This is a genomic window from Aestuariirhabdus haliotis (assembly GCF_023509475.1).
GTDB classification, from domain to species: domain Bacteria; phylum Pseudomonadota; class Gammaproteobacteria; order Pseudomonadales; family Aestuariirhabdaceae; genus Aestuariirhabdus; species Aestuariirhabdus haliotis.
Map to the genome: position 1 here is coordinate 55,431 of NZ_JAKSDZ010000007.1, position 56,481 is coordinate 111,911.

Genomic DNA, 56,481 nt, shown 5'->3' on the forward strand with positions numbered 1-56,481 from the left:
TCAGTAGCTTATTATCGGACTAATCAAAAGGTTTGTTGGAAGAATTGGTTGAGCTGAAGGGAATAAGCAAACAATATCAATTTAACTGTGGTTATCATATTGACACACACTGAATATCATTTAATACTACGTAACAATTAATAGTAGTATCAAGCCATATCCAGCCCACAGCATTGGTATGGCATTTATAGAGCGGCCTTTACAGGTTAAAAGCAGAGAGTAGCGAAAGTGACAACGCACTATTCACAGCATGAGAAGCAAACTGGCATTCCTGATTTGGAGGCTACTTAATGTCTCACGACAAATCAGTTCTAGAGCAGCTTGCTACAACAAGCCAGGCGCAAAGAGAACGGTTATTTCATATCGACTTCAAACTTTACTTTTTAGGTACGGTTAATCGTAATGATCTTGTTTCGCGCTTTGGTATAAAAGAAGCGGCCGCCTCACGAGACCTTTCCTTATATAAAGATCTCGCCTCCAAAAACATCGAATACGACACTAAGGCTAAAACCTATATTCAGCGCGAAGGCTTTACGCCACTATTTGAATACTCTGGTAGCCAAACCCTCGCGGCATTATTACATGGCTTTGGTGATGATTTTGTTGGCACTCAGAAATCCATCGTTACCAGCGAAGCGCCGACACAATTAAACTTTCCACATCTACAAAATTTGGCACATATCACTCGTGCTATTCACAACAAGCAAGCACTTCGCATTGGCTACCGGTCCCTTTCTAGCGGCTTATCTGAAAGAGAGATCGTACCTTTCGCATTGGTCGATAATGGTTTGCGCTGGCATGTTAGAGGATATGATCGAGCTAAAAATCGCTTCTCTGATTTCGTTATTAATCGAATTGAAAATCCCTGCGAATTACCACAAAGCGACGTCAGTGAAGAAGAATCAAAGGATGCAGACATCCAGTGGAACCGAATTGTAGAAATGCATATTGTTCCGCACCCACGCCTTAAGCATCCAAAAACAATTGAAGCCGAATACGCCATGAAAGAAGGCATGCTTAAAGTCCAGATACGAGCCGCTGTTGCAGGCTACGTATTAAGGCATTGGAATGTAGACTGTTCTGACAAGCACCAAATGTCAGGCCCAGAATTTCAGCTTTGGCTAAAGAATACGCAAACCCTGTATGGGGTTGAGAATCTAGCCATTGCCCCCGGTTATCAAGAATTACAAGACTAAATTTGATGGAGACAAATATGCAGTCAATTTTAAACACGTGCGAACCTCGTAAAGATATTATCCAAGGTTCCTTCAACCCGGAAATCTTTACCGCCTCCATCAGCCAGGTCGCTTCAGCATACTCTGGTAAAGGAAGCGCTATCGACTCCATTTATACCGATGCAGAAGCTTTCTTTAAAGAAGCAACCTTCCCAACAGAAGGTCTTTGTCGGGTTGTCCGTGACGTGATGGGGCGTCTTAACGGTGATAGCAGCAAGCCTGCCATTCACCGCTTAGAAACCGCCTTCGGTGGTGGTAAAACCCACACGCTTATTGCACTAACACACCTAGGGCATCGTGGGTCAGAAATAGCCGCTGCCGCTTCAGATGTTGTTGATGAAAACATATTACAGCCTGCAGGCAGTGTTGATGTTGTCGCCATCGCTTGCGATGAAATGCCAGTTATTGCACCCAGTGGCGAGAAGGTTCTCGCATATACCCTATGGGGAGAAATGGCACTTAACCTAGGTGGAGAAAGCTTCTACAACGACAATATAAAAGAAGTCACGTCCGAGGCATTTCCTGGTCAGTATTTCTTAGAACGCATGTTCGAGGGCCGTAAGGTCTTAATCATGCTTGACGAGTTGGCTCAATATGCAACACGTTATGAAGCCGCGCATGTCGGTGGCGGTGAGCAGATTAGCGCCTTCTTAATGGCGCTACTGGGCTACGCTCGAACCCACGATGGCGTTAGTGTGGTTATGACACTGGCCAGTCAGAGTGATGCCTTCCAAGGCCAAACCGGCATGTTACAAGGCGTACTGTCCTCGACTTTGGGCCGCCAAGTAGATGAAGAAGAAGCTGCAGCCTTAGCTCAACGTGCCAGCCAAAGTATTATGAGCGTTGTTAAACGGGATGCTACAACTACAGTTCCGGTTCGCCCCACTGAAATATCGCGGGTTCTCGCTCGCCGCTTATTTACCAGTATCAATGAAGCGGAAGCTGCTACCACTGCAGACGCCTACATGGAAATGTATAAGCGCAGCGGCTCACAACTACCCGATAGCGCTACCCGCGACGACTATCAAAAATCCATTGCAGCAAACTATCCGTTCCACCCCAGCTTTATTGCTTACCTTACCAATAAGCTCGCAGGGGCAGAAAGTTTTCAAGGTACGCGAGGTGTATTGCGCGTTCTAGCCATGGCTATCCGTACCATTTGGCAGCAAAGCCTACAGATTCAGCTGATCCATACTAACCATCTAAATATGGCAAACCCTGATTTAGCGGATGAGCTAATCGGCCGCACAGGGGCTAACGATTTACTCACCGTATTGAATGCAGACATTGGTGGCGCAGATTCCAACAATCTTGAAATGGGCGTGTCAGTTGCTCAAAGCCTAGACCGTAACAACCCCCACCCTCAAGGCCTGCCACTTTACGAGTGGACTTGGAAAGCGGTATTCCTTCACAGTCTGGTTGGTCGCGGCGAAGGTTTATCATCCAATGTGTTTGGCATTACCTTTGCGGATGCCTTACTCGAAGTTGCCATGCCGAACATTCCGCCTTCACAGGTCGAAGCGGCACTCAAAGCCATAGCCAACGAAGCCTACTATTTAAGGACTAAAGACGGTCGTTACTACGCCCACACTGACCCAACCGAAGCACGAATTGTATCAACCATAAAACAAGGTCTTCAGCTCGATGATGTTGACGAGCAACTCACGGTCGTTGCCCGCAAAGTTGTCAGTCATAACAGCCCAACTTTCCAGGTTGCTCAAGATGTTTCTGCCCCCGAGCATGTGCCCGACAAAACTGGCCGCCCGGTATTGGCCATAGTACGACTTGATGCCAATAAAATTGACCCGTCCGAAATGACCACCTCCGTCGGCAGCGGTCAGCCTCGTTTAGAGCAAAACAACGTATTTATGTTAGTGCCTGAAACGGTACAAGTGGCTGGCGATACCTGGAGCGAAGACCGCGTTAAGAAATCACAATACCGTAAAGACCGACTTAACGACGTCGCCAGAACCGTTATCGCTATGCGCCGCCTGCAAAGTAAGCCCGAAGATTACGGCATGTCTGCAGCCAAGCTGCAGGAAAGCGGTTTTACTGCCAAGTTAAAAGAACGTGAAATGGCGCTGCAAACTTCGGTAGCACAAGCCTACGACACCATTTTATTCCCCGGTGCATCTGGCCAGGTATCTCAAAAAAGCATTAAGCAGGCTGGTGGCGAAGGCGGAGCTTCTGTCGACGAAGAGATTCGCCGCGTACTGACCGAAGAAGGTGAATTAATCACCTCAGAAGCAGCAACAACACAAGCGATGCTACTGCAACTTGGACAATTGATTTTTGGCAGCATTAGCCAAACCCCGTCAATGGAGCAAATCACCAATCAATTCAACCAAAACCGTCGCTGGCCAATTTTAGATAACCAGCGAGTGTTAGAACAAATTGTTCGAAGTGGTGTCGAGAAAGGCCAGTGGTGTATTTACCGCATGGAATCGTCGGAATCGACCAAACCAGAACATTTTCACAGCCGAGAAACCGGTGGTATTCCACTGGATTTAAATCTGTCAGAACGCGGCTGGAAATTGGTATCAGAACAAGGCGCTAAACAACGCGGTTGGAACCCAGAAGCAGAGCCTGCAGTAGAGCAAGTTAAGCAGTGGGTTGAACAAGCGATGGCCGAAGAAACCTGCACCAAAGTAAAAGATGTCATTGAAAAAGTGCAAGAGAAACACGGCAACGTACAAAACGCCACTGTATTAGAAGCGGTTGATAACGTGGTGCAAAGCGGCCGCGTTTACACCTATGAAGTGAAGGAACAAGGCGAACAAGAAAACCCTGATCTTGTTTATGGTTCTTCTGCCATGTTCCATCAAACCCAAGAAGACGACATGTTGGTCACCCCAGCTACGGCAGCCGAGAAAGGCTGGGTTCAACCAGAAGATACCCGTTACACAAAACAAGGCCATGGACTTGCTATAACGCTGCATAAACAGCTCAATAAGATCAGTTCACTCTATAGCAGAGGCGCAACCACCCAGCCCGATACATTGCGGCTGGCTATGTTAGACCTGCCACATGGGGGCAAGCTGGGTTTGGATTTAATTAACGCCAGCCCCAAAGACATGAAGGCCTTAAGCGAGTTGTTTGACGTGCTTGCCGATCTCACTAGCGTGGGCGAGCAGAGCCAAGCAATGATTGATATTCAAAATGCACCGGAAGACTGTGCATTTTTAGATTTGGTAAAACAAGCTGATGAGTAAAAAGAAACCAAAGCTCCAGGAGCTTTTTGACAAAACCCTAAAAAATCGCTGGCGAACCGCACCGTTTGTATTGCGATTTACCGAACGCGCTGACCATACCAGCACCGTACTGGTGATCAAAGAGCGGGTAGAAAAAGAAACCAGCGACAGCGGTAAAAGTCTGGGTAGCTTGCGCGACCGAGGCACCCTGTACGGTGAAAACCTAAAGTTTTTACAAGCTCGGATTAAGCCCATATTAGAGCATGTGGTCGATGAAGGCGGTATTCCGCTGGAGCTGCAACGCTTTATTAGCCAAGAAGGTTTAAAGCTACGTGACAACTTGCCTCTTGATGAAGAATCAGGTGCAAAACTCGCCTTAATTTTTAAACTGCAATCGCGGCTACACAACCCTGATCGCCTAGAACTGCTAGCAAGACGTGTACAACGCTTTAGCCGAGAAGAAGCGGCTTACTGGCTAGGCCGAACCACCCACTACGGCAGCGATGCCAATCGATGGGCCGTGGCAGGCCTCAGAACCATGTTATGTGGCACCTCCAACCAAGACGCAGGCATTGTGCGCCAGCTCAATAAATTAAGGTAAGACGAAAATGACAGATAGACGATTGATTGAAGCTGGGTTCCCATGTCATCAAGTAGGCGCGGAGACTGCGCGTGAGCGGGGCTCAAGTTCTGCACTACCACCCTTGTATTTCTTACATGTTTGGTGGGCTCGTAGGCCACTTACTCCAAGTCGGGCAGCAATCGCAGGCTCACTGTATCCGGAAAAAGCCGATATTGATGCGTTTATTAAAGAGTTGGGCATAGAGAAAAGAGTCATAGAGCTTTCTGGTAGTCACTGGGTGATAACCGGAAAACTAGCAGAACGTATCGGCAAGCAAGGAGGGATCGAATCTCTCCATGTCGATGCGGTAGTTATTCGCGCTTTTGAAAAAGAGCAGGCTCGCCGCGCCAAGAATAGAGAAGTAATTTCCACATTAAAATCCCATTCTGTAGAACTAGCAAACCACATAGTTTTGCAGCGCTGGGAGCAAGAATCTCAATCGCTCGGTCAGATACACTCCGGTGAAAATCTCAGTATTAAACGTATTATGGGCGACCCAGCTCATACCAACGAACGAATTGAATTTGCAAAAAGTGATGATGTAAAAAATGCATTAGGCAGCGGAATTAAGTGGGATGCTGAAGATCTATACGGGTATGGCCGAGCCTACCAAAATGATCACACTCCATCGCCATCTGGTTTAACCGTTCTTGACCCAACATCAGGGGGAGGCTCTATACCCTTTGAAGCACTTCGTTTAGGTCACAATGTTATTGCGAACGAATTAAACCCTGTAGCATCAACCATCCTACATGCCACGCTAGATTTTCCCGCTCGCTTTGGTGAGTCCCTCTATGAAGATATAGAACTCTGGGGTAAAAGAATGGTATCTGCTGTCGAAGATAAAATGAAGCCGTTCACCAGTTTTTCGCCGCTACCAGAATATGAGAAAAATAGACTTAAAAGGCATCTCGAAAAATGCCCTGAGTTGTTCGAGCAATTTGATTTACCTGAGTACGATCAAACTGGCCTTCTTTATTGTCGCCAAGTTACCTGTCCTAGTTGTCGAGCTAAAACCCCTTTATTGAATACTTGCTGGCTTTCCAAAGAGGCAAAGAATCCTTGGGGTGTGAAAATCAACACTAACGGTTCAGAAGAGAATGCCAAATATAATTTTGAAGTGTATCAAGTTAAAAATGATAAAGGCCCAGCGGGTGAAGACCCCGAAATTGGCACCGTAAAAAAAGCGATAGGAAAATGCGTTCATTGCATGCAAGCAATTGATGGAGACGAAATTAAACAACAATCCAGGGGAGAATCACCTCTAGGTAAGTGGAAAGATGAATTATATGCCGTTGTTTCTGTTAGATTCCAACCTAAACTGGACAAAAATGGTAACCCACAATATTTTAGTTCAGGACCTAAAAAAGGGTTAGTAAAAACTGAAAAAGTCCGTTTTTTTAGAGCGCCAAATCAAAGCGACTATCAAGCTATATCAAGAGCAGAGGATACCCTTGAACAAAGATGGTCTTCTTTTGAGGAGCTTGATTTAATCCCATCTGAAAAATTGCCAATCGGGAGTAAAACAAGTGAACCTTTACGATATGGCGTCAATACATACAGTGAAATGTTCAATGCTCGCCAATTACTTGGACACTTAACGTCACTCGAGACATTACAAGAATTAAAGACCGAAATATTAAACCAACTTGGATTTGAAAAAGGTAGAGCGGTTATTACCTATCTACAGTTTGCTATAGATAAAATTGTAGATTACAGCAGTAGACAAACACGCTGGCACTTCAGTAGAGGAGTTATTGTTGGTACTTTTGGTAGGCATGACTTTTCTCTGAAATGGACTTATGGTGAGATTATTTTGTCTGGCCCAAGTTCTGGTATCGCATGGGGCTTGTCTCAAATACTAGATGCATATAAAGGCATAGCTAATTTATTATCACACTGTGTTGATATGCAAAAACAACGTCTAACGATAATCAATGGGAGTGGTGTTTATATTTCAGGGGTAAAAGATAGGAGTGTAGACTTGGTATGCATGGACCCCCCCTACTATGACAATGTTCAGTATGCTGAGCTATCAGATTTCTATCACGTGTGGCAAAAGCGTACTTTAAAAGACCTGTATCCAGAAATTCAATGGCCTAGGTTAACAAATAAAAAAGAAGAAGCTGTTGCAAACAGCACACGTCAAGGTAGTGGAAAAGAAGCTAAGGAAGAGTATGAACACTTGATGCAAGAGATTTTTGCCGAATCACGACGCGTAGTAAAAGATGATGGAGTTATGACCTTAATGTTTACTCACAAGGCACAGGATGCTTGGGAAACATTAACACGCTCTTTAATTGAAGCTGGCTGGGAAATCACCTCTTGCTTCCCGGTTGAATCGGAAAGCGGCCACTCAACTCACCAAATGAATCAAGCATCGGCTGCGAGCACAATTTTCATAACATGCCGTAAGCGAACGATTGAAAATAACCAAGTAGCATTTTGGTCAGGCCTGGGTGGCTCTGGCGTACAACACCAAATTCGCTCCGCCGTAGAGGCTGGTCTTGATGAATTCCGACCATTAAAACTCAACGCCGTTGACCAGATGATTGCCTGTTACGGCCGCGCTCTGCAGGTATTAAGTGAGAACTGGCCGGTAATGGATGGTGACGAAGAGGTCTCGCCGATTCGTGCCATGAATGAAGCCAGCCGTGTAGTAGCTGCTCACCAAATTACAGAGATTACAAACGGACGTATTTCAGTCGACGACTTAGATACTGAAACAGCCATGGCGTTAACCATGTACGGCATTTGGGGGCACAACGACGCAGCCTTCTCTGAAGTACTTAACCTGTCTCGCTCACTAAATATCAGCCTCGAAACACGTACCGGTGGTTATGGTATTGAAGGCCGCATGGTGGGCATCAACACCGATATTGGTGGCCGTAAAGTGGTGGCTGGCCAAGCCGCTGAAGATAAAGGCTATGCCGCACCTCTTGTTAAAAAGGGCTCCAAGCTTCGTCTTTCTAAACCTGATGAGCGAAGCCAGCGCCGCATTGCTAAACCGCAATCCGATTGGGACGTACTGCATGGTTTGTTGCTGAAATTCCGCGAAGGTGATGTGCCGGTTGCGCGTGCTTACCTAGACGAACAGCGAGAAGGCAATGACCAGATCATACTCGACTTGCTTGAAGTCTGGGGTGAAGAAGCCGAAACCCCAGAGGCGCGTAATGAAGCTCGAGCACTGCTGTTTGGTTTAAGGCAGTAAAACAGGGAGGCCTAACAATGTTAGGCCGCAGTTAACTTAACACGGAACTCGACATGCAAGCGTCTGAACAAACATTTTCTAAGATCATTCAATCTGATAACGGTAATGAACATTACCATGTGCCCAAGTATCAGCGCGCTTATAGCTGGCGACAAAATAATTGGACTCAGCTATTTGACGATATTGATGAAAATGAAGCAGGACACTTCATTGGCTCGATAATTTGCATTGACGAAAATAGTAAGCGCAAGCCTGGCCACGACCTTGTTTTTGAATTGATCGATGGCCAACAGCGTATGACTACGCTCTCCTTGTTGATTTCGGCCTTGTACCAAAAGTTAAGCCTCTGTTTAGACGCTGCTGAAAGCGATGAAGATTTTGATGAAGATGACCTTGACGAGATAAAGGCTAAACGCCGAGGCATAGGCTTGCAGCTCGTTAGAAAAATCAAAACAGATGTTGAAGATCAGCGCGGTGCAATCAAGTCAGGTAAGCGTATTGTATTGCTACGGGTTCAGCCATCTAGCCAAAATCACAATCTCGATGACTATCTACATATTCTTTCTAGCTCAGGCGTGTTGGCAGATTCAATAAAGTGCCCAAGCCACTTTGGTAACAGGCTAATGGCGAAAGCTTATCGCTACTTTTTAGATCGTTTACCAAACTCAATAGATGCATTAATGCTATTGGCCGAAAAAATCAATCAGCTGCAATTAGTCCATATTTCGGTCAACTCTCACGCTAACGCCTTTCGTCTGTTTGAAACACTGAACAACCGAGGCGTGCCATTAACCGCTGTTGATATTATCAAAAACAAAATGCTGGCAGAGATGGAGCGTCAACACGAGGTTTCTATCGATGATGCCTATGAGCTTTGGCAAGAAATGCTAGAAGACATTGAAGATGTGGAGGACCGTTTTTTAAGGCAGTTCTATAATGCTTTTAAGCATAAAGATAAGATTGGCCAGCCATCGTTTACAGCCAAAGCAACCTCCTCAACGCTGATTGCGATTTACGAGAAAATCATTGAAAGCAATGCCAAGTTTATTTTTGATGATTTAGTTGCAAAAGCTAAGGTCTACGGAGAAATCACTCAACCTGATGAAAGCACCCCGCTGGGATTGGCGCTGGTTGATCTAAACCGGATCGGCGCAGTTCCGTCTAACACACTGTTGATGTACTTGATGACGCTGGATGAAAAACACTTCGCCAGTGATGACACCTTACTTAGCGTTGTAAATTTCTTGCAGAAGTATTTTGTTCGAAGAAATATTACGGACACTCCCAGCACGAGAGACCTTGATCAATTACAAATTGATGTCATTGAGGCCTGTGAATCGAGAGTCAAGACCGGTCAAACTCTCGATCTCGACTTTGTTATTAGCGCCTACTGCAAAGGACGAGGGGAACCTGCTTCACTGCAATCCTTCGAATCCGCTCTGAGTGACAACCTGTTTTATTACAACAAACAGATGGCTCGCTATGTATTGGTAAAACTGGATGAGCGTGCTCATAGTCGTGAATACAAACCTGACTTCTGGGCTAGAAATAACAAAGGGCAATATATCTGGACGGTAGAGCATGTATTCCCACAGGGTGAAAATATTCCAGCCCACTGGGTAGATATGATTGCTGATGGGGACGCTAGCTTAGCAACAGAGATCCAAGATGAGTGCGTTCATTGCCTGGGTAATCTTACGCTAAGTGGCTATAACTCTCGCCTGTCAAATCAAAGCTTTGACAGGAAACAATCAAAAACAGAAATTACTGCAGCCGGGCATAAAATCGACATTGGCTATAAGAATGGCTTGTATTTGAACAGTCTAAATTTCGAGTCGAATGACGAGGACGTTTCACTATCATCGATCGAGCAGTGGAAAAAAGGTGATATTGAACAAAGAAATATAATGATGGTTAGCCTTCTCAGCAGCCAGTATCAATTTGACCATGAGACAACAAATAACGAGGACTGCGAGTAAATGCCATTAAAAGACTTTCCTTGGGAATATAGCTATAAAACGTCTCAAGTTCGGGAGCCTGGCGCTCCAGCGGTCGACATACTGAGAGAGTTTTACATCCCGTTACTTCAACGAGTTGTGCGCTATGATCGCGTTGCAGGTTTTTTCCGCTCTTCATCTTTAGCACTGGCTAGCAGAGGCATGACATCCTTAGTTAATCGAGAAGGAAAAATGCGATTGATTGCCGGTGTGGATATGACCCCACAAGATGTACAGGCTGTAATCGACGGTCAAATGGCAACATTGGAAAACCATCTTAATGATGAGCTTGCTGGGAAAAGTGAATGGCCAGAAGAAGCTGAGCGTGGTGTTGAGCTATTGTCATGGATGGTAAATCACGGGCATCTTGAAATCAAAGTTGCGTTACGCAAGCATGCAGACACTGGTGAAAGTTTAAGCTTGGATTCAAGTGAAGATGGATATGTGCATGAGAAATGGGCACTAGGATACGACGACGCTGGCGACATTTTGTATGCCAGTGGCTCCTGGAATGAGTCTGAAACCGCGCTGAAGCGCAATGCTGAAAATGTTGATATCGATTGTTCCTGGGAAGGTAAAAAGGAAAAGGCAAAAATTGCAGATGCTGCGAAATCTTTTGATGCCATGTGGAAAAATGAGCACCCGGCTTTTGTCGTTAAAGATTTACCTTCCGCTGTTAGAGAGAATCTGCTGCGGTTTTCTGAAAGCATCACCATTCCCGTTGAGATTAACAATCTTCCTGCTCAGGACTCATTACCTCAGCTTTCTGCCGAGGAAGCTCTACGTTTTGCAGCAATAAAGTATGCGCCACTTATGCCCAACGGTGAATATGTGGGTATGTACACTGCGCCAGTTGAAGCATGGCCTCATCAGGAAGTGGTTGCTCGGCGCATTATTGAGAATTATCCGGCATCGCATTTAATGTGTGACGAGGTAGGGCTTGGAAAAACCATTGAGGCGGGTTTGGCATTTCGGTCACTCTATTTAAGCAAACGGGCAAAACGTATATTGATTGCGGCACCTGCAAGTTTGACGCGCCAGTGGCAGCGAGAAATGGCGAGCAAGTTCTTTCTTGGATTTGATCGCGTAACAGCTTCACCAAGCGCTTGCAGAGAATCCATCTTCCCTCTGGAAGAGCGAGACAACATACCCAGTTTGTATGACCCAAACCTTTGTATCGTCTCTACAGGCTTAATGGCACGAAAAGAACGCCGTAAGCTTATTGATCAGGCCGATGGCTTTGATATTACTTTGGTTGATGAAGCCCACTATGCTCGTCGCCAAAACTCTCAGAAAGGCACACGTGGCTTCCCACGTTACAATCAGCTATACCAGACAATTTCTGATCACTTACGAGGTAATTGTCGTTCATTACTGCTAGCCACGGCAACCCCAATGCAGCTTGATCCGGTTGAAGTCAGTGACTTGATTCGGCTATCTAACAGAGTTGGTGCGTTTCAATTTGACCCATCTCTGATGCTCGCCTACTACCGTTTGGTTACGGCTGTCGCAAGCGGAGAGTCTATTAAACAAGACGAATGGGAGCTTATTCGTAAAGCGGTCACCAGTATTGAGCAGCTCGACCCTAAGCTTTGGTCCTACTTAAATGAAGTGGTGATTGACCCTGTTTCTAAGATTTCACTTCAACAATGGCTGACTCGTGGCACTGTGCCCATGACTTATGAGCTGCCCGCGTTAGCGAGACTTTTGTTTGCAGCCGCGCCATTATCGCGTGTGATGCAGCGACACACTCGTGACCTCCTAAAGATATACCGTAAAAAAGGTAAGCTGAATGCAAACCTAGCTGACCGTACTGTTATCCCAACACCTAAAATTCTTTTCACGGCTCAAGAAGCTAAGGTCGATGGCTTACTCGGCGAGTATTGTGATGGATTGAGGGAACAGCTACTTTCCAATGGTTTGAATGAACCTGGGCAAGTTGCTCTAGGCTTCTACCTGAGCTTTTTGCGCTTACGGTTCGCCTCGAGCTTATCGGCACTGAAACTTACATTAACGAGACGTAAAGCCAAAGTCGAAACGACGTTAATCCATCACCTTAAGGCAGACAATGACCCTAAAGATAATGACGAGCTCGAAGAGTTACTGATTGATGGCGGAGATGACGACAAAGACGCTGTTGAGGTCATGCTTAATAATAGAACGGCTGATGATTTAAGGTGGGAACGAGAGCAACTTGACGTACTACTGGCAGAGCTTGAAAATATTTATGAAGACTCAAATAAATTCCGCGCACTACTTACCGCCTTTAAACCCAGGGTTCAAGGCAAGCGCATAAAGCAGACGGTCATATTCACTCGATTTCTGGATACTCTTCACGATATTAGAGAACGCCTACAGGCCAAATTCCCCGGGTTATTAGTTGGAACGTACTCTGGTGAAGGTGGCAGCTATTATGATCCAGATAAAAATAAAATGGTTGGTGTTGAGCGTGACGTTATTAAGCACCGTTTTGTTCAGGGTCACATAGATATTCTGTTATGTACTGATGCTGCTGCTGAAGGTTTGAACTTACAGACCGCCGATTTACTTGTTAATTATGACCTTCCATGGAATCCGATGAAGGTTGAACAAAGAATCGGTCGTATCGATCGTATCGGTCAAACACACAATCAAATATATGTACTTAATTTATGCTTTGCCGACTCCGCAGAGCAATTCGTATATGAAAGATTATTACAGCGTTTAGCCAAAGCGAATTTGGTTGTCGGCACACAGCAGTTTTCAATGCTTCCAGTTACAACCGAAGAGTTTCAAAAACTGGCCGATGGCTCAATGTCTGAAAAGCAAGTCGAACAATCTGCCATGGAGCGTGCCGCTCGCCAAAAAAGCAATAACCGCTTGATGGAAGTACCCGTTGAAGAAATGTTTAATGTGTATGTTCGCTTGAGCCAATCTTACAAAAAACAAGCTTTACCAGCGACCTTGGATGACATCTGGCAAGTCTTACTTGAGTCAGAATTCTTGAAAAGTCTAGGCTGCGAAATTAGTGAATGTAAAAAATATATTAAGCTTAACAATGTCGAAAATATTGCCAACGGGTCCACGCTGACGACAGACCGCTCCTTATTTGATAAAGGCCTGCCAAATGGTGACGCTATTTATTTTGCGACCTATGGCGAGCCTGTATTTGAACGGCTAATGAGCTTCATATTTGACCAACTAGAGACTCAACCATTTCATATCATTGAGTCTGATAATCATGGCGTATCTGCAGCAGCGATCGCTTATACGGATGCAAATAACAGAATCCAATTAGTGACGTCTGTACAACAGGCGATAAAAGCATCTCACGTCGAGGCTCCTGACGATGAGAGCATGTTACAACGTTCACTAAAGCAGATAGATAACTACGCAGCTACACTTTCTCGAACGCTTTCAAAACTTGAAACAGTAGAAAAGAACAATCTTCGTCAAGCAAAGGCCCAAGTAGTACTTAACAACCAGATTGTTCGATCTTTGATGTCATCCAAGCTCAAAATGAGCAAGCTAGACGATAACGCAACCGCCTTACTCAAAGCCTTAGAAGAACAGTTTCACAAACGTGATTCTGCGGTAAGGATGAATAGCATTCCAAGAGAGCTTGAATCTGTACTCTCTGCTGGGCTGATTGCTTCTAACTTCCCCAAACAGGGCGAGGGGCATATCGATACTCCAGTGCTTGTGGTAAATACTGCACTAGAATCTCTTGCACGAAGAGTTGATGGCAGCAGAACGTCAGCCAGAAGACAAACTGCAACATCAGTTATCGAGAGTATTAAAAAAACACCTGATGAGATTAATTAAGCTTTAAGACCAGATGCAGGAGTGGCATATACAACCCCTTCTGCATTACGACGTTTAATCAAACCATTCAACTTCCGGCCACCAGCCCATACCCATCGCATTAGCTGCTCTGGCACTTCAGCATGAGCTTGGTGATTGACCTTTCTTCGAAGAGTCGAACGCTGTAAGGCCCCTGATCCAAGGTTGAAGGTAAATGAAACCAATGCATCAAACTGGCCATCTGTTAGTGGGACGTTCACCAAACGCAGGACCGCTCGTTCTGCTGATTCAACGTCTTTACGCAATAGCTCTTCAGCTTCAGTCTCACTGATCTCATGAAAAGATTCGCCCGAACGGACCAAATGCCCATAGCCGATGGTTGGGTATCCGGCTGGGCAGATATAAACCGTCGAGCTAAAGCCTTCGAATCGTTTGATCAAGTCGATGCCATCTTGGGTAATATGGCGCATATCAATGCCCCCTGGCTTTTGCCAAGGCTCGTTGACCGAACCAGAAGCTCATCACCGCTGCAAACAATGCTTGTGTTTCCGGGTCCCAGATTTGTGGCAAAGCGATGATGAAATCTAGGCCTTGATCGTAAACCAACACATACAACGCGCAGACTTTGATGGCGGTGAACAATAGGAAAAATGCGTAAGTGATCACCGGGCGCACAGATGCTCGAAGTCCATCCACCCACTTTACTCCAGAAGGCTGGCTGTCGTGCTTTAGTAATGCGAGGCTTTCATTGATATCCGCATTGACGGTAATTTCCTTGAGTCTTTGATTATGGCCAAGACGCATCTGTTCCATTTGTCGATCAAGAATCTGTAGCTCGTGTTTTCTGTCTTGTTTGTCATGCCAGATTTTCAGCAAGTCTGGAAAGGCACTCGAAATAAAGCCAAGTAGGCTACCTAACAATGTGAGCATATTATTGTCCTCCGAACAGTTTTAGTTTTATGGCTGCGCCTAGCAGCAAGGTGGCGAGAATGCCTGTAGTGGCAACTTTGATAACGGTTTGCCATGCGGTACGCCGGGCATCCCGCCAAGCATCCAACAAGTCTCGAAGCTCTCGTATATCCCTAGCGGCGTGGCCGTTTTCTAAACCTAGATGCGCTAGTACACGTTCAGCACCGCGCTCTGCGGCGCTATTCAACAAGCTTTCAAATTCGTCTTTCGGCACAACCACCATGCCGTTTTCTTTTTCTTTGGCTGGTGCCATTTACAACCTCCTAAAATGACGAAACCGCCTCATGGGCGGTTTCAAATACAACAATGTCTTATCAGTTATTGGGGACTTCAGCATCACACCGGGTTTGAAATCCACTGGAATCTAGTTGGTGCTCAACACGGTTAATGACCCAATCACCATCTACCGGATCGCGGATACCTGCAATACGAAACTTTCCTTCGGCTTGTAGCTCCGGCCTGCCGAGTAATGTTAGCGAAAGCATGGCTGTGCCTCTGAGTAAGCTTTGCAGTTTAGCTGTAGCCGCTCTTGTCGCTTCTTGGGCGTCGTTGTAGGTATGGCGAATGGCAAAGACCGGCTCGCCATCACCGACTAATACACTCTGTTTTTCCGCTGTGTCATTGTCATGCCAGTAGGCTTTCACGGATTGGTATTTACCACGCTCTGCTTGCGTCATACGGTGCCGGGAAATTTGGTGCTTTGGTATCTCAACTAATGGCAACTGCTGCCCGGTGGCTGACTTGGCTTCGCCTTTGGAAACAAATACCAGAAAGCCTGCAACGGGTTTGCTTACGGCGCCATGTTGCCGAGCTAAGCGTGTCAATAAGTGCAAGTCAGATTCATTGGTTTGATCGATGTGTTCAATGGCGATCAAAGCCAATTGCTCAGATATCTTTGCAGATAAACCATGCTCGCCTGCTATCGTCTGCACCAAATCGCCCAGCGTAATACCACCCCAACTGCGGGTTTTAGGCGCCTTGATTGAAGCGCGCATATCCGCTGCTTTGCCGCGAACAGTGATGGTGTTTGGCGGCCCTGAATGCTCGATGTCATCAACAATGTATAAACCCATGCGGGTCAATTGGTTTTGATCGGTACCTAGAGAAATATCCAACTCCGCGCCATGGCTCGGCCATTGTATTTTTGCATCACGATCATCCAGTTGCAGCTCAACTGTATCGGATTGATTACCTGCCTCATCGGTAATGCGAAGCGATAACAGACGATCTCGGATTGTGTCAGTGATGTCTTGCTGATCCGCCAGAATCCTAAAGATTGTTCTCATGTATTAGCTCCATAGACGAATAGTCTCTTGGCTTCGGTTTTGCTCCGATAGGTTCGGCAGCTCTATTAATAAGCCAGAGGGATAGACTGGACCCATATCAGCAAGACCGGGATTCGAAGTTAAAACAGGCTCAAGATAACCATCCGCTTGGCCGTAGTACGACAAGCAAATTGCATCCAACATATCGCCATCGCGCGTTCGATAAGTCGCCATTAGTTATCTGCTCCATAATTCACAAGTTTAAGCTGGAAGCTTTGTTTAAGCGGTTGACCGTTTCCTTGAAAGAATGACTGCCCTTCATCAATTTGAGTAATAACCCATTGCCCCCAGACAAAACCTAATCCATCCACCAGTAACAACGGCTGCCCCTTGCTAGCTTCGGCACGCATGGTATCCAGTTGTTCCAACCCGCCTTTAAAGTGTGGATAGATCACACCACTAAGCTCGATCGATTCTTCACCGGCTCCCAAAAATTGCATCGCTGGTCGGCGTTGTAGTCGCTCTTGAGCTTGCCAACGATAGGCTTGGCCGTGTTTTAGTTCTTGATAAGCCGCACTGTCGATGGAGAATCGGTAACTGCCTAACGCCATCATGGTTTCGCTCATAGCACCACCTTAACTTTCATCAAAAAGCGCTCCTCTTTGCTGACTTGCCGCTCGCGCCTCTCGTTGTTCCAGTGCTTTTTGAACTTCACCGGCAATAGCTCTCTCATCCATACCGGGTGCAGCATGAATGGTAATTGGCGCATCAATACTGACGGACTGTTGGTTATGAGTAGCAGCGCTGACTGCTTGAATTTGAGGTAGTGCGTTGACCGTTGAATCCGGCAATGCCATTGCAGGTTGCGCCGCTAGCGATGCCCCAATGGCGGCTGTCGCTAGCTTTCGTTTATTACCTGAAGATGGCGCATCCTCAGATTCATCACCCCCTAGCCAACCAGAAACAGCGCTCCAGGCAGAACCTAATAACTCGAAAGGCTTTGCTAGTAAGTTCATCTTGCCTAGCAGCCAATCCACGGCACCACTGGTAATATTTTTTACACCGTCCCAAAGGCCTGAAAAGAACTCACCGATGGGCTCCCAGTATTTAATCAGCATCAAAGCTGCACCCGCTAATGCGGCAATACCCACAACAATGAGTCCGATCGGGTTGGCAGTCATGGCTACATTCATTGCCCATTGCGCTGCGGTCACCACTCCCATTCGAACAGCAGATAGAGCCGATAGGACATTCATCCGCGCCATGCCCATTTGCGCCATGGCGATGCCAGCACTCAAGGTTCGGTATGCAGTCACCAAGCTAAGTACACCACCTTTTAAAAAAGTGAACGCATAAGCGCCAGCGATAGCAGTCACCTTCAGTGCAACTAAACCTACCGTTGCACCGACTATCACTTTAGTAAGCCATGGGTATTCTTGCGCAGCACCCGACACCCAGCTGGCCATTCCGGCAAACAGCTGAGCGCCTGCAGCAATGGTTGGTAACAATAAACTGCCAATACTGATAGCAACGCTTTCAAGTGCGCTGCCCAATCGCTTCAGGCTACCCGCTGTGGTGGCACTCATTTTTTTAGCCATGGTATCGGCGGTGCCTTTCGCTTGCTGTAGCTGCTGGATATAAGAATCCAATGCGCCGGAGCCAGCTTGTTTGAGCAATTCTGTTAAACCTGCGGAAGCTTCTGAGCCAAAGATTTGCTTAATGGCTTCGGCTCTTTCAGCAGACCCTAAGCCTTCGGTGGCTTGCGCTAGCTCCTGCAATAGTTCAGGGACCGAGCGTAAGTTGCCATCCAGATCTTTAACTTCAACACCTAGGCTGGCTAAGGCATCCGCAGCAACCTTGGGCGGTGCTGACAAACGTAAAAACGCCGCGCGTAATGCGGTACCTGCCATGCTGCCTTGAATGCCAACATTACCCAACAAGCCAGCCATCGCAGCCACTTGTTCGATACTCGCCCCGGCACTACTGGCCACAGGAGCTGCATACTTCAGCGTATCACCAAGCATCTGCAGCGTGGTATTGGACGTTGTGAACGTGGCCGAAAGCACATCACCCACACGACCCATCTCATCGGCTTTTAGAGAAAAGCCACTTAAGATATTGGATGCAATATCTGCGGTGCCCGCTAAATCACTACCAGCCGCTTGGGCCAAATTAAGCATGCCCGGCGTTGCAGAAATAATCTCATTGGTTTTAAAACCGGCCATGCCTAAAAAGGTCATGGCCGATGCCGCTTCGGAGGCTGAAAACTGAGTTGTTTCACCCAAACGTCGAGCCGTTTGTTCGAGCCCTAAAAGCGCATCATCACCAGAGCGGGTAATTGCACCTAAGCGCGCAATGGATTGTTCAAAATTCACCGCGATGCTCACCGGTGTAACAACCGTTGCCCCTAATGCCACTGCATCAAATAACTGACCTCGCAGGTCTGCGCGCTGGGCTTTATTGGCCTCCTGAGCGCGCATGGCCTGATTCAGTTTTCGATACTTTTGGCTGAGGCGTTCAACCGATGCGCCTAATCGAGCGTTATCCCCCATCAGGTTTCTGCTGGATACTCCCGCTTGCTGTAACTCACGCCGACTTTGTTGCAATCGGTCCCGCTGCTTACCTAAGGTTTCAGACAGGCGCTCTGTTTTACGCTTTGCTGCTTCAAAGGATTGCGTCAGTTGCTTGCTGGGTTGATCGGTACTGGCAACTTCACGTCGTAATCTAGATAACTCTCTACTGGCAGCTTCATAGGCAACTCGAGCCTTACCCACACTGGCTTCACCTAACTCAACCTTTTTAATCGACGCTTGCTGGTTCTTCAGTTTGTTGATGGATGAACCCAGTTGATTAAGCTGAGACTGAGATCCTCTTACGGACGTACGAAAGCTTTGGCCAATACTTGCGCCGATTTGGAGAGCTAATTTAAATGACGACTGAGCCATTGGCGCCTCCATTAATTTTTAGTTGATTAAGATTTTGGCACGCGAGGTAATACATCCAGCCACTGCATAAGTTCATGGCCATTCAATTCGAGTAATTCAGAAAGTGCCCAACCGGTATGGCTGGCCAGAGTCACTAAAGCGTAACGAGCATCACGCGGGCTTAAGACAAAAAATCTTGATAGGCCTTTTGCAGCTTTGAGTAATCAGCCATGTCCAAGTCGAGCAAGTTTTCCGGTGTGAGTTCACATAGGTTGGCAAACAACTGGATCTCTTTTTCGGCATCGTTATCAACACTCTTTTCTACACTGAGCATGTCACGCACTTTGGGCCGACGCAATTGCAACACGCTTACTTTGGTACCGTCGATATCAATGGGATGAGTCAGTTCAATTTTTAGTTTATCCATTACTTGGCCTCACTTTTTGCTTCAGTGTCTGCTTCGGTTTGCGCTTCGCTTTCTTGGGTACTCTTTGCTTGCAGTGTTTGGTTTGCTTGCAGTGTTTGGTTTTCTTTCACCAACTCTGCGATGCGTTGTGCCGCTGCTTTATCGGGTGAAACAAAGCCACCATTGCGCAGTGGTCGGGCTTGAGATTCTGTTAAAGCTAACTCATCGCCGTAACTGACTTTTTTGCGACTATGAGTGGTTGGCTTAATGACGTAATATTTTTCGGTTTGCATTATCAACTCCTCAAATGCCTAGCGCGGAACGAACCGCAGATAACTGATCGACACCACCAATGGTGCGAACCATGTTGGGGATATCAATTTCATGAACAACGTCACCACCGTGGGTTAGCTTGTAATAGCGAAGCGCTAGCATGATCTTCAAGGTCGCTTTTTCACCGGGCTTCCAATTACCAGGATCCATTTCACGCACAATGCCCTGTAGATTAACCACCACGGCTGTTTGCGTTCCGTCATCTGAAATCACTGCACCACGTATCGTTAACGGCGTAAGCTGGCCGGGCGCCAAGCCAAATAGTTTCAACACATTTTTGTCAAAACGTGTGAGCGTGAATTCGCTTTCAAGCTTTTCCATACCCATCTCAACTTCGATAGGTGCATCCATTCCACCGTTGCGAAACTCCTCGGTTTTTAAAGTGAGTTTTGGCAGCGTGAGTTCTTCCACGTTTCCTGCGAAGCCTCGTCCGTCGACGAACAAGGCCATATTTTTCAAAATATCATCTAGCATGCTCGTCTCCTCTAGGCTGCATCAGGCAGAATTTCTACCAGATAATCATTCACTAAGTGACTTCTGAAAGTGATGTGTTCGGCGGGGTAAGGCGGCGTAAAATCAAAGTCGATATAGACCTTACCTTGAGCTATTTGATCGGGAGTATTCAATTCTGGATCAGCCCAAGCTTGACCATTAATGATCGCACCCACTGTTCGTAAGTGTCGCAAGTAGGCATTCACACCTTCGAGCACATCTTCGATATAGATTTTGGTAATGTTGCGATCCACGGCCCACATATGCGCACGAAGTAACGACTCATTGATCATGTCGGCTGTGCGTCGCACACTCAAAAAGGCCCATTTTGGATCGGCAGAACAACTTCGGTTCCCCCATAAGCGAAAGCCATCCTTTTGAATAATGGTGGCCACTTCATTTTCATTGAGGAAGTTTGCTCTGGCGTTGGTATCACCCAATGCAAAATCAACACTGCGCGCAGTGCCCATCAAACCGCGAATTTCACGATTGGATGGCGACCACCAAAATCCGCGTTCTGCATCCGATTTAGCAATGAGCCCTGCAACTCGAGCACTGGCTGGACGAACCACCTCGACGTTGTCTTCGGCATCCCAAACGCGAACCCAAGGATCAATTAGATACAGTCTTGGGCTACCAAACATTTGCCGGTAGTCGATGGCTTCTTCATCGTTGTAATTCGGTCCATCAGCAATCACAACGGCTCGTAGCCGCTCAGCGACAGAAAGAAGCTCGTTTGCTACTGCCGGGTGATGACTGAACTCAGGGGCGATCAAAATACGGGGCGTAACATGCACTTCATTTTCTGCCGCTAAGAAGGCTTGAATCCCCAGGTACTGCCCAGTCTCGTCGTCAATGCCGCCGATAATCTGGCCGACATTCGGCAACCACGGGCCTTCGAACTCTTCTTCAAAGCTTGGCCATTCTTCTTCGCCAAACCAATCCGGTACGCGAATTAGTACAATCATGGCACCAGTCTGATCGAAAATATCATCAATGGCTGCAGGCAAGGTGCCATCTCGACCAAGGCCCGCCGCTTCGCTGCGTTTGCCTGCAATTAATATGGGAGTGTGGTAGGGGAACTGGTCTTCGTCTGCATCAGGCGCTGTGCCAATAAGTCCGATCACAGATGAGCGAACGGTGCGAATTGGTCGAGGTCCAGAGTCGATTTCAACGACTTCGACCCCATGTAAAAATTGTTCAGGCATTTGGGACAACCTCAATGTGATGTAAAAATAAAAAGCATAAATACCAATCTTCTTGATTGGTGATTGGTACTTCATGCTCTGTGTCGAGTGAAAATAAGTAAGCGTCGCCTGCAGTATTCGTAAGCGCTTGAGGCTTCCCATCTTGCCAAAGAGTGAATTTCCCACTGCTATTGAGCGGAATCGACAAGCAGTTAAACAGCCCTTTACTTGCCTTAAAGCGATCTAACTGCCCACCTTCAGGAAAGTGCAACAACCAAATTTCGTTTGAATTTTCCATTAAATTATTTGGCAATAGATCATCGATTAAGGCTCTTAGTGATGCAGGCATTCGCCAATACTTTAAGAATCGATAGTTGGATAAAACTTGATTACCTCTAGTGCCCATTCGGCGCCAAACACCTTCACTCTTTCGAAACACATCGGTGTTTTCCTGAGACGCAGACAATAGCTTCCCGCACTGCTCAGGTGAGAGCAGCGAACTGATGGTCTTACTCATGTTGAATTACCTATAAAGAAAAACGATGACGTAGCGTTCAGATAGAGCACTTGGAACCGAGTGAACTAGCTGCATTTGATTAAAGCGAATCAGCTGACCTGATTTATCCAAAATGGATTGCGGCTTTTCAAGATCATTGTTTTCGTACCAACGAAACTCACCGCTATTACTTTGCATACACAGGAGTGAGACTGCCAGATACCCTTCGTTATCAATATGCGGAGGCATACCCCCTCCTAGGAGGGTTCTGTTAACCACCCAATCTTCACATTCATACCCTGGAATGATTGGTTCGATTGCATCGACAGCCAAACGAATTACTTCAGGAAATGACTCTCTACCACATGAGAAGTAATGACCAACTTCACCATTCAGACCTAAGTTAGGTTTATGCCTACTTCGGTCACGCCAGTATGCTTCATCTAACGATGTAATCATTTGCCGAATAGTGTGAGCTTGCTGCTCACCTAAGTGTGGTTCAACACTGATCATTGCGGCGTACCAGGGTGAGGTGCACGACCTATAACCTCGTGAAGCCCACCTTCAAGCTGTGCATTTAATACGGAGCGTTCGGTTGCTTTATCACGGTACTCATAACCATTTTGAGTAAGATACGCCTGCTTGTAGCGTTCATTGTTAGCCACAGTATCGTCGATGTATTTACGCATTCGACGATACTCAGTCAAAAGTGCCTCGTCTAATGCCGACTTTTCAATCAGCATATCTAAAAGCTGATAAACAATATTGAGCTGATGATAATAGCGATATTCTCGAAAAACCTTATCCTGGCAATCAGCATCCAGCTCGGTCTCCGTAATAACCGTGGTCTGATTTGCAATCGGAATCACTGAACCATCGCCATAGTTCCCTTCCCAAATCTCTTTATCGAGATCCATTTCGACGGTCTTATATTTAAAATGCGTCTCATCACAAGACGACTCATCCACGTTCATTTGATCAGTCGCATAGGTTAAGCCAATGTACTGATCAGTGAACTTATTAAAGATGACAATGACCTTCATAATTATCCCCAGAAGCCGTTGGTACTGGTTGCGATCGAACGCCAAGATCCAGCTTTGATAAATGTCGTGGTGTATTCATCGGTCCACCAGGCGCTGCCATTACCGGTACCACGCACATAGCGGTTTCTATACTTCACGACCAAATGATCGTTATTGTTAAAACCACTATTTGGATGAATCGCTAGCGCCCAAGTTAAAGCAGTGCTTCCTGTGGCCGTATTTCCAGTCGTTCGCACATCCACATATACGGCTCTAGGCACTTCGGTAAGGCGTATATATCGATCGTCATGACTGTGACTAGATGGCGGGAAGGTTTTTGGCTTACTATCTATCTGGGTCCACGTGTGCCTATGCCCTGAAGGGGGATAGGTTGATGGCTTGCTATCAATTTCATTCCACGGATGACGGTGCGATACGCGTGCATATCTGGCATCACCATGAACCCTCACCCCTTTTGGCGTAACAACTTCATTATTAACAGCTCCCGCTTTCGCATCTGTATCCGTTGCAAAGCGAACAACTCCCAACTTTGCTGTGGTTGCAGGCGAAAGATTAACAGTACCATTACCAATGACATTGATGCTGTCACTGGGCAGTGCACTCAAAGCAACATCAAAAGCCAGCAACAAGTCCACACCGGGAGCCTTATAGGCGAGCGGCTGTGACGGGTGACTCCAAACCGCCAGCAAAGTACCATCCTCCAGGTAGAAACCAACCTCCCGAACCCAATACGCCTCTTGCTGACCATCTTCTATGGCTGTTATATGTATTTGGTTCGGCGACAGTTTATTACCGTTACCAACGGGTATTCGTCGTTTTTCTTGTTTCAACTTGGTAGCTGCTGATGTTGGCGACCAACTTTGATCCCCTAACGCCACGGCAACAATATTGGCTTCTAAGCCAGAATTTGTGGCGTTAAACACTGCAGTAATACCCGCTTGGGTGATAACAGGTTTAAATGCTGAGCTCATTACAACTCCATATTAATACGTGTGACACTGTGTGTTTGATTCGCACCGGCCACACTGATTGCGCCATCAAGCTGAACTTCAGAAAAAATCATTTCACCTTCAGCGCGAATGTAAGATTTGATTTGATGTGCCGTGGCAATTGAAAAACCGCCACCAAACAACACGCCGACTTTAAATTGGTAATGACTTCGTACAGGCTTGGAGTAATCAATGGCATGCTTTAATGAACGATAATAATCTTCAGTCAAAACAGGGTGAGCGTCTTCGCTAAAGTTGTCCCCAACCCAAGCCATTACCGAAAACGTATGGGGTGGTCCGTTAAATTCAAACCACTCTTTAAGCTCCACTGCCACACCAAATACCGCCATAGCCTGCTTAACGGCTAATACCGTACCTTTGCGACGATGAATCTCTATGCTGTTTGCTATTTGCTCTCGTTTAACAGCTGTTGGCCAATCACTATTCCAGTTATCAACCGATAAAGCCCATGCTAGCCAAGGCAGTAATTCTTCTGGGCAGGTAGTTGGGTTCCATACCGTTTTTATCGGAACGGGTAGCACCTCTGTCTTGCTCGTTACTTGCTCAACATGCCTCTCGAAATAAGTTGCATTGAATGGAAGCAATGATTTATTCATCTGTTCCACCCACGACTAGGCTTACCGATTTGCACCAGGCTGCAGATTCATTTTCAACAACAATGGTGTTAATAGGTTCTGTTAACTCAACCCGCTGAACACCAGGCTGATGCAAGGCAGAATAAATACCTGATAGCGTAATATCATTCCCAAGAAGGTGATGGCGGTATACGTAATTATCGATGGCATCTTGCGACTGACGTCTCACGACCTCTGCATCGGGGCCTTCATAAAGGAAAAGTTTCGCCTTAACGTTATATTCAATGATGGTTCCAGCTTTAACGACCACTTCATCAGTTAAGGGCCTGACATGCTCCGCCGTTAATTGTTCCGCTACCAGCTCCAACACTTCACTAGTGGGTATACCTCTTCCGTCAGTCGATAAGATAGTAATGCTCACCTTACCTGGCGCAGGGCTTGAGACATCCACATCCTTTACCAATGGACTAGCCGCTAGCGCGTGAAAGACATAACTACCAATTGGACCCGCTGTACTATGCCCCTCTAAGCTCAATTGAACCCGTTTACGTAAGCGATCATCTGTTTCGTAAATGGCATCAAGAGGCGGTATCGCATCTTGATCCTCAGGAGTTATAAGCTGACGCTCAACACCAAAAAATGCGGCTAGATTTTCAAGGTCGGCGCCAGTCGCATAAGCCAACATAACACCACGAGCACCATCATTAACTCGCGCCCTTAAAAGCAGTTCGCGATAGGCTGCCACTTCCAATATTTTGTACGCAGGATCACTTTCTAATAAAGCAGAGAAGCTTTCATCTCGTTGCAGCAAGCCTGCTAACATACCCTGCAATATCGTTTCGTAATCCAACGATTCAATGATATCTGGCGAAGGTAATTTAGCTAAGTCTATGGCACTGAACCCACTCATAGCACCACCCCTTCTATTGCTATTCTCTTATTATCCGGCAGATAAATTCCTTCAAGGCTGACCATCAAACCGCCAGGATGAACTTCTTCAACTTGCACTCGAGTTAACTCAAGTCTCGGTTCCCATTTCACCAATGCCTCAGCAACAGCCGAATAGATTTCAACCATCAACGATCGATTCACTGGCGCATCAACTATCTGATACAAACGGGAACCATAGCCTCTTCGCATAACGCGAGATCCAATAGGAGTCGTTAAGATATCGATAATTGACTGGCGCAAGTGATCAATGCCGGAAGCGACTGCCCCGGTCATTCGATTCATACCATTCATAATAAGTTACTGCGATTGATTGGGCGGAGCCGTGTTACCCGGTCCAGACTTAATGCCCGCATGAGTATGACTATTGAAAATGTCCCGATCGCTTTTCATCGAACGAGTATGATCTGTAATATCACCTGACGCTTTGATGTCGCCAGTTACCGTCACATCACCAACAAAATTAATACCGCCATCTGATACCAACATTGCTTTAGCGCCTGACGGTAATATTGCAGACAGTCGATGCGCTTTACGGTCATACTCAATCACTGCACCATCTGAATAAACCTGTTTATGGCTGTCAGCACTGCTACTTGTTGATGGAAAATCAGTTTGGTTAATTGAACCAAGCACAACACCCTGTGTTAACTCCCCGCTAGGCGAAAGTACGACAACCTGTTCGCCAATCTCAAGTGGCCACCAACTAATGTCAGGGCCTGCGCGTTGCATGAGCATAGGTAACCAAGCCGTTTGAAGTTCACCAATCCTAACTTGCAGTTTTGGTATTGGCTGACTGTAATCAGCCGCTATAACTTTCCCAAGCAGAATCATATTGGCAAGCCGACGATTCAATTCTGTGATTTCAAAATCAATCATTGGCTACACCTCTAATTCTTGATTTTCTGTATCCAAACCTGAAATAGATATCACACTGGGAATAACAGCGGTGCCATTCCATACATTTTCGCCAACTCGAACAGTTTGGGTCCACTCAATTAGCCAAACTCTATGCCCTTGATAGTCAGGCGAAAAATGATCCGGGCTCGCTTGTTTTAGCCTTGCACGCCCCATATTGGTTTCTGACCATGAATGATTAAATAACCAAAGCATGGCCTCTTGGACTAGCGCCCAAAGGTCCGATTCTGGCAACTGATCAGACACCAGAATTCTGGCCTCAAAATGAGCAATAAGAGCCAGCTCTCCGGTTCCTGGGTCACTGCCAGGCTCTAGCTCAACCAAATCAATTAAGATCGCAGGTAATCGAATATCATCACGTCTTCGTGGAAATGAACCGCAATGCTGTATACCAACTATTTCTGAAAAGCCTTGCTGAATTTCCTTGAATAAAACACTCAACACATCCATTTATGCTGCCCTCAAAAGGTAGCGAAGTTCACGATCAAATATCGTTTCAAACTGTTTTAACGCTGGCCCGTTAGACAGATCTTCCATAATTTCCTGCATCTTCCCCGTTATCACAATTTGTACTTCCTGAATGGGTAGCCGAGCCTTCCCTCGTCGCCGAAAAACGCCTTGATGACCATTAGGCATCGTCGCCAAAAAAGCATGATCAAACTGTCGTCGACCAACTCGAACGCCCGTTGAATTTTGAGATTCACTACCTAATTGCTTCGCTTTAATAACGCCAGACCGCTGAGACAAACCAACAACACTTTGAGGGTTCGACTGTTTTGCTCTAACTAATATGAGCCCCTCTCGAACAGCACCCACTTTAATGGATAACTCTTTTGCCGTTTTACTCGCGACCTGTGTTCTTGCCCATCGAGCAGTCTTGTTTAACGCTCGAGTCGCCGCTACCTTCAATTGTTTTTCTGTTGCGGTGAGCGAGCGACTCCATTCACTTAAGTTAGGTGATGAATTAATTTGTAAGGTCAACATGAACGACCCCTTATTCTATTAGAGGCAAACTTTCTGTGATCCATACCAATTGATGAAGGTCCAACCGTGGCTCAGACTCAATTCGATAGATTCGACCATCGATATGTATTTCATCGCCTCGGCTAGGTGTTGCAACTTCCGACACTCGAAACTCCAATTGCGGGTCCTCCGCATGCAAGTGGCCATCACCCAATTCAAATAGCTGCTCTGGGCGACGCGCAATTACGCGAATTTCTTGAGCACCTGAAAGAGGTTTAAGATAAGTTGCCATTCGCCCAAGATGAGAAAATTGACTATCAATAGCCTTTTTAAAGCGATCGTTAACGTTCATCACGAGTAAGACACTGATACGCATCCCATGCCTTATCTCGATTAGACCTTGAAATATCTTGGCCTAGAATCTCTTCAATGGCTTTTACCAAAGGCTTGCCATCTTTACCAAAAGCATCAGGTTTTAGATCATCAATGGCATCCATAATCGCATCGATCAAATCAGTGGATTTTGAACTCTTCGAGGGTTCCTGAATGGAGAACCCTCTCGAAACCAAATACTCAGCTTCCTCATTGGGTAAGTTTACGGGCGTACCAGGAGCGACATATTCATAAGCACCTGGCTGACCAATTCGCAGCGTTATCGTTGTGGTTATTTTCATGCAGCACCTCCATGTGCTGCACCCTGATGGGCAGCCTTCGGCTGTGCAAATTTATTTCCAGAAAAATTTGTCATGTTGCCTCCTAACGAACCGTCGCACAAAATGTGGCGTTAGGGCGGTAAGGCACAATCAACGGGGCCGACTGCATCAGCAACCAACGTACTGCCGGATCTTCCTCCAACCATGATTTGGTGAAGTAGCGGCTTGCCCGATAGTTGGCTTTTTCATCTTGAATGACGCCATAGCACCGGGTACCTTCCAGTAAGCCTTGGCTGGCAAGTAGTACCGTATATTCCGGCAGCATATTTCTGGAAACACCATCATCATCGACGTAGGCGTCGTTATAGACCCAGAAATCAAAATCACCCACTGAACCTACATAACGTGCTTTATCGTTACCTTGCCCTCGGAGGATTGGGTCGACTATTAATGTACTGGAGGTTCCACGACGGAGTTCAAGCAAACGCTCAACTTTGGGATCAGCCTTAAAGACTCGCCATGCCAAAGGGTCCATAACAACTGTACGAGCGGCGGCACCCGATTTGATTTGTACTAAGCCCGCCCAGTCTTCAATGTCATCTAACACTTTAACATCAGGTTCACCCCACCGAGTCGCGCCTGTCAGTGCCTGAGTCAGTGCTGGATCACGCTGAAAATCAATAATCTGTGTTGGGTAGTCTTCACCGGTTACTGTAATTTTTCCGGTTCGTAACGCTTCGGCCGCCATCACTTCTTCGCGGCGAGTCAGGTTTTCTAATTGATTCGTTAACGCACGATTTAATGCAGCCTCTCGGCGGTCCATGGGCTTTAAATTCCCCCCAATGGTTTCGCCAATCAAACGCTTCAGTGGAGCACTAGGGTCAAAGCGACGCTTATCTTTCACGTAGGCAGGCTTAAAGCTGCGTGTTTCAAACCCTTCCGCAGCAATGACCTTACCCTGAACGAGCGGTGATACAAATGGCACTAATCGCGGTTTAGATTTATCAATATCGAAGTGAATTTCTTCACTATCTTCTGTTTGAATAGAACCGAAAAATGTATCCAGCAAAAAGGATGCTGGACGATCCAAGTGCTCGACGACTCGGTTAAGCACATGAGTTGAAAATATATCCATGAGAATATCCTATTGCTGGTTAAGCTTGATTGTTTCGTAGAAAAATTGATCGCTCTCGAAAAGCGATCGAAATAGACGCTATTGAATGGCCCGGACCAAACGTGAGAGCTGCCGCATTAAATTCGCCCGCTAAATACACATGGGCCTGTGTATCGCCAGCGGAGGCATCCACCGCCTCGACCAGCAAGGCATCCGGTTCTTCTGATCCATCATTTGCTCCTGCGTCACTCAATAAATAGGCTCCACTAGCTGCAACCCTGCCTAACACAGCACCAGCAGGTAATGAGGCACCGCCAGTAATCGTGACAACTCGAGTAATTCGCGGAAATTCACCTGCAATTAGATTGTCGGGCGCATAGCTCCCTTGATCGTTAAATCCTTCTGCAATCCCAGGCATGCTCATACCGCACCCCCTTGTGAAAACTTAGCGATCCGCTTCGCCACTGCATCGGCATCATCACCTTCCTGTTCTGGAGCATCTGGCTCAATGGCAGGGTTGCCCACTGAGGCCATGACCTGTTCAAAACCTGTATTGGAAACTGGAGCCGATGCTTCGGCTTTTACCGGTGAAGCATCTAGCGTTGCCAGCGCCATATCAGCGCTCATATCCGTAGAAAATGCCAGGTGCTGAGCTAACTGTTCACGGCCCTTTGCAGTCTCAGAAGATATGATGGTGCCAATACGTTCACGTTCTTTTTTAACGCTTTGCTCGGATGCTTCATCATTCGTTGAGGCTATAGTTTCGGTTTGAATGGCTTCAACCAACTGCGGATAGTCGGCTTTTAATGATTCCAGACTAAGGACTTGCCCTTCAGAAGCCTCAGTCTTGTGGTTTTTGTCAGTCATCGTGCTGTCCTCAAGTGCTAGAAAAGAAGAACCCCGCAACTTGGCGGGGTTCTGATTGTTTGAATGTTCATTGATAATTCGTTCCAGGCTTCCGATATCATCGGCCAGTCCTGAGTTGATGGCGTTCTTGCCAATAAAGACATCACCGCCACCGAAGTCTTTGATAACCGTTGGCGGGTCGACACCACGATGCTTTGCAATGGATTCAATAAATACCGTCGCTAAATCATCGATACGTGATTGCAGTCGTGATTTTCCATCCTTACTACTTGGATCTAATCGTTTATAGGGGCTTTGGGATGACACGATCTCTAAGACGTTTTCATCTTTACTTCCTCGATAAACAGCTACCACACCAATGGACCCGAGCATGGACGTTTCTGAAGCAATAATTTGATCGCAAGCTGACGCAATCCAATACGCACCTGAAGCCGCATCACCTGAGGCATAGGCAATGATTGGTTTTTTGCCACGAGCTTCGAAAATCATACTGGCAAATTCAGCGCAACCATTGACTTCGCCGCCCGGTGAATCGATATCCAAAATAATGCTATGGACGTCTGGATTTTCTAAAGCACTGGTAAAGTCTTTCGCTAAGATTTCGTAACTGGATGCACCACTAATTGCAGTAAATATATTTGCGTAACGAAACAAAGGACCTACGACAGGAATAACCGCCGCACCTTCTCGAATCTCAGTTACGTAACTATTGTCTAACTCTCTACCGAGCTTCGCAGACACCACTTCGATGCTTTCGTTTTGGCGTGATGCAATCGTTAAAATATTATTAAGCGCAGCCTCGGTAATTGCCCATGGCTCACCAGCTGCATGATTCCAGAACTTCATTGTTTTTCCTCTGCAGTCTGAGGAGCGTATTGAGACGTTTCAGTATTCAAACCTAGCTCTCTCATTTTTGTTTGTTCTCGAGCTCTTTGTTCGAGCACTTCTTCCCAATCTAAGCCTTGGGTGGCACATTCATCTTCAAGAGTTGAAAGACCAATCTCTAAACGTATCTTTGAAGCCTTGGCCTCTTTAACAGGGTCAATCCAACCGCGCCCTGGACCAATCCATTTGCATCGACACCAAAGCGCTTTATTTTGATAAAAACCCGGCGCCTCAATCATGCCTTTGTTAATAGCTTCCTCTAACCAGAGCTCATAAACAGGCTTCGCCCAATAAGTAGCTAGCCAATGACGTCGGCCAATAAAATATCGCCATGCTTCCATCAACGCTGCGCGTGCTGAGGAGTAATTGGTTTTCGAAAAATCCTTCATCAATAATTCGAAAGGTAAGTTCAACCCAGTTCCGATATGACGAAGGATGTTTTCTACAAAACTGCTGTAAGCTGAATTAGGCCGACTGGGTGTAAAAGGCGCGACTTTATCTCCTGGAAATATAGGAATAACGGCACCACCTTGGAGTTTTACTTGCCACTCATTTCGAGCAGCCATGTAATCCTCGCCAGACCCACCAAACATTTCACTAATTGATTCACCATCTAATGGCGTTTCGATAAAAGCAGCGATCATTGCGTTGACAACGGCCGCTTGCATTTCGGAACGCTCGTAGTGATCAAGCATTTTAAATAACGGCATGATGCTACTAAAGATTGGTTTGCCTCTGCTCTGTCCGGTTCGCTCCTTGTCATGAACATGAATAACACGCTGGCGACCGAAACGAGTACGAGCTGAAATGCGCTCATAATCTTGAGCGTTATTGCTAACACCAAGAAGTTGATCACCCGGATGCGTTTTGGCAATCCAGTAAGCTAATGGCGCACCATAAGAATCAACCTCGATACCAGCGCGAATATTGGCATCGTTGATTTGATCGTTTGGGTTTCCTAAACGGTCGGGCTCAATAAGCTGAATGGTTGTTGCAAAAGTCTGGTTTCTATTGGGGAGCCATAATGGCAACGCAAGTGCTTCACCATTGATTAGTCCCGAGCGGAACATTTGGGTTGTTAAACCATTAAATGTCAGACTTTTTGAAGCATCACATTCAGTGGTGTCAGCCCAACTACGCCAAAGTGCTTCTGTTTTTCTCGACCAGCTATCTGCCCAGTCTTTGTCTTTTCCTAGTGCCTTGTAGTCAGGCAACGCTGATAGGCGCAAGCCAGTCCCAACGACATTATCCACCAGCGTTTGAATTGCTCCTGAGGCTACTCCATGGTTTCTCGCCAGATCTCTAGAGCGTGAAACCAGTGTAGGCAGTTCATCGAGCAAATCTGAATCTGGTGAGCCAGCCATTGGGCGCCAGCTCGACATTTCTCTCGCAGACAATGAAGCAGCTCGATGAGCCGTATCAGATACTAGTGGTAAGCCATCAGGGCCTAAGATCATTTGATTGGTCATAGCGCCTCAACTAGCATTTATATTGGGTAATTAGAATTTCATAAACAAAGGGCCACGTCGCGCGCGCCCCTCTTTTGCTGCGATCTCTGATTTAAGCTTCGCAATGTAAGCCGCCAGTTTATTGATATCTGTTTGCGCATAAGTGGTAGCACCATAACCGCCAACAGACACCGTCACTTCAAGTTCACCGATCATCAAGCGGTGCAGTGCAGATTCAGCATCAATGAGTCGCTGCCGCAGTATTGTTAAATCATTCATAAACACCTTAGAGGTAAGGATCATCTGCAACGACAGACGATCGTTGTCGAAATGCTTTAGTTGTTTTCTTTGCAATTGGTTGAGCGCTTTCGCTTTGGACTGGTGTGCTTTGTTTTACTTCACCCAGCGCATTTTCTAATCGCTTCCACTGCAACTCTTTAAATCGATCAAGACCATAAATACTTGCAGCTGCTCGTGCATACACACGGCAATCCAAAGCCTCATTATTTCGAGTCGGGTCTTTTTCCCATGTGGCTTTTGGGAAGCCTTTGTGTAAACGGATAATGCGTCGCTCAGCGGTGAGCTGTTTGAAGTACTCCTCTCCATACAGGGGAAAGTGGCAAGTCCCTGGTGAAAATAATTCACCCGAATCCCGCTCCTCATCGGTAGGCCTCGGTAGTTTGAGCCAACGGTAAAGTTCAACTTTGGCAACTGGACCACTGACATTCCAAACCCTCAACCCTCGGCGTTTACCACCGGCATCAGCTTTTGAGACATTCTGGATTAATGCAGTTTCTGTATCTCGTCCCTTTATGGCAACGACACTTCTTGGCTGTGATGCTCGTGCGCCTGCGCCACCCCAGACTGCCTGAGGATAATTGCGTACCCACCCATAAACATCCTGAGTGGCGTAACCAGAATCAACGCACATCACACGAATGGGCAGCGAGCTTCCTAAAGCGTGAGGCCAATCTTTACTAAGCACTTGATCGAGTTTTTTCCATACATCAGGTAGAGCGGTATCACCGTCTAAGACTAAGTAGTCGATTGACCATGATTCTTTGCTTCTTCCCCATGCGACGATTTCACATTCCAAGCGGTCACGCTGAACGTCAACACCGGCCGTTAAAAACAAACCTCCGTCAGGAACAACACCAATGGAGTAAGACTCTCGTCGCTCATATAAACGCTCCCATTCTGGCGCCTCGAATTCTTCTTCATAAGATTCACCAAGAACAGTGTTGACGAAGCCTTTCATCAAGTCTGGATTTTGTTGCGCACCTTCAAATATTCTTGCAGCGTCTTCCCATGAAAACCAACCGACAGGACTATAGAGTGACGACAAGTGATAGCCTTGAGTTTGACCATCACCTTCAGCTGTTGCCTGCCAGTAGCCTTGATTTAGCATCTCGGTTTTTTGATGTTCACTAATTAAATAATCACAATCCTCACAACAATACTTCGCATTTTCAGGCTTACCTTCTTCCCATCGTAATTGAGAAAACCGCAAAGGCTGTGAATGTCCACAGAAAGGACAAGGCACATAAAAATAGCGTTGATCTGAGTTTTCAAATTCTCGCTGAATACGCGATGTGCTTTTGATTGTCGGTGTACTCACCAGTAACACCTTGCGTCGGCGTGCAAAGGTCGCACTTCGACGTTCAGCCAGCAAAATAGGATCGCCTTCACCTTCAACATCGCCAGGATATCCATCCACCTCATCCATAAACAGATAACGAGCAGGCATAGATCGCAGGCCGACAGCACTGTTTGCGCCAGTCATGACCAATACGCCGCCTGGAAACTCTTTTGAGAGCACCGTATTACCTGAGTCTCTGCTGCGCGCAGGCGCAACACGCGCCCTTAGCTCTGGCACATCTTCAAGTTGTGGGTCGATACGCTGACGGGAATTACGCTTTGCCATTTCAACGGTTGGCGAAACTGCCATCATCGGGCCGGGAGCCATATGGATGACATATCCGATCCAGTTATTGCCAGCCTCTGTACCACCAACCTGCGCGCCTTTCATAAACACAACGCGCTGTACAGGCGAAGATACTGACAAACAATCCATAATTTCTTGTAGATAAGGCGTTCGTTGAGTACGCCAGCGGCCTGGCTCAGCAGCCGATTTGGGGGATAGCACACGAAACTGGTCAGCCCATTCAGACACCAATAACATGGGATCTGGTTTTAAACCTTCATTCCAGGCTTTTTCGAGCTCTATTACCCCATCGTAGAATTCAGTACCACCGTTCCTCGTCATCCCTGACGCCACGGCATTAGAACGTCCGTGTTCGTCAATCGACCTTTGGCTGGATGTCGCTAAGCTCGGATAAGTGCTGTCTGACATAAGACTCCAACATGACATGCATCTTGTGCGGGTCAACCTCCAGTTCTGCGGCCATTTGGGCAGATATTCTTGCTGGCCAACTTAGCCAAGCGTCGCGCTCGGCTCTTGCAATACGAAACACATGAGCGATCGCTTTAGCGCGATCCACAAGCTCATTTTTTAGTTGCTGTAATTTGATTCTATTGGTCTGTGCTTTTAGGACTTCATTGGCTGTTCGGGCTTGCATATAGGTGGTGCCACCACCGGTATTGCCACTTTCACTCAGGGTGTCGGCGACTGCATCAAGCGCAGCCTTGGGTACTGCTTTAGTTGCACCTGACGATTTACGCTGTTGGGCGCGATCTGTGTTGCGATCCCACTGCTTGTCGACTTTGTCTATATCAATAGTGCCATCAGTCTCAGCCTGAATACGGCCAGACTTAATCGCTTTGCGCACAGCCGTATCTGAGACCCCTCGATGTTTGGCATAAGCCCGCAGTGATACACCCATCTTTTAACCTGTTGTTTTTAGTCGAATTAATAAGCACAAATGAGTTGATAAGACCGCTGAATGAAGCGTTCATGTGCTTAACAAAACAGCACTTGGAGGCAACAAAATGGCCCAAAAACAAAATGCATTAGACGCTTTTTTAGCTCGAAAATCTGAAATCGACACAGCCCTTGAGCGCTTACAAGCACTCAGCAATGACCACTTCAACGCTCACCCCGATGAAATCAACTGGGGGCACGTTGGCGACCTGGGCCACTACGCAGAACTCCTCAAACAAATCACCGACTCAGCCTTTAACGAAGGCGAACATGCCGAATAAGGAGCACATCATGACCAAACTCACCGATACCCAAGTCACCATCCTTGAAGCCGCCAGCAAGCGGCTCGACAACAACATCGAGCCATTACCCAGTAACATCAACGCGGGTATTAAGCCTCGGGTTATCCAAGGTTTATTGAAGCGAGAGCTCATTACTCAGTTTGAAAATGGCTACATCATTGGTGCCAAAGGCTTTGACGCCATAGGCCTACCAGCGCCCACAAAAACGGAACCTAGCCAACCCGTCACTCTACGTGAGGGAACTAAGCAAGCCCGAATGATCGCGCTAATGCAGCGCCCAGAAGGCGCCAGCATCGAAGAAATTTGTACGGAGACTAGCTGGCAAAAACACACCGTTCGAGGCGTGTTTTCAAATACCCTTAAAAAACGGTTGGGCCTAACGGTCACCTCATACAAAGATGATGACCAACAACGCCGGTACCATATTCAAGGAGATGCCCAATGAGCACTCGCTGCTTTATTGCCATGACAAAAGACGAGGTGACTTATCAATCCATTTATTGCCATCACGATGGATACGACACCGACAATGGCGTTGGTCCAACGCTAAGACAACATCATAACAGTGAATATCACGCCGAGAGTTTGATAGCTCTTGGAGATATTTCCTTTGTGCAGGGCGAAACAGTTTGTGCTTACCACCGGGATCGCGGTGATTCCTGGGATCAAACCCAACCCAGAATCACTCGCAGCCAACCAGAGCTATTTGCATTGGCAAAGGCATGCGATGCGCAATATCTCTACCTATTTAAACAAGGTGAATGGCACTGTTTTAAGCTTTAAATTACTGACGCTACCGATTGAGTTAAAATGGCAACGTCATTAAACGACATCTTGTCACTTTCACGAACTGCCTGTTCACCAGAATAGTCTTGCCAGCGCCTGACAATAACATCCACATATTTTGGATCCAGCTCAATTAAGCGTGCAGCCCGTCCTGTTTTTTCACTGGCGATTAGGGTGCTACCAGAGCCGCCAAATATATCTAAAACAATGTCACGGCTTTTACTGGAGTTACGAACTGCTCGTTCAACCAACTCGACAGGTTTCATTGTCGGGTGAAGATCATTTTTTACCGGTTTATTAAAAAACCAAACGTCACCTTGGTCTCGCGCACCACACCAAAAGTGATCATTGCCTTCACGCCATCCATATAAAATCGGTTCGTACTGACGCTGATAATCTGAGCGCCCAAGCGTGAAAGTATTTTTTGCCCACACAATAAACGTCGACCATTTACCACCTGCATCACGAAATGCTTTTTGCAGCGTATCAAGCTCACTGGATGACATGGCTACATAGCACGCCCCTTTGGTCACACTTAGTAGATTGGTTAATGAATCTTTTAGAAATTGATAGAAGTCATCGCCCAGGTTGTCATTCATAATACGGCGATCTTTACCGCGCATTTTATCCTTGGCATTGTTGCCATAGTCCACGTTATAAGGTGGATCTGTGAACGCCATGTCGGCAAGCTCACCATTCATTAGCTTTTCTAAATCTTGCTTGCTGGTCGAGTCGCCACACAACACGCGATGATTTCCCATGACCCAAATATCACCAGGGCGACTTATCGGCTCTTCTTCCACTTCTGGAATATCGTCCTCGTCAGTTTCGCCTGCCTGATCATCGGCACCTAATAGCTCATCTAGTTCTTCATCTGAAAAGCCAATCACATCGAGATCAAAACCAAGGTCGCCAAGCTCTTCTAGCTCGAGCTTTAATAGCTCATCATTCCATCCAGCATTTTCAGCAATTTTGTTATCCGCAATAACCAACGCACGACGTTGAGACTCTGTCAGGTGATGTAAAACGATAACAGGTACGCTATCTAATCCAAGTTGCTGGGCAGCCATCAATCGACCATGCCCCGCGATAATGACATTATCATCGCCCACTAAAATTGGATTAACAAATCCAAACTCAGCAATAGAACCCGCGATTTGTGATACCTGAGTATCATCATGTGTTCTCGCATTTTGGGCATAGGGGATTAAACGTTGAAGCGACCAGTGCTCCACCGTTTCAACAGCGTTAAGTTGCATTTGATTACCTTGGAAATAGCGGTGCGAACCGCGAACCTGCGAACCCGGTTTAATGGCCTGTCGCTAGCGAAATGCGGCGGCCTTGCGACCCGCATCGATTCGATGGCCAGGAAGGACCCATTTTTTTCTGGGACCAGAAATAACTAAGCCACGGTGTGGTGGCCGTGGCTTGTGTGCAGTTCACTCGTGAGATTAGCAAGTATTCTCGCCTAAAAATCGGGTTTTGTCCCACTGGGGGTTTTGGCATTAACACGCAGGTCTTTGCTCTTGCGCGAGCCGCTCCGCAATTTTTATTAACGCCCCTTGCCAATAACGCTGTGCCGACGTTCTTGGAAACCCAGTCTCACGAGATATCATTCGCCATGGCGTTCGATAAGCTCGTAACCAGATCAGGCTTCTTTCGCCATGATTGACAAACGTTATCCATGACAGCGTTTCCTCCATGCGAGTGATTTGGTCTGGCGTTGGGCGTAAACGAATCGGTTGAACCTCTTGTCTGGTGAGCTCTCTTTGATCGTATTTGATCTCTGGCCAATAGCTCACATAGCCAAGGCTTCGTTCCCCAGGTAGTTTACGCAGTGTTGATACACACTCCTCGAACCGGTGAGCGATTTGTTCTGGCGTAAACTCATTCATGATTGCTCTCCCAGTCTTTGCTCAACAGCCCAATAGACCAAAGCTAATGCATCGGCCTCGTTATCATCTGAAGGTCGGTGGCCTCGGTTCCTAGCAGCCTCAATCATCATGGTTTTATTTGCATTACCTTTGCCTGTTGCGTGGCGCTTGATGGTTCCAACCGGGACACCCTCGTAAGCAATATCCTGTTGCTCGCACCAAGCAGTCAGATGCGCCATAAAACCACCGTAAGCGTGTGCAGCATCCACACCCATGTGGCGACGAACTTCCTCAAAAAACACCATGCTGATAGGCCCAGCATTTTCGTTTAGCTCACCCAAGAAACGGTTGAACTTCAAAAAACGCATGCCGCCACCTTGCCAACGATCGTTTTTAAAACTGATGGTGCCGCTGGTGATAACGCCTTGTTTGGAATGAATTGCCCATCCAGTTGTTGTGCCCAGATCCAAGCAGAGCACCACTGGTAAGGTTCGATTGATGATCTCTTTCTCACCGAGATGGAGAGCCTCCCCTTTAGGGGACTCTCCTCTCTCGTAGAGAGAGGGGGTTTGCGTGCAATCTGGATTTATCTCTACACCCCTTGAGTTATCTAGGTTTGTATTCAGATTGCAGGGGGTATCCGCAATCTGGGCTCCGCAATCTGCAATCTGGCTGAATGCCTTGTTATTGCTGACTTTCAGTTTGCGGGTAGTTTGCAGATTGCAGCAAACTGGTTCAGATTGCAGACTACAAACAGCCGTATTTGAGGCGTTATTGTGATCATGATTCATGGCTAATTTCCTCCTGGTATACCCAAACATCCGGGTTCTCGACTGGGAGCACCGCACCGGTTTGAGCACATTTGTAATGGGTAGGTTTGATTGCAAAGTGAGCCTGTTTGACCTCACCTGTATCGGTATCAATGTTTTCTGAAGCGGGAACAGTCATACCTTCAACACAGAGGTAGCCGTATTTACTGCGGGTTAACATAGGCAAACTGTAATCCTCTGGATTGCGGAAGAACTTGATATCGCCTTTTGTGGCATGGACAGCAATGCGTTCATTGATTGTTCTATTGGCGCCCAGTCCAGCCTGGCCTTCGAACGATTCTGCAAATTGATTCGAGGTATAGACCCTACCTTGAGCCGCCTCATCAAATATCATTTGCACAATGACATCGCGCTTACGCTGACGCTCTGCATCGAGCTTGGCGCCATAGTCTTGATTGACCAGTCGATCACTATGAGCGTCTAGCTCAATCCATTTGCCTTGGCTTTTGTCGACACATTTTGCTGGCAAACCGGGACCATTTCGCAGTTCGAAAACCAGCGTGCGATCGGTGCGCGTTTCATCTGGCCGGTACAACAGCATGCCGGTGGTGTAATAGCCACGGAGGCTGCCCGCACCTGATAGCGCCAGAAAGGGATCTTCTTCAACTTGCTTCTTACTGATCTTCTTAGTGTGGTGCGCCAGAATAATGCCCGCTAACGGATTGACCGCATCTCGCAGTTGCTCAACTCGCTCGCGCAGAAAGAACAACATCGCATTGTTGTCGTTCTCACTATTTCCCTCTGGACCGCCATCAAAGACATTGCGTATTGGGTCGATCACTAGAATATCGACACCACCTTGTGCAGCGGCTCGTTGCAGTGCCTCGATCACTTGCTCAACACCTTGATCATTGAGCACTAAACGAAGTTGAGGCGTTACCAGCAAGTTATTTGCCGCACGACGACTGACACGTTCAGGTAAGCCCATAGACTGTATCCGTTCACGCAAGTAGTGATATTGAACCTCTGCCTGCAGATAAAACACGCGCAATGGTCTGGAGGGTGTCAGCTCGAGAAAAGGTTCACCGGCTGCCATGTGTGTTAACCATGACAACAGAAAGTCGCTTTTACCGACCTTCGGAGCGCCACCAAATACAATCATGCCACCTGGCGTTAAAACTCTCGGTGCAATTAAATCGTCAGGCATAGGTGAGGTATCGGCCAGCAACTCACCCAATGAGTGCATCGGGATTGGCGTCTCACCTTTGACGACAGTACGCTCGGCGTTTTTTACAAAAGACCAAACATCCATGCCATCTTCAATGGCGTCATAAGCATCCCATTTATCTGGTTTTCCATCTGGGATATGCAATACAGCAACGGAAGAAGCGCCTACATTAGCAATCGCTTCTGATGCCTTGCGCGCATATTCAAGGCCAGCCTCATCGTTGTCCGGCCACACCAAAACGTGCTTATCTTTGAGTGGACCCCAGTCCGTTTTGGCGACTGGTGCATTGGCACCGTTCATTGCTGTGCTCGCAATCATCCCTAAACGAATCAACGCATCGGCCGCTTTTTCACCTTCAACCAGAACCACCTGGTTTGCCGTGAGTATCTGAGGTTGGTTATACAGCGGTCTGGGATCGGGCGCTTTCATTGACCGAGATCTGACATCCCACGGCCGAAACTCTTTACCCTCTGCAGTATCGTATCGATATACACAAGCTATCAGCTTTCCTTGGCTATCACGGTAATCCCATTTTCCAGTAGCTGGACCTAACTCATCGGTCGGCACCTGTTTTGGTATTGAGGCTGAGCTCACAGAATTACTTTTGGCTGTGTGAGGTTTTTGCACTTGGGAATCCGAGACTCCTAACCATTGCGCAACGGACTCAACCAGTTCTGGAAATCGATTCGTAGCATCAATACCCATCACGCGCGCCCAAGCATCAAAAATATCGCCACCTTCACCGGTCGCAAAATCCATCCACATGCCAGCGCGTGAGCCTTCCAGTTCAACCACTAAACTCTTACCGGGATTACCTTCAAGATCACCCACAATAAATTGCTTACCGCGTTGCTTTCCTGCCGGAAACAAATAGATCAATACGCTTTGAAGAGAATCCAATAGACGCTGTTTTAATTCACGCGCATCATGCTTGGATTTGAGTGCAACGCCTTGATCGGGCGCGTCATTAAAATCAAGCCACACAACTTTATCGCTACCTTTTTCCATCACGCACCTCCTTGCCAGCAGCGGTCTTGCCATGAGCAAAACTTACATTCGTAATGGGCAGGATCTTTACTGATTCTGGGTAAGAGCTCTCCTGCATCAGTCGCCTGAATGACACGCACACCTCGATCGGATGCACGCTGAGCCAGTTCACCATTAAATGGCACCCACTCGAAGTACAACTCGGCGGTGTCTTTGTTGATCGCAGTGAACATAGCCGGATTTGAAGATATGCCTGGGATCTGCTCTTCCATGTAGGCTTGGTACAGTGCAATTTGTGCCGCATAAACAGGCTTGGAAAGAGTGACGCCACGTTTTACCGTATCCTTCCATGATTTTGCGTTCAGTGATTTACACTCCCAAAGCGCAGGATAATCTTTACCGATTGATTCGGGTCCTCCTGCGAGCACGCCATCAACATGACCACACAAGCGGCCATTAACGGCAGCAAAACCAAACTGACCACCTGACGCTGTCTCGGTATAAAGATCAAACCCCGCTTGGCGTAACCAATTTATGGCTAAGTCTTCGAAGATATGTCCGGCTGCAAATATCCTAAGAGTGCGACCCGTAAATGTTCTGCCTTCGTCTACGGCTGTATTAGTGAATTCAAATTGAAGCGCTCGATCACACGCAACGCCTAGTCGAGAAGCGCCTAAATAATTGCGCGGCGTTTGTGCCTGGTTCTCAGTTTGCAAAGCAGTGTCGATTAGATCGGTGAGTTTTTCAGACAAGGTCGGTTGATGATTAAAATCCAGCATCAGAAAGGCACCTCGTCTTTGTACAACTCCTGCAAAGTGCAGTGATAAGATTCAAGAACCGTATCCACCAAACCAATAATTTCATCTTTGCTGTAACTGCCAAGACCTTTTTCCATGCCTACGGCCATCACATAATCTGCAAGTGGGGCTAAAACAGAGTCAGCTGCTTTTTGTTCTAAATCGGTCCTGTTCACATCCACCCCCTTGCGACGCAATTGGTAGTGAATGTCCTGACAAGTCTTGGAACAAAAGCGCTTAAAACTTGCACGCCGATTTTCGACAGATTGGAAACGATTTGGATCCAGCCAACAGAAACCGCGTGGCGGCTTGTGACAGATATAACATCGGTAATACACATCAAGCGGCCTCCCTTCCTTCAACTTTGTTGAAAATGCGGGATTGGATATCACGCTTGTTAAACTGGAACGCCAATAGGCATGATGCTTGGTAGCGAGTTAAGCCGAAATCCTGTCGATAGGCAGGTGGTAAATATCGAAGTTGCTGAGCAGTTGCAGCCTGATTTAACCATTTACGGGATTTGCTCGCGGCATCTTCCGTTTCATGATCATTCAACCAATCATCAGCTGCTGCCAGGCAAACAGTTCGTTCACCCATGGCCAACAAGCGTGCAGGGAGTTTTTTCCCACCGCCCATGCCAAACCAATGACCGGCTAAGAAGAACACTCCCGCCCACGCTTCAAAACCTGTTGCCATCAACGCCGCATCATCACCGAACAAATCACACCAACGAAACGAGGAGCGTTTAAGCAGATCAATCTCAGACATCACAAAGTCAGCTAAATCCACTTTGTCATCGGTATCCGTTCGCTCCCAAACATAACCACATAAGGAGCATTCTTTTGCCGCCGCAGGCACCATCGCTCCGCAGTCGGGACACTCTTTCTGAGGTGCCTCACAATGACCTTCATGGCCATCCAAATTTACATCTTGCTCTAATGAACCGTGAAGCATGGTGCTGGTACCGAAGTCGAGTACCACACAATCACTCTTCACCACACCAGGGTGCTCATTGGGATCGATGGTTCTAAGGCCACGCCCAATCATTTGTATCAAAGTCGACTTGTAGGAACTTGGCCGAAGCAAAATTACACAGCTGGTCGGCGGGTAATCCCAGCCTTCAGTCAGCACTGCTACGTTGACAACAACTTGAGACTCCCCGGATTCGAAACGAGACAGCGCCGCTTTGCGCGCCTCGCTTGATAGCTCACCATGAATAACCTCGGCATTCACACCAGAAGTTGAGAAAGCCTCAGCCACATTTTTGGCGTGATGGATGGTAGAGCAAAAGACCACGGTAGAACGATCATGAGCTTTTTCTTTCCAGTGACGAATCACTGCTTCAGTGATCGGCGCTTTGTTCATGATGGCATCGACTGCCGACATATCGAAATCATCGGCAGTTCGTTTCACCTGTGACAGTTCACTCTGAGTACCGACATCAACGACGTAAGTTCGGGGTGGAACCAAATGCCCTGATTGAATTAATTCGGCAAGCGTAATTTGATCACTGACATTACTAAAAACAGGACGCAATGCTTTGTTGTCACCACGATTGGGCGTTGCCGTTACGCCAAAAATAGCCACATCAGGATTACTATCTCGAACGCTATCAATAATGCGTCGGTAAGTGGGTGCGGCTGCATGATGTGCTTCGTCGATGACTAACAAATCTAACTTTGGCATATGCTTCAAGTTTGATTCACGTCCTAATGTTTGCACCATGGCAAAGGTTGCTTGCCCCGCCCATGACTTTTCTTGGGCATCGTAAATCGACGTCGAAATAGCCGGATTGACACGACTAAACTTGGCTGCATTTTGTGAGGTGAGTTCATCTCGATGAGCTAGCACACAGGCTTTTGCATCTCCGTTTTCCAGCCATTGACCGGTAACACCGGATAACATAATGGTTTTACCGGCGCCCGTAGGCGCCACCCCCAATGTATTCTGGTGCTTATTAAGCGCAGCGAGGCTGCGCTCAACAAACAGTTTTTGACGAGGTCGTAATAACATAATTCGACCTCCTTATTGCGCCCAACTGGGACGACCAGTTGGAGCAGTTGAGGTAGATTGGGAAGGAGAAGATTCCTGTACCGACGCTGATGCTTGTGTCAGTTCACCCGCGATGCCTGCATAAGCTTTATTGTCTGGTGTGATTGCGGTTTTAACGACATTTTTATCATCACCATTTTGGTCCTTATCCATCTCAACTTTGGCAACAAACTCAATACCATCAAGATCGGCAAAACCTTGAATGCGACGGGCTTGTTGTGCCTGAGGTGAGTTGTCCTGAGGGTGCAATCCCCGCGATGAGTTCAAGATCCCTTTTACAAACGCTCTTCCCATATTTGCCCACTCGGGACCTTTAGGGCTGTGCAGACCAATGAGGCTCCACATTTTCCGTTTGGCGTATGGACCATCGAGCACGACAAACTCGCAGTTCAAGTAAACAGAGCCAGTGGTCATGCTTTGGGTTGCATAACCACCAGTCCAACCTTGAGAAGCATCGTCATAACCGCCGGGACGAATCGTCATACGCACTTTTACCAGGGTGCCTTTTGGGATTACGTCAAAATTGTTTTGGTCTTCAGCCGAGTTAAAATCATTCCAAGTCGTCATTATTGGACTCCTTCTTCAGTATTGGTTTGGGTTTCGATAGGTGCTGGGCGAGCAAATGTCAGGCGATCTGACGGAGGTGTTACTGGCCCATGAATTTTTGCCATCAGTCGACCTAGGTGTGGCTCCTCGATAACATCAAGTCGCCCACTACGATCTTTAGCTGGATAGCCATAGGGATTTAGGGTGTGGTTAATAAAGGCACGATATTTCTGGCCATCATCACTTTGAATTTCCGCAAGTGTGATGACCTGATCAACGATGCCTGGCAGCTCTAGAGCCGTTTTTGAACCATCAATCTGTGGTGAATAAACCTTACGATTGAAGTCATCGATTTTTTCGTCGAGGATGCCAACAAACCAGATATTCTTATTGCGGGTGTGCTGCAGATGAGTCAGCCAAGCAATCATCTCTTGCCCATGAAGGCCATAAGCACCACGCGTATCAGGTTTGCCACTTCGTTCGCTGAACGCCTGAGGTTGTCCCTTGCACCATTGCAAGCAAAGGCGACCTGCAACAGTTATTGAATCGATAAACACCGTGTCGTATTTATCAATGCTGCTAACGTCACCGAATTTAGCGCAGACTGCTTCATAGTGTGCTTGGCTGTATGGCTGTTCATCCCGTAGCGCAGGATTTGGGCCGCCAATAAACACCGCAAAGTCACGACATTCTTGCCATGTACGTGGTCGAATTGCATCGCCAGACCACCCTTCAACAGCTAGGTCTCCCGCTTCTAAATCGAAGAATAAGGTTTTGTCTGCATCGATCGTCCACAACAAGCTGGTTTTTCCGATGCCTGATGGACCAAGAATGCAGCCTTTGATCCCGCGCTTTTCTGCCAATCGCTGATCGGCTGTAATGATTGGAAAGGCCATTACTTCACCTCCCCATGTTCACGCAGAAACTCAAGCGCATAGTCGGCACCCTTGGCTCCGTAGCCTCGAGCCATGTCATGCACTCGGCGTAGTGATTCCATTTCCTGAACAATGCGACTGAGCTCTTTATTCAGACCCTGCTGTGCAAAGGCCAAATCATCAACGGTCGCTAGAAGCAACGCCTTGGATTCGGGTTCTCCTTCGTCAGATACATCAGGAATGGAAATGGCATCTGGCAGGCTTTCCAATGAAAAACTGCTCTTGCGCAGAGCCTCTAAAAAATTGGTTTCTTTGGTAAAAATCGTCATGATTATTGCTCCTTTGCAAGGCTGAGACGGAAGGTGGGTTTGCCGGTTTTTAATGTCCGAGCGGGTTCAAAAACGGTTCGAAGGTTTTCAGGCCAAGCGGTGTATTTGCGCTCAGCCACCTTGTAAGTGATGTCCAAGAATTCAGCTGGGTTATCGCCACTAGCAGAAATTCGCTGTGCGATTTCAGATAATTGCGATTGGTCCCAGACAGGCTTTTTCGGAAGGTCAGATGACACTCGCACACCCTCGTCATCAAAGTTGACAGTTCCGGTGTCTTTGCCGAGTTGAGTTCTTAACTCACTAACTTTTGGGTCGTATTTCATGGCGATAGCGCCATCGATCCAGTCTTTAAGCTCTTTGGCATTGCGAAGGTAGTTGGCCGCTTCAGCCTGAACACGCATCAATTCAGCAGCAGTCATACCTGCCAAATCACCGATGCTCATAGCTTGGGCTTGTTCTAGGGAAAGACTCATGCGTCACCTCCTACGCGCTCAGAGGTACTCTTGCGAAGACAGTCTTGTTCATAAGCCTCGACGTCTTCGAGGCGGTACATCACTCGACCTTGTAGTTTGAGAAAGACAGGGCCGATGCCTTCAGAGCGCCAGCGCTCCAATGTGGCTTCGCTGACACCCCAGCGGTTGGCTAATTGCCGTTGGTTCATATGATTTACACTCACGTTGCACTCCTAATGGTTATTGCGGAAACGTGAGGTAATGATGTGCTTCGGTGGGTTAGGAGCCGTTTAGGGCTAAGTTAGGAGTGAGGTTAGATTTGATTACGCACGTATTTAATTTTAAAATTGCACGCAAAAATACGACACTTAAATAGATATAAATCATATTTATCAAGCACTTAAATACGAACCATCAACCCATAACTGTCGTATTTTTGATTGACTTAATGGCTTAGTTCTGCTAAGTTTGTATAAGAATCGTTCTCAATAGAGAGTTAACCGTCATGAAACGCTTGTCACTTAAATCGAAGGTCGCCACGAAGATATCGCGCTCGAAGCGTGAGGTTTTTCTACGTACTGACTTTGAGAAGCTGGCAGGGTACGACCAAATTGGCCGGGCATTGCGCCAGCTAACCTCCGACGGTGTGCTTGTTAAGGTTGGTTATGGTCTTTATGCCAGGGCTCGGCCGAATAGAATTACAGGTAAACCTATGCTGGCCGCTAAAGGTGGCTTCACTCAAGTAGCAGAAGAAGCGCTTTCTCGACTAGGTGTAAAATGGGAGCCTTCTAAGTCGGTTCTTGATTACCAGTCAGGTTCAACTCAGATCCCAGCAAATGCCGAAGTTATCATCTTTGAACGCTTCAATCGTCGCATAGGTACAGAGAAGCTCGAGCTTCAAATGGCTCGAGCTTAATGAGCACAGTCGACTCATCTCTTTTTCTTGATATAGCAGATGCGCTGGGTATTAGCAGCCCAGCCATTGTTGAAAAAGACTATTGGGCTACACAGCTACTAAAAGAAATTTCGCAACTCACGCCAGAAGGTTTTCGACTCGTTTTTTCAGGTGGGACTTGTTTAGCTAAAGCACATCAAAACACCTTTAGAATGTCCGAAGATATCGACATTAAAATGATCGCCAATTCTGCTACTCTCGCACTATCCAAAAATCAGCAGCGACAATTACGACGGGATATTCATCAGCTCATTCTCAATATCATTTCTAACTCCGGAATCTTCAAGCTTGTCGCAGCCCCTAAAAAACGCAATGAAGGCAAGTATCAGCAATTCTTGATTGAATACCCTAGAGAGCATGACACCCCGGATGCACTAAGACCGCATTTGCAGCTGGACTTAACAGAGTCTGACTTACTTGAAGATCCAATAGAGCTTTCCTTGAGCTCCCTTTATGCGAGCACTCTTAAAGAAGCAGGTGAGGTTCAAAACATTGCATGTGTCACAGTGCACTCGACTGCCAGTGAAAAATTCGTTTCACTCCTTCGCAGAACCGCATCGCATGCTCGGGATAACTCTAGGGCAGACGATAAAACATTAATTCGGCACGTTTATGACCTGCACCTCATATACGAATCAATGGCATCACCTGCCGATTTAAAACTAATGGTTAAGCGAGTTATTGAAATCGACAAAAGTCAGTTTGGAAATCAGCACGAAGAGTTCGTAAACGATGCACACTCCGAGCTGCGATACGGCCTATCTTTATTAATTGAGCAGGAACACCACCAAGCACGATACGATCAATTTATTGGGCCTCTCGTCTATCACCCATCTCCTGCCAAATGGGACGAGGCCATTTCGAGCATCCAAGAACTTGCTGATCACTGGCTTTAGCAATTATGATACGCAGACCAAGCATACGCCCCTTGGTCATTAAATATGAGGCAAGCTAAAAATCTTGTGGGCCCGCGCAAGCACCCATCGCGGTCAGCTCGTAAGGAGCAAGTAGCGATATGAAAATGGCAGCGGCTTTTCAGATATTATTAGCCTTGATGGCGAAAGGAATTGCTAATCGGTCTTTAACCAACAATTCCCGTTACCATAACCGACCACATCCCGCCAACGCTTATCCTTACCACTAAAAGCCTGAGATAGCGCGCTTGCTTTAGATTCTGCATTTTCCAGTACCGCCGCTGTGCGCAATTTTTCTTGGCCAGACTCCCAAGCTTTAAATAGCTGACGAATAATTCGTTTATGCGTTAGGCCTGTGAATATATATTGCTCGCCATTTACGACCAGCTCCCCTCCATCTTCAGAGCACCATATTGGGGGACGCTTAGATTGATGAGAACTACCATATCCCAGTAGCTCCATCAGCAGGTCTTTATCGATAGCTGATACACATTGCCGGTCTGGCAGCAGCAAATCATGGATTGTTATGCATAATGGCTCACCCGGTATTGGCGGCCCATTTTGAGATATGGCGCTATCAGTCAATATCACAGCTGAGCGACGACGAGCAAATGAACTGAATGCTAGCTTCACTATAGAGATGGTTTGCGCCAAACAGGCCCTTCTACAAAACAATACCGCAACGCGACTTTTGCCGAACCACGCATCCCCGAGATCCCACAAAATGTCACTAGCCAATTCAGCTACCGGTTGGTGAGACGATATATCGAGCCACTGCTGAACACACCGTAAAAAATGGTTATTACTAACTTGGTACTTACCAATTGAGGTTGTAGCCACATTCACCCAACCAGCACCCGGAGAGAAATAACGATACCCAGAGCCACTTGGGCAGGGCAACAATTCACAGTCCTGATCATCAATATTGATAGATGTCGCAGAGTTTTGCAGCGGGTGAATCATCCTCGTATTTAACAGTTCTTTGAAATCTGTGGTAATTGATAAGCCTTCAGCGTCCACTTGTTGTTTTGGCGTACTAATAATCTTAAGCAGAAGCGCAAGCGCGCCTCTGCTCAACGTGACTGCGGCGCTCATTCTTGAACCTCTTCGAGTAAGCACCAGCGCTTGAGGTACTTCTCTCCAATTAATCGCTCCTTATCAGTTCTGCTCCTTAAATCACAACCGTTTGGCATCGAGATTTTTACAGGCAGAACCTTACCTCGACCATGCCCGTTTTCAGGGAGAAAGCGGATATTGATCTTGGCCTGTACCGGAGCAAACCCGCCTGACGACAAGGGATTTTGTTCGCCAAAATGTTCTCGGGCATATTCATGCAAAGCCATATTGCTTTTAGCGGGCACCTCAATTTGCACCCGACCTTCTCCTGCTAAGTCTTTGACCTTCATCAGAACCAACTGGACAGATTCAATGCCATCTTCAAGGTCCCAATCTAATGGTTTATTTTCCATAAGTGGCATCAAATCAAATCGACGCAGTGGAACCTTGTCTGCTGTCACCGGCTGCTTAAGCAGATCCTCAGTGAATGCTTTTGCGATGGTATCGCGGCGCTCTTGTTTGGAGGCGACCACCTCAATAGCGCCAGTACCGGATGAGTAAGTAATGGCGTGCTCAGAAACTGGGCGACGAATGCGAGAAACAATATCTTCATCACCTTTAAACTCAAGGTAAGAATCAGGTAGTCCCTCCTGGTAGATCATGACTTGTACAACATTGATGTCGTTACCCTCCTCATCAGGTTGAACACGGTCAAACAGTTCAATCTTCACTTTCTCTCCCAGGCCAAATAACTCTTTAACCTTGTCCTTGAAGATATCCATCGAAACTTGATCACTATGCAGCGGCAATGATGTTTCTACTTGATAACCCGACCATTTCTGGCCATGCCGATATTGATCGGCATAGCGGATATCTTCTGCCTGCCTAAACTTATCGCGATGAGTCTGAAACACCCACAAGCTCCTCTCCGCAGCAGTTTCATGCTTGAGGAGCTCAGTGGAATCAGCAAATGTGCTTAACAGCGCTGCTTGACCCACCTCGTCATTCATATGCTTGATTCTTTCCAGATCAAGAGTGATTTGAATTTGCACATCAGCAGGTTGATGGTCATACAGCTCGATAACCTTGCTGGCTACCTCCGGCTGCTCTTGTGACCAGTCCACCAGATCAAAACCGTCATTGGCAGAAAAGTATGACTTCAATCCCTGAGATGAAGCATGGTTAACGAAGTTACGAACGATTGGCATAAGCACAATTCCTCAATATAAGTGATAAACGGCAAACTCTCGGCATTCAACTACAGAAAGTTCAAGATAGCGAACTTATATAATATGGGCGCTTATATTTCTTTTCAAGTAAAAAAAGTAAGTCTATAATGAACTTTTTACATCATTCACTGAGGAGGCAATGCCGTGGCCAACGTATTAGGGGCCAAAATCAAAGAGCTTCGCAAAGAAAAAGCCCTTACGTTAGAACAACTTGCGGAGAAAATAGGTTCAGGAAAAAGCTATATCTGGGAAATTGAAAATAAAGGTGTAAAACGCCCATCTGCCGAAAAATTAGCCGCTATAGCCAAAGCACTGGATGTTACAACTGACTATCTGATTGACGACACACAAACAGAAGTCTCTGACGATCTAGAGAAAGAAGTGTTTTACCGGAAACTGGGGCAACTAGACAAAGGGGACCAAGATCGAATAATGGATATGATAGACGCATGGAGCAAGAAGTAGTGTCAGAGAAAAAATCCCCTCACAAGGAAGCCAACCGAATTACTCGGCTTTTAGATACGGCGCTTCCCGAGCCTGTTCGATTTCCTGTCAATGTGGAAATGGTGGCAAAAGACCTCACGCCATCATTTAACCAAGACCCAATTACTGCAGTTAATGGCGGTAGCATGGGCTCTTCGATCGATGGAATGCTAGTCAAACATGACGCCAAAGACGAATGGGCTATTTTCTACAACACCGACGTCGTCCATCCAGGGAGAACAAATTTCACTCTCGCACATGAATTGGGCCACTACATGGTTCACCGGCAAGCATTGAACAAAACCAAGTTCGAATGTGGCGAAGAAGACATGCTGGACGAAAACCAACAAGGTATTAATATCGAAGCAGAAGCTAATGCCTTCGCCGCCAACTTACTGATGCCTAACCACGACTTCCGCGCACAAGCCGACGGTCAAAAATTTAGTATCGACCTAATACAGCACTGTGCTAATCGCTACGGCGTATCGTTAACTGCGGCAGTGCTAAAGTGGCTCGATTTCACAAAGAAACGCGCTATCGGCCTGCTGTCTGAAGAAGGCTTTATGCATTGGTCAAAATCGAGCAACAGCGCTTTTCGTTCTGGCCGTTACTTCGCCACAAAGAAAAACTGTGTTGAAATCCCAGAATTATCGTTAGCGGCGGAAGAGCAGTATTCAGCAGAAGCTAGGAATGGCGTCAGGCATGGGCCAGATATTTGGTTTCCCGGCGAAGAAGTTACCGAACATAGTATTTACTCTGAGGAGTACCGTAAGACCCTAACCATCCTTGTTCTAGATGATGCAGGCGGATACAGCGACCCAGGTGATTTCAGCGAAGAAGATGAGCTGCTTACTGATTCGTACACTAACTTTATTAACAACGGACAGAATCCCTACTAACCATTATGCGAGACTCCTACGAACGCTTTTTCTCACAAGGCTATATTTCGAAAGACCAATTTTTCGAATTCGGCCTAAGTGAAACCATTTACGCCCCTTTGGATAAGGCCGAAGTGGCTTGGCAAGAGTTGAAGCATAGAATTCAAAACAACCAGCAGGTATTTATTCGCGGCTTTGGACGAAATTCAAACGGTACACATTTATTTCAAGCATTCTATGCTGATGTCCTTTCGAACAATCAAGTTACCGTTGATCCAACCAATAATGCTCAACCAACAAAATTGATCCGGGACTTAACGGGATACTCAAAGACAAAAAGCAGTAAACATGAGCCAATCCAGAATTATCAAATCTCGCATATTTTTGGCAGAACCAAAAACGTATTCGCCTTTACCGCCCCTTGGAATATCGTATACATGCCCAAAATGCTGGATCCTTTTACCGGTCATGAAGCTAAAGGACCAATGATTGATGAATATAAAGATCGCTTTCAAAGGCAGAGTTTCAATCATTTTGAATCACTTATAACCGATTACAATGAGTTGATTACATCACCTAAGTTGGTTGATGCAATTCATGTATACCTCGAAAAAATTGAACAGGAAAAACCCCTCAACGATAAAAATGTCATCAAGTTAAGGGCTTCCGTTCTGGAAGAATTAACACCCATTATTCTTTGAGCTTTTAGTAACACCCCAATCACTTACGCATAAGCCCGCATATACCTGATGGCCATTTCGCCACTCTAAACACAGAATGTTCAACAGTATTTTGAACATTAAGAGTGGTAAGCAAATGCAACAAACAAACCCATTATCTCCGCACAGAATGACCCCCGAGCAACGCGTTCATGAGGTCGCTAACATCATCGCTCAAGGCATAATAAGGCTTAGAGCTCCCCATTCAAAAAAGGCACAATTATTGGACTCAGATAGCAATGTTTCACTTGCTATGTCTGCCTACCGAAGCGTTCATGGTGAAACAGAGAACGCCAACACTTCGGAGGAAAAATGAGCTCAAACATCATATTCGAACCATCATCGTCAGCAGTTGCGCAAATAGCCCAACTATCAGATATGACAATGGACGAAATTAAATCATTGTGGCGACAACTTTATCGCAAAGAACCACCAACCCATATTCGATCCTTCCTAGAGAAGCGCTTAGCTTTTCGACTGCAAGAAGTCGAATTTAGGCGCGCACATCAAAACTTTGCCGACAAAAACGATCGGCGTATTAATGCCATCGTAAATACAGGCAAAAAGCCTCTGCGAGATCGATACCCAAAACCCATACCTGGAACTGTTCTAAGCCGCATCTATCAAGAAAAGGAACACAAGGTAACCGTCACCCACGACGAACAGTTTGAATTTGAAGGCCGGATTTATAAAAGCCTTTCGGTTGTCGCCAGAGAAATTACTGGCACCCGATGGTCTGGACCATTGTTCTTTGGCTTGAGAAAAGAAAACAATGAGAAGAAAACAAAGCGGGGTAAAAAATAATGTCAGAACAAATCAAAAAAAGACTTCGCTGTGCAGTCTATACACGAAAGTCCACCGAAGAGGGACTCGATCAAGATTACAACTCAATCGATGCACAACGCGATGCTGGCCATGCTTACATAGCCAGTCAACGAGCTGAGGGTTGGATTCCCGTTGAGGATGATTATGACGATCCTGCATTTTCAGGCGGCAACATGGATCGCCCTGCGATGAAGCGATTACTTAAAGATATTCAGGATGACAAAGTCGATGTCGTGGTGGTTTACAAAATTGATCGATTAACGCGAAGCCTAACGGACTTCTCCAAAATGATTGAAGTGTTCGAACAACATAACACTTCGTTTGTGTCCGTGACTCAGCAATTTAATACCACTAATTCAATGGGTCGGCTGATGTTAAACATTCTCCTCTCATTCGCACAATTTGAAAGAGAGGTAACCGGTGAACGTATTCGAGATAAGATTACCGCCAGCAAGAAGAAAGGCATGTGGATGGGTGGCATCCCACCGCTGGGGTATGACGTAAAAGACCGACATCTGGTCATTAACCCAAAAGAAGCGAAATTAATTCAACAGGTGTTTAAACGGTTTACAGAGATTGGCTCAACAACACTATTGTACAAAGAGCTAAGACTAGAAGGCGCAACCAGCAAATCATGGACAACTCAAGATGGGCGCTTCCGCCCTGGCAAACCAATCGACAGAGGCCTTATCTATAAGCTACTGCACAATCGCACTTACCTCGGTGAACTCAGGCACAAAGATCAATGGTATCAAGGCAAGCACGACGCCATAATTGATCAAAAACTTTGGGCCGATGTTCACTCCATACTCGCAGTGAATGGTCATAAGCGCGGCAACTATACTCGCGCTAAAATCCCATTCCTGCTGAAAGGCATGGTATTCGCCGAAGATGGCCGAGCACTAACAACTTGGAGTTCTACTAAGAAAAAGAGTGGTCGACGGTATCGCTACTACATTAGCACTCGCGATACTAAGGAATATTCGGGCGCATCAGGCTTGCCTAGAATCCCTGCAGCCGAACTAGAATCGGCTGTTGTTGAGCAAATCAGAGGCATTCTCAAAGCACCGCCCGTTACGCAACAAGTTGCATCTATCGTACTGGAGAAAGACCACGATATTGATGAAGCTCAAGTTACCGTTGCGCTTAACAAGATCGATAACGTTTGGGAGCAATTATTCCCTGATGAGCAATCTCGTATCATTAAATTGATGGTCGAAAAAATCATCGTCAAGCCAGACAATATTGATATTAGGCTTTGGGACAATGGAATAGAACGACTTGCCTTAGAAATTACTGACTCAGCGAAACAGGAGGTCGCATGAGTAAAGGTAGCGGCTTTAAAATTGAAATGAGTCAGTCAGGTGACTCAAGCGTTGTTGAAGCCAGTAATGGCCAACTCAGCATTTCGGTGCCTATCAACTTAAAACGCCGAAGCGGCCGACAACTTATTACTCTACCTGATGGCTCCTCCCATGAGCCCAGGCCATGGGATACTGATCCAACACCACTGCAGCTAGCTCTGGCACGCGGCCATTGCTGGCTCGCCATGCTGGAAACCGGACAAGCTAAATCCCTAAGGGAAATTGCAGAGAAAGAAGGCGTCGATAACAGCTACGTCAGCCGAATGGTTAACCTGACTACGCTTGCGCCAGATATCGTTGAGGCCATTCTTGACGACCAATTGCCACCGACCGTGACCTTGTTTGATCTGGCCGTAGATCCGCCTAGGCTATGGAGTGAGCAAAGGAATCGTATTTTTTATCTTTAACAAGCTAGTGCGATTCGAATATTTTGATTATTTCACTTATTTCGATTAGTCTGCTTACTCTATATCTTATTCTTGGAGCAAGTATGGTAGCCAAAGCGCCAGTTCACCCGCTACCCTCGGCTGAGGACATTGCACTAGCTCGCAAGGGAGAGGCAGTCCTATCCGATATTCTGAAAAAGGAAAAGATAAGCTATTCAATCGGCATATCTGACATTGAAGGTAATAGCTATCAAATTGAGCTACCAGCTCTGGCGATTAAGCTTCTCAAAAATACGCTAGAAGAAATTAGCAATGGTAACTCAATTAGCATCATGGCCCATCAATCCGAACTCACGACACAAGAAGCAGCGGACGCATTAAATGTGTCCCGACCATTTTTAGTCAAATTGCTTGAACAAGGTGACATACCATTCCATAAAGTTGGAACTCATCGTCGCATCAAGCACAAGGATATTATTGATTATATGGAATATAGCGATGCGGAATAAATCAATAACCGAAAAGAACCGCATCTCGATATCACTTTTAGCTAATAAAAAAGGACTTTGACATGGAGTCAACAAATTTTCAGAGTTTACAAAAACGTTGGCCTCAACTTTATGAACATGCAAATTTTGCAGAACAGTATGTCTATACCGATGCACACACCGCGATAGTCAAGCTACGCTGTTTTGCAGAGCAACTAGTAGGTATTCTTTATAGGGAATTAAACTTACCTTGCGAACGTAATGACGGTTTTTTTGAGAAACTAAAATCTAATATATTTATTGAAGTGATTGATGAAAATATTTTAGAAAAGCTACACGCAATTCGCATGCTTGGAAACAAGGCTGCCCATGGCCGGAGCATCAACTCAGATGATGCATTAGCACTGCTTCGCGATGCTTACCTAATTGGGCAATGGATGTTCAAAACATATAGCGGAGCCGCCTATGACGAGTATCCTTCCTACGAAGAGCCAAGTCACCCAGATATTCCAATCAATCAATTAAACGAAGAAAATAAGAAACTAGAGGATCAACTAAAAAAAGTAAAAGAGGAGCTCTTAAGACTAGAAGAATCAGAAAGTGTTGCTCAAAACCAAGCGATAGAACTACAAAAAACGTTAGATGAAGCCAAACTGAATGACTTCAAAGAAGCTTCATCAAAAGCGGCATCATCCTTTGACCTTGCACCAGAAAACACAAGAGAACTTATAAAACTGCATGATGCGTTCTCCGAGTACAGTTTAACGACC

At 46.5% G+C, this 56,481-nt stretch carries 63 protein-coding genes (1 of these 63 cut by a window edge); 19 read left to right on the forward strand and 44 right to left on the reverse strand.

Annotation, left to right across the window (positions count from 1 at the left end):
• Positions 1 to 290: 290 nt before the first annotated feature.
• From MIB40_RS07385 to MIB40_RS07410, 6 genes are read left to right on the forward strand one after another with little or no spacing between them, the layout of a single operon-like run.
• Positions 291 to 1,196 carry a WYL domain-containing protein gene (locus MIB40_RS07385; protein ID WP_249692544.1) on the forward strand — a complete coding sequence of 302 codons (906 nt, stop codon included), beginning with the start codon at positions 291 to 293 and terminating at the stop codon, positions 1,194 to 1,196.
• A gap of 17 nt (positions 1,197 to 1,213) precedes the next feature.
• Positions 1,214 to 4,447, forward strand: coding sequence for an ATP-binding protein (locus MIB40_RS07390; protein WP_249692546.1), 3,234 nt, complete (start codon positions 1,214 to 1,216; stop codon positions 4,445 to 4,447).
• Complete coding sequence (locus tag MIB40_RS07395) at positions 4,440 to 5,027, forward strand: DUF7680 family protein (protein WP_249692548.1); 588 nt, start codon at positions 4,440 to 4,442, stop codon at positions 5,025 to 5,027. Before MIB40_RS07390 ends, MIB40_RS07395 begins: the two co-directional genes overlap by 8 nt.
• Before the next feature lie 7 nt (positions 5,028 to 5,034).
• Positions 5,035 to 8,259, forward strand: a complete 3,225-nt coding sequence (locus MIB40_RS07400; protein WP_249692550.1) for a DUF1156 domain-containing protein — start codon at positions 5,035 to 5,037, stop codon at positions 8,257 to 8,259.
• A gap of 53 nt (positions 8,260 to 8,312) precedes the next feature.
• Positions 8,313 to 10,238: a DUF262 domain-containing protein gene (locus tag MIB40_RS07405; RefSeq protein WP_249692552.1), complete on the forward strand. Its 1,926-nt coding sequence runs from the start codon at positions 8,313 to 8,315 to the stop codon at positions 10,236 to 10,238.
• Positions 10,239 to 14,060: a helicase-related protein gene (locus tag MIB40_RS07410; protein WP_249692554.1), complete on the forward strand. Its 3,822-nt coding sequence runs from the start codon at positions 10,239 to 10,241 to the stop codon at positions 14,058 to 14,060.
• On the opposite strand, the gene MIB40_RS07415 is transcribed toward MIB40_RS07410, so the two are convergent.
• The 30 genes from MIB40_RS07415 to MIB40_RS07555 all read right to left on the reverse strand — a co-directional run bounded on the left by MIB40_RS07415 (position 14,057) and on the right by MIB40_RS07555 (position 35,378).
• Positions 14,057 to 14,509, reverse strand: a complete 453-nt coding sequence (locus MIB40_RS07415) for a lysozyme (RefSeq protein WP_249692556.1) — start codon at positions 14,507 to 14,509, stop codon at positions 14,057 to 14,059. The genes MIB40_RS07410 and MIB40_RS07415 overlap by 4 nt on opposite strands.
• Before the next feature lies 1 nt (position 14,510).
• Positions 14,511 to 14,969, reverse strand: coding sequence for a holin family protein (locus MIB40_RS07420; protein WP_249692557.1), 459 nt, complete (start codon positions 14,967 to 14,969; stop codon positions 14,511 to 14,513).
• Position 14,970: 1 nt separating this feature from the next.
• Entirely contained in the window at positions 14,971 to 15,261 is a 291-nt protein-coding gene (locus MIB40_RS07425) for a DUF6127 family protein (protein ID WP_237444900.1), read from the reverse strand.
• Between the two features lie 61 nt (positions 15,262 to 15,322).
• Positions 15,323 to 16,294, reverse strand: a complete 972-nt coding sequence (locus MIB40_RS07430) for a phage late control D family protein (RefSeq protein ID WP_249692566.1) — start codon at positions 16,292 to 16,294, stop codon at positions 15,323 to 15,325.
• Between the two features lie 3 nt (positions 16,295 to 16,297).
• Complete coding sequence (locus tag MIB40_RS19840) at positions 16,298 to 16,507, reverse strand: tail protein X (protein ID WP_406566441.1); 210 nt, start codon at positions 16,505 to 16,507, stop codon at positions 16,298 to 16,300.
• Positions 16,507 to 16,899 (reverse strand): phage tail protein, encoded by a 393-nt coding sequence (locus MIB40_RS07435; RefSeq protein WP_249692568.1) that lies wholly within the window; start codon positions 16,897 to 16,899, stop codon positions 16,507 to 16,509. The genes MIB40_RS19840 and MIB40_RS07435 overlap by 1 nt, the downstream gene beginning before the upstream one ends.
• 9 nt (positions 16,900 to 16,908) lie before the next feature.
• Complete coding sequence (locus tag MIB40_RS07440) at positions 16,909 to 19,218, reverse strand: phage tail tape measure protein (protein ID WP_249692569.1); 2,310 nt, start codon at positions 19,216 to 19,218, stop codon at positions 16,909 to 16,911.
• Between the two features lie 160 nt (positions 19,219 to 19,378).
• Positions 19,379 to 19,624 (reverse strand): phage tail assembly protein, encoded by a 246-nt coding sequence (locus MIB40_RS07445; RefSeq protein WP_237444896.1) that lies wholly within the window; start codon positions 19,622 to 19,624, stop codon positions 19,379 to 19,381.
• A complete protein-coding gene (locus tag MIB40_RS07450; protein ID WP_249692571.1) occupies positions 19,624 to 19,896 on the reverse strand; it encodes a hypothetical protein in 273 nt (90 codons plus the stop codon). Before MIB40_RS07450 ends, MIB40_RS07445 begins: the two co-directional genes overlap by 1 nt.
• A gap of 10 nt (positions 19,897 to 19,906) precedes the next feature.
• Positions 19,907 to 20,410: a phage major tail tube protein gene (locus MIB40_RS07455; protein WP_249692573.1), complete on the reverse strand. Its 504-nt coding sequence runs from the start codon at positions 20,408 to 20,410 to the stop codon at positions 19,907 to 19,909.
• An 11-nt stretch (positions 20,411 to 20,421) separates the two neighbouring features.
• Positions 20,422 to 21,711, reverse strand: a complete 1,290-nt coding sequence (locus MIB40_RS07460) for a phage tail sheath subtilisin-like domain-containing protein (protein WP_249692575.1) — start codon at positions 21,709 to 21,711, stop codon at positions 20,422 to 20,424.
• The gene (locus MIB40_RS07465; protein ID WP_249692577.1) at positions 21,629 to 22,132 is read right to left on the reverse strand and encodes a hypothetical protein; all 504 of its coding nucleotides are present in this window, start codon (positions 22,130 to 22,132) and stop codon (positions 21,629 to 21,631) included. The genes MIB40_RS07460 and MIB40_RS07465 overlap by 83 nt, the downstream gene beginning before the upstream one ends.
• A gap of 6 nt (positions 22,133 to 22,138) precedes the next feature.
• Positions 22,139 to 22,624, reverse strand: a complete 486-nt coding sequence (locus MIB40_RS07470; RefSeq protein WP_249692579.1) for a hypothetical protein — start codon at positions 22,622 to 22,624, stop codon at positions 22,139 to 22,141.
• Positions 22,621 to 23,154, reverse strand: a complete 534-nt coding sequence (locus MIB40_RS07475) for a hypothetical protein (protein WP_249692581.1) — start codon at positions 23,152 to 23,154, stop codon at positions 22,621 to 22,623. Before MIB40_RS07475 ends, MIB40_RS07470 begins: the two co-directional genes overlap by 4 nt.
• Before the next feature lie 2 nt (positions 23,155 to 23,156).
• Positions 23,157 to 24,125: a phage tail-collar fiber domain-containing protein gene (locus MIB40_RS07480; RefSeq protein ID WP_249692583.1), complete on the reverse strand. Its 969-nt coding sequence runs from the start codon at positions 24,123 to 24,125 to the stop codon at positions 23,157 to 23,159.
• The gene (locus MIB40_RS07485) at positions 24,125 to 24,760 is read right to left on the reverse strand and encodes a phage tail protein I (protein WP_249692585.1); all 636 of its coding nucleotides are present in this window, start codon (positions 24,758 to 24,760) and stop codon (positions 24,125 to 24,127) included. Before MIB40_RS07485 ends, MIB40_RS07480 begins: the two co-directional genes overlap by 1 nt.
• On the reverse strand, positions 24,753 to 25,649 hold the full coding sequence (locus MIB40_RS07490) for a baseplate assembly protein (protein WP_249692587.1): 897 nt from the start codon (positions 25,647 to 25,649) through the stop codon (positions 24,753 to 24,755). Before MIB40_RS07490 ends, MIB40_RS07485 begins: the two co-directional genes overlap by 8 nt.
• The gene (locus MIB40_RS07495) at positions 25,646 to 25,981 is read right to left on the reverse strand and encodes a GPW/gp25 family protein (RefSeq protein WP_249692589.1); all 336 of its coding nucleotides are present in this window, start codon (positions 25,979 to 25,981) and stop codon (positions 25,646 to 25,648) included. Before MIB40_RS07495 ends, MIB40_RS07490 begins: the two co-directional genes overlap by 4 nt.
• A gap of 6 nt (positions 25,982 to 25,987) precedes the next feature.
• A complete protein-coding gene (locus MIB40_RS07500; RefSeq protein WP_249692591.1) occupies positions 25,988 to 26,566 on the reverse strand; it encodes a phage baseplate assembly protein V in 579 nt (192 codons plus the stop codon).
• Between the two features lie 3 nt (positions 26,567 to 26,569).
• Positions 26,570 to 27,055: a hypothetical protein gene (locus MIB40_RS07505; RefSeq protein WP_249692592.1), complete on the reverse strand. Its 486-nt coding sequence runs from the start codon at positions 27,053 to 27,055 to the stop codon at positions 26,570 to 26,572.
• Positions 27,056 to 27,589 (reverse strand): phage tail protein, encoded by a 534-nt coding sequence (locus MIB40_RS07510; RefSeq protein WP_249692594.1) that lies wholly within the window; start codon positions 27,587 to 27,589, stop codon positions 27,056 to 27,058.
• A 10-nt stretch (positions 27,590 to 27,599) separates the two neighbouring features.
• The gene (locus MIB40_RS07515) at positions 27,600 to 27,944 is read right to left on the reverse strand and encodes a head-tail joining protein (protein WP_249692596.1); all 345 of its coding nucleotides are present in this window, start codon (positions 27,942 to 27,944) and stop codon (positions 27,600 to 27,602) included.
• Positions 27,910 to 28,242, reverse strand: a complete 333-nt coding sequence (locus MIB40_RS07520; RefSeq protein WP_249692598.1) for a hypothetical protein — start codon at positions 28,240 to 28,242, stop codon at positions 27,910 to 27,912. The genes MIB40_RS07515 and MIB40_RS07520 overlap by 35 nt, the downstream gene beginning before the upstream one ends.
• An 82-nt stretch (positions 28,243 to 28,324) precedes the next feature.
• On the reverse strand, positions 28,325 to 29,356 hold the full coding sequence (locus tag MIB40_RS07525) for a major capsid protein (RefSeq protein WP_249692600.1): 1,032 nt from the start codon (positions 29,354 to 29,356) through the stop codon (positions 28,325 to 28,327).
• Positions 29,357 to 29,375: 19 nt separating this feature from the next.
• Complete coding sequence (locus MIB40_RS07530; RefSeq protein WP_249692602.1) at positions 29,376 to 29,759, reverse strand: head decoration protein; 384 nt, start codon at positions 29,757 to 29,759, stop codon at positions 29,376 to 29,378.
• Entirely contained in the window at positions 29,756 to 31,048 is a 1,293-nt protein-coding gene (locus tag MIB40_RS07535) for a S49 family peptidase (RefSeq protein ID WP_249692604.1), read from the reverse strand. The genes MIB40_RS07530 and MIB40_RS07535 overlap by 4 nt, the downstream gene beginning before the upstream one ends.
• Positions 31,045 to 32,556 carry a phage portal protein gene (locus tag MIB40_RS07540; RefSeq protein ID WP_249692606.1) on the reverse strand — a complete coding sequence of 504 codons (1,512 nt, stop codon included), beginning with the start codon at positions 32,554 to 32,556 and terminating at the stop codon, positions 31,045 to 31,047. Before MIB40_RS07540 ends, MIB40_RS07535 begins: the two co-directional genes overlap by 4 nt.
• Positions 32,557 to 32,586: 30 nt before the next feature.
• Positions 32,587 to 32,814: a gpW family protein gene (gpW, locus tag MIB40_RS07545; protein WP_249692608.1), complete on the reverse strand. Its 228-nt coding sequence runs from the start codon at positions 32,812 to 32,814 to the stop codon at positions 32,587 to 32,589.
• A gap of 7 nt (positions 32,815 to 32,821) precedes the next feature.
• Positions 32,822 to 34,888: a phage terminase large subunit family protein gene (locus tag MIB40_RS07550; protein WP_249692610.1), complete on the reverse strand. Its 2,067-nt coding sequence runs from the start codon at positions 34,886 to 34,888 to the stop codon at positions 32,822 to 32,824.
• The gene (locus MIB40_RS07555; RefSeq protein ID WP_249692612.1) at positions 34,836 to 35,378 is read right to left on the reverse strand and encodes an elements of external origin; all 543 of its coding nucleotides are present in this window, start codon (positions 35,376 to 35,378) and stop codon (positions 34,836 to 34,838) included. The genes MIB40_RS07550 and MIB40_RS07555 overlap by 53 nt, the downstream gene beginning before the upstream one ends.
• A gap of 106 nt (positions 35,379 to 35,484) precedes the next feature.
• On the opposite strand from MIB40_RS07555, the gene MIB40_RS07560 reads away from it, so the two are divergent.
• Genes MIB40_RS07560 through MIB40_RS07570 form a run of 3 tightly spaced genes read left to right on the forward strand, consistent with a single transcriptional unit; the run spans position 35,485 to position 36,501 of the window.
• Positions 35,485 to 35,697, forward strand: coding sequence for a hypothetical protein (locus MIB40_RS07560; protein ID WP_249692614.1), 213 nt, complete (start codon positions 35,485 to 35,487; stop codon positions 35,695 to 35,697).
• Positions 35,698 to 35,707: 10 nt separating this feature from the next.
• On the forward strand, positions 35,708 to 36,163 hold the full coding sequence (locus MIB40_RS07565; protein ID WP_249692615.1) for a DUF3489 domain-containing protein: 456 nt from the start codon (positions 35,708 to 35,710) through the stop codon (positions 36,161 to 36,163).
• Positions 36,160 to 36,501, forward strand: a complete 342-nt coding sequence (locus tag MIB40_RS07570; RefSeq protein WP_249692616.1) for a hypothetical protein — start codon at positions 36,160 to 36,162, stop codon at positions 36,499 to 36,501. The genes MIB40_RS07565 and MIB40_RS07570 overlap by 4 nt, the downstream gene beginning before the upstream one ends.
• On the opposite strand, the gene MIB40_RS07575 is transcribed toward MIB40_RS07570, so the two are convergent.
• From MIB40_RS07575 to MIB40_RS07625, 12 genes are all read right to left on the reverse strand, one after another.
• Positions 36,498 to 37,763 (reverse strand): site-specific DNA-methyltransferase, encoded by a 1,266-nt coding sequence (locus tag MIB40_RS07575; RefSeq protein WP_249692617.1) that lies wholly within the window; start codon positions 37,761 to 37,763, stop codon positions 36,498 to 36,500. The genes MIB40_RS07570 and MIB40_RS07575 overlap by 4 nt on opposite strands.
• A 246-nt stretch (positions 37,764 to 38,009) precedes the next feature.
• Complete coding sequence (locus tag MIB40_RS19845; RefSeq protein ID WP_406566442.1) at positions 38,010 to 38,399, reverse strand: DUF6362 family protein; 390 nt, start codon at positions 38,397 to 38,399, stop codon at positions 38,010 to 38,012.
• Positions 38,396 to 39,169, reverse strand: a complete 774-nt coding sequence (locus MIB40_RS07580) for a crossover junction endodeoxyribonuclease RuvC (RefSeq protein ID WP_249692618.1) — start codon at positions 39,167 to 39,169, stop codon at positions 38,396 to 38,398. The genes MIB40_RS19845 and MIB40_RS07580 overlap by 4 nt, the downstream gene beginning before the upstream one ends.
• Positions 39,159 to 41,384: an AAA family ATPase gene (locus tag MIB40_RS07585; protein ID WP_249692619.1), complete on the reverse strand. Its 2,226-nt coding sequence runs from the start codon at positions 41,382 to 41,384 to the stop codon at positions 39,159 to 39,161. Before MIB40_RS07585 ends, MIB40_RS07580 begins: the two co-directional genes overlap by 11 nt.
• Positions 41,384 to 42,142: a hypothetical protein gene (locus MIB40_RS07590; protein WP_249692620.1), complete on the reverse strand. Its 759-nt coding sequence runs from the start codon at positions 42,140 to 42,142 to the stop codon at positions 41,384 to 41,386. The genes MIB40_RS07585 and MIB40_RS07590 overlap by 1 nt, the downstream gene beginning before the upstream one ends.
• Entirely contained in the window at positions 42,142 to 42,336 is a 195-nt protein-coding gene (locus MIB40_RS07595) for a DUF6511 domain-containing protein (RefSeq protein WP_249692621.1), read from the reverse strand. Before MIB40_RS07595 ends, MIB40_RS07590 begins: the two co-directional genes overlap by 1 nt.
• Positions 42,337 to 42,499: 163 nt before the next feature.
• A complete protein-coding gene (locus MIB40_RS07600; RefSeq protein WP_249692623.1) occupies positions 42,500 to 44,173 on the reverse strand; it encodes a DEAD/DEAH box helicase in 1,674 nt (557 codons plus the stop codon).
• Positions 44,174 to 44,185: 12 nt separating this feature from the next.
• Positions 44,186 to 44,779, reverse strand: coding sequence for a hypothetical protein (locus MIB40_RS07605; RefSeq protein ID WP_249692624.1), 594 nt, complete (start codon positions 44,777 to 44,779; stop codon positions 44,186 to 44,188).
• Positions 44,779 to 45,654, reverse strand: a complete 876-nt coding sequence (locus MIB40_RS07610; RefSeq protein ID WP_249692626.1) for an ATP-binding protein — start codon at positions 45,652 to 45,654, stop codon at positions 44,779 to 44,781. The genes MIB40_RS07605 and MIB40_RS07610 overlap by 1 nt, the downstream gene beginning before the upstream one ends.
• Positions 45,654 to 45,962: a hypothetical protein gene (locus MIB40_RS07615; RefSeq protein WP_249692628.1), complete on the reverse strand. Its 309-nt coding sequence runs from the start codon at positions 45,960 to 45,962 to the stop codon at positions 45,654 to 45,656. Before MIB40_RS07615 ends, MIB40_RS07610 begins: the two co-directional genes overlap by 1 nt.
• A 2-nt stretch (positions 45,963 to 45,964) precedes the next feature.
• Complete coding sequence (locus MIB40_RS07620) at positions 45,965 to 46,435, reverse strand: hypothetical protein (RefSeq protein WP_249692630.1); 471 nt, start codon at positions 46,433 to 46,435, stop codon at positions 45,965 to 45,967.
• Positions 46,432 to 46,638, reverse strand: a complete 207-nt coding sequence (locus tag MIB40_RS07625; protein WP_249692632.1) for a helix-turn-helix transcriptional regulator — start codon at positions 46,636 to 46,638, stop codon at positions 46,432 to 46,434. Before MIB40_RS07625 ends, MIB40_RS07620 begins: the two co-directional genes overlap by 4 nt.
• Positions 46,639 to 46,919: 281 nt before the next feature.
• Between MIB40_RS07625 and MIB40_RS07630 the strand changes: the two genes are divergently transcribed.
• Together MIB40_RS07630 and MIB40_RS07635 are read left to right on the forward strand one after the other, a co-directional pair.
• Complete coding sequence (locus MIB40_RS07630) at positions 46,920 to 47,330, forward strand: S-adenosylhomocysteine hydrolase (protein WP_249692634.1); 411 nt, start codon at positions 46,920 to 46,922, stop codon at positions 47,328 to 47,330.
• The gene (locus tag MIB40_RS07635; RefSeq protein WP_249692636.1) at positions 47,330 to 48,265 is read left to right on the forward strand and encodes a nucleotidyl transferase AbiEii/AbiGii toxin family protein; all 936 of its coding nucleotides are present in this window, start codon (positions 47,330 to 47,332) and stop codon (positions 48,263 to 48,265) included. Before MIB40_RS07630 ends, MIB40_RS07635 begins: the two co-directional genes overlap by 1 nt.
• Positions 48,266 to 48,439: 174 nt before the next feature.
• Here MIB40_RS07635 and MIB40_RS07640 read toward each other — a convergent pair whose 3' ends face one another.
• A complete protein-coding gene (locus MIB40_RS07640) occupies positions 48,440 to 49,378 on the reverse strand; it encodes a hypothetical protein (protein WP_249692638.1) in 939 nt (312 codons plus the stop codon).
• On the reverse strand, positions 49,375 to 50,547 hold the full coding sequence (locus tag MIB40_RS07645) for a hypothetical protein (protein ID WP_249692640.1): 1,173 nt from the start codon (positions 50,545 to 50,547) through the stop codon (positions 49,375 to 49,377). Before MIB40_RS07645 ends, MIB40_RS07640 begins: the two co-directional genes overlap by 4 nt.
• 165 nt (positions 50,548 to 50,712) lie before the next feature.
• On the opposite strand from MIB40_RS07645, the gene MIB40_RS07650 reads away from it, so the two are divergent.
• The 8 genes from MIB40_RS07650 to MIB40_RS07685 all read left to right on the forward strand — a co-directional run.
• Positions 50,713 to 51,033, forward strand: a complete 321-nt coding sequence (locus MIB40_RS07650) for a helix-turn-helix domain-containing protein (protein WP_237444856.1) — start codon at positions 50,713 to 50,715, stop codon at positions 51,031 to 51,033.
• Entirely contained in the window at positions 51,018 to 51,950 is a 933-nt protein-coding gene (locus MIB40_RS07655; RefSeq protein WP_249692642.1) for an ImmA/IrrE family metallo-endopeptidase, read from the forward strand. Before MIB40_RS07650 ends, MIB40_RS07655 begins: the two co-directional genes overlap by 16 nt.
• 5 nt (positions 51,951 to 51,955) lie before the next feature.
• Positions 51,956 to 52,630: a hypothetical protein gene (locus MIB40_RS07660; protein ID WP_249692643.1), complete on the forward strand. Its 675-nt coding sequence runs from the start codon at positions 51,956 to 51,958 to the stop codon at positions 52,628 to 52,630.
• Between the two features lie 330 nt (positions 52,631 to 52,960).
• Entirely contained in the window at positions 52,961 to 53,452 is a 492-nt protein-coding gene (locus MIB40_RS07665) for a DUF2924 domain-containing protein (RefSeq protein ID WP_249692645.1), read from the forward strand.
• On the forward strand, positions 53,452 to 54,798 hold the full coding sequence (locus tag MIB40_RS07670) for a recombinase family protein (RefSeq protein ID WP_249692647.1): 1,347 nt from the start codon (positions 53,452 to 53,454) through the stop codon (positions 54,796 to 54,798). The genes MIB40_RS07665 and MIB40_RS07670 overlap by 1 nt, the downstream gene beginning before the upstream one ends.
• Positions 54,795 to 55,244 (forward strand): LacI family transcriptional regulator, encoded by a 450-nt coding sequence (locus MIB40_RS07675; protein WP_249692648.1) that lies wholly within the window; start codon positions 54,795 to 54,797, stop codon positions 55,242 to 55,244. The genes MIB40_RS07670 and MIB40_RS07675 overlap by 4 nt, the downstream gene beginning before the upstream one ends.
• Positions 55,245 to 55,327: 83 nt before the next feature.
• Positions 55,328 to 55,732: a helix-turn-helix domain-containing protein gene (locus MIB40_RS07680; RefSeq protein ID WP_249692650.1), complete on the forward strand. Its 405-nt coding sequence runs from the start codon at positions 55,328 to 55,330 to the stop codon at positions 55,730 to 55,732.
• Between the two features lie 62 nt (positions 55,733 to 55,794).
• Positions 55,795 to 56,481 carry the beginning of an ATP-dependent DNA helicase gene (locus MIB40_RS07685; protein WP_249692652.1) on the forward strand. Its footprint extends 2,130 nt past the window's final position, so the window shows 687 of its 2,817 coding nt (coding positions 1-687); the start codon lies at positions 55,795 to 55,797; the stop codon falls past the right edge of the window.

Excerpts from the sequence above, each read along its gene's own strand:
- MIB40_RS07385 (WP_249692544.1), top strand. The coding sequence starts at position 291 with ATGTCTCACGACAAATCAGTTCTAGAGCAGCTTGCTACAACAAGCCAG.
- MIB40_RS07390 (WP_249692546.1), top strand. The coding sequence starts at position 1,214 with ATGCAGTCAATTTTAAACACGTGCGAACCTCGTAAAGATATTATCCAA.
- MIB40_RS07395 (WP_249692548.1), top strand. The coding sequence starts at position 4,440 with ATGAGTAAAAAGAAACCAAAGCTCCAGGAGCTTTTTGACAAAACCCTA.
- MIB40_RS07400 (WP_249692550.1), top strand. The coding sequence starts at position 5,035 with ATGACAGATAGACGATTGATTGAAGCTGGGTTCCCATGTCATCAAGTA.
- MIB40_RS07405 (WP_249692552.1), top strand. The coding sequence starts at position 8,313 with ATGCAAGCGTCTGAACAAACATTTTCTAAGATCATTCAATCTGATAAC.
- MIB40_RS07410 (WP_249692554.1), top strand. The coding sequence starts at position 10,239 with ATGCCATTAAAAGACTTTCCTTGGGAATATAGCTATAAAACGTCTCAA.
- MIB40_RS07415 (WP_249692556.1), bottom strand. The coding sequence starts at position 14,509 with ATGCGCCATATTACCCAAGATGGCATCGACTTGATCAAACGATTCGAA.
- MIB40_RS07420 (WP_249692557.1), bottom strand. The coding sequence starts at position 14,969 with ATGCTCACATTGTTAGGTAGCCTACTTGGCTTTATTTCGAGTGCCTTT.
- MIB40_RS07425 (WP_237444900.1), bottom strand. The coding sequence starts at position 15,261 with ATGGCACCAGCCAAAGAAAAAGAAAACGGCATGGTGGTTGTGCCGAAA.
- MIB40_RS07430 (WP_249692566.1), bottom strand. The coding sequence starts at position 16,294 with ATGAGAACAATCTTTAGGATTCTGGCGGATCAGCAAGACATCACTGAC.
- MIB40_RS19840 (WP_406566441.1), bottom strand. The coding sequence starts at position 16,507 with ATGGCGACTTATCGAACGCGCGATGGCGATATGTTGGATGCAATTTGC.
- MIB40_RS07435 (WP_249692568.1), bottom strand. The coding sequence starts at position 16,899 with ATGAGCGAAACCATGATGGCGTTAGGCAGTTACCGATTCTCCATCGAC.
- MIB40_RS07440 (WP_249692569.1), bottom strand. The coding sequence starts at position 19,218 with ATGGCTCAGTCGTCATTTAAATTAGCTCTCCAAATCGGCGCAAGTATT.
- MIB40_RS07445 (WP_237444896.1), bottom strand. The coding sequence starts at position 19,624 with ATGGATAAACTAAAAATTGAACTGACTCATCCCATTGATATCGACGGT.
- MIB40_RS07450 (WP_249692571.1), bottom strand. The coding sequence starts at position 19,896 with ATGCAAACCGAAAAATATTACGTCATTAAGCCAACCACTCATAGTCGC.
- MIB40_RS07455 (WP_249692573.1), bottom strand. The coding sequence starts at position 20,410 with ATGCTAGATGATATTTTGAAAAATATGGCCTTGTTCGTCGACGGACGA.
- MIB40_RS07460 (WP_249692575.1), bottom strand. The coding sequence starts at position 21,711 with ATGAAGTACCAATCACCAATCAAGAAGATTGGTATTTATGCTTTTTAT.
- MIB40_RS07465 (WP_249692577.1), bottom strand. The coding sequence starts at position 22,132 with ATGAGTAAGACCATCAGTTCGCTGCTCTCACCTGAGCAGTGCGGGAAG.
- MIB40_RS07470 (WP_249692579.1), bottom strand. The coding sequence starts at position 22,624 with ATGATCAGTGTTGAACCACACTTAGGTGAGCAGCAAGCTCACACTATT.
- MIB40_RS07475 (WP_249692581.1), bottom strand. The coding sequence starts at position 23,154 with ATGAAGGTCATTGTCATCTTTAATAAGTTCACTGATCAGTACATTGGC.
- MIB40_RS07480 (WP_249692583.1), bottom strand. The coding sequence starts at position 24,125 with ATGAGCTCAGCATTTAAACCTGTTATCACCCAAGCGGGTATTACTGCA.
- MIB40_RS07485 (WP_249692585.1), bottom strand. The coding sequence starts at position 24,760 with ATGAATAAATCATTGCTTCCATTCAATGCAACTTATTTCGAGAGGCAT.
- MIB40_RS07490 (WP_249692587.1), bottom strand. The coding sequence starts at position 25,649 with ATGAGTGGGTTCAGTGCCATAGACTTAGCTAAATTACCTTCGCCAGAT.
- MIB40_RS07495 (WP_249692589.1), bottom strand. The coding sequence starts at position 25,981 with ATGAATGGTATGAATCGAATGACCGGGGCAGTCGCTTCCGGCATTGAT.
- MIB40_RS07500 (WP_249692591.1), bottom strand. The coding sequence starts at position 26,566 with ATGATTGATTTTGAAATCACAGAATTGAATCGTCGGCTTGCCAATATG.
- MIB40_RS07505 (WP_249692592.1), bottom strand. The coding sequence starts at position 27,055 with ATGGATGTGTTGAGTGTTTTATTCAAGGAAATTCAGCAAGGCTTTTCA.
- MIB40_RS07510 (WP_249692594.1), bottom strand. The coding sequence starts at position 27,589 with ATGTTGACCTTACAAATTAATTCATCACCTAACTTAAGTGAATGGAGT.
- MIB40_RS07515 (WP_249692596.1), bottom strand. The coding sequence starts at position 27,944 with ATGCGTATCAGTGTCTTACTCGTGATGAACGTTAACGATCGCTTTAAA.
- MIB40_RS07520 (WP_249692598.1), bottom strand. The coding sequence starts at position 28,242 with ATGAAAATAACCACAACGATAACGCTGCGAATTGGTCAGCCAGGTGCT.
- MIB40_RS07525 (WP_249692600.1), bottom strand. The coding sequence starts at position 29,356 with ATGGATATATTTTCAACTCATGTGCTTAACCGAGTCGTCGAGCACTTG.
- MIB40_RS07530 (WP_249692602.1), bottom strand. The coding sequence starts at position 29,759 with ATGAGCATGCCTGGGATTGCAGAAGGATTTAACGATCAAGGGAGCTAT.
- MIB40_RS07535 (WP_249692604.1), bottom strand. The coding sequence starts at position 31,048 with ATGAAGTTCTGGAATCATGCAGCTGGTGAGCCATGGGCAATTACCGAG.
- MIB40_RS07540 (WP_249692606.1), bottom strand. The coding sequence starts at position 32,556 with ATGACCAATCAAATGATCTTAGGCCCTGATGGCTTACCACTAGTATCT.
- gpW (WP_249692608.1), bottom strand. The coding sequence starts at position 32,814 with ATGAATGATTTAACAATACTGCGGCAGCGACTCATTGATGCTGAATCT.
- MIB40_RS07550 (WP_249692610.1), bottom strand. The coding sequence starts at position 34,888 with ATGTCAGACAGCACTTATCCGAGCTTAGCGACATCCAGCCAAAGGTCG.
- MIB40_RS07555 (WP_249692612.1), bottom strand. The coding sequence starts at position 35,378 with ATGGGTGTATCACTGCGGGCTTATGCCAAACATCGAGGGGTCTCAGAT.
- MIB40_RS07560 (WP_249692614.1), top strand. The coding sequence starts at position 35,485 with ATGGCCCAAAAACAAAATGCATTAGACGCTTTTTTAGCTCGAAAATCT.
- MIB40_RS07565 (WP_249692615.1), top strand. The coding sequence starts at position 35,708 with ATGACCAAACTCACCGATACCCAAGTCACCATCCTTGAAGCCGCCAGC.
- MIB40_RS07570 (WP_249692616.1), top strand. The coding sequence starts at position 36,160 with ATGAGCACTCGCTGCTTTATTGCCATGACAAAAGACGAGGTGACTTAT.
- MIB40_RS07575 (WP_249692617.1), bottom strand. The coding sequence starts at position 37,763 with ATGCAACTTAACGCTGTTGAAACGGTGGAGCACTGGTCGCTTCAACGT.
- MIB40_RS19845 (WP_406566442.1), bottom strand. The coding sequence starts at position 38,399 with ATGAATGAGTTTACGCCAGAACAAATCGCTCACCGGTTCGAGGAGTGT.
- MIB40_RS07580 (WP_249692618.1), bottom strand. The coding sequence starts at position 39,169 with ATGAATCATGATCACAATAACGCCTCAAATACGGCTGTTTGTAGTCTG.
- MIB40_RS07585 (WP_249692619.1), bottom strand. The coding sequence starts at position 41,384 with ATGGAAAAAGGTAGCGATAAAGTTGTGTGGCTTGATTTTAATGACGCG.
- MIB40_RS07590 (WP_249692620.1), bottom strand. The coding sequence starts at position 42,142 with ATGCTGGATTTTAATCATCAACCGACCTTGTCTGAAAAACTCACCGAT.
- MIB40_RS07600 (WP_249692623.1), bottom strand. The coding sequence starts at position 44,173 with ATGTTATTACGACCTCGTCAAAAACTGTTTGTTGAGCGCAGCCTCGCT.
- MIB40_RS07605 (WP_249692624.1), bottom strand. The coding sequence starts at position 44,779 with ATGACGACTTGGAATGATTTTAACTCGGCTGAAGACCAAAACAATTTT.
- MIB40_RS07610 (WP_249692626.1), bottom strand. The coding sequence starts at position 45,654 with ATGGCCTTTCCAATCATTACAGCCGATCAGCGATTGGCAGAAAAGCGC.
- MIB40_RS07615 (WP_249692628.1), bottom strand. The coding sequence starts at position 45,962 with ATGACGATTTTTACCAAAGAAACCAATTTTTTAGAGGCTCTGCGCAAG.
- MIB40_RS07620 (WP_249692630.1), bottom strand. The coding sequence starts at position 46,435 with ATGAGTCTTTCCCTAGAACAAGCCCAAGCTATGAGCATCGGTGATTTG.
- MIB40_RS07630 (WP_249692634.1), top strand. The coding sequence starts at position 46,920 with ATGAAACGCTTGTCACTTAAATCGAAGGTCGCCACGAAGATATCGCGC.
- MIB40_RS07635 (WP_249692636.1), top strand. The coding sequence starts at position 47,330 with ATGAGCACAGTCGACTCATCTCTTTTTCTTGATATAGCAGATGCGCTG.
- MIB40_RS07640 (WP_249692638.1), bottom strand. The coding sequence starts at position 49,378 with ATGAGCGCCGCAGTCACGTTGAGCAGAGGCGCGCTTGCGCTTCTGCTT.
- MIB40_RS07645 (WP_249692640.1), bottom strand. The coding sequence starts at position 50,547 with ATGCCAATCGTTCGTAACTTCGTTAACCATGCTTCATCTCAGGGATTG.
- MIB40_RS07655 (WP_249692642.1), top strand. The coding sequence starts at position 51,018 with ATGGAGCAAGAAGTAGTGTCAGAGAAAAAATCCCCTCACAAGGAAGCC.
- MIB40_RS07660 (WP_249692643.1), top strand. The coding sequence starts at position 51,956 with ATGCGAGACTCCTACGAACGCTTTTTCTCACAAGGCTATATTTCGAAA.
- MIB40_RS07665 (WP_249692645.1), top strand. The coding sequence starts at position 52,961 with ATGAGCTCAAACATCATATTCGAACCATCATCGTCAGCAGTTGCGCAA.
- MIB40_RS07670 (WP_249692647.1), top strand. The coding sequence starts at position 53,452 with ATGTCAGAACAAATCAAAAAAAGACTTCGCTGTGCAGTCTATACACGA.
- MIB40_RS07675 (WP_249692648.1), top strand. The coding sequence starts at position 54,795 with ATGAGTAAAGGTAGCGGCTTTAAAATTGAAATGAGTCAGTCAGGTGAC.
- MIB40_RS07680 (WP_249692650.1), top strand. The coding sequence starts at position 55,328 with ATGGTAGCCAAAGCGCCAGTTCACCCGCTACCCTCGGCTGAGGACATT.